Genomic DNA, 57,671 nt, shown 5'->3' with positions numbered 1-57,671 from the left:
CTGGTAAGGTAAAATTTACGCTTAAACCCACCCATCAATTTAGGCATCAGCCAAACGCATTGTTTAAATAAAAAATATAGACCACAAAAAGGCGAGTATTCAATGACTCGCCTAATTTATTTGCAAATTTTTGGTGACGATAAAGCTGTGTTAAGAAACTTGTACAGGAATCACGTTGGCAGTGTCTTTAACAATATTACCTTCGTCAAGGTAAACCAAGCGTGGATGATGGTTGTCGGCTTCTTTCTCATCCACTTGCGCATAAGCAGCGATAATCACTACATCGCCTAAATCTGCCATGTGAGCGGCTGCCCCGTTGAGCGAAATCATTTTTGAGCCTGCTTCTGCACGAATCGCATAGGTGCGGAAACGTTTACCGTTGTTGACATTGTAAATGTCGATTGATTCATTCTCACGGATGCCCGCCAAGTCGAGTAACTCGCTATCAATGCCACATGAACCTTCGTAGTGAAGCTCACAATGGGTCACACGTGCGCGGTGAAGTTTGGCTTTTAATAGGGTTAATAACATGATCGTTCCTTACCTTGTCAGGTTAACGCGATAGGCGTCATTGTGGTAAAAGTGAGCAGGCTAGTCATGAGAGGCTATTAACCAACTCGATAAAAGTTAAACATGATTGAAATATCAGGTGAGAAATTCATCCATCTTGCAATCAATATATGGAAGGAAAATAAAAGTTCAAGGATAGACCCTAAGATTTATCAATCTTGTCCTTTGGTTAACGTTAGGCATTAGGTAGTTTAAAACTATTGATGGCTTGCTGGGCTTTGGCTAAGTCACCTGTCACCAAATCGGGCAGGGTACGCATGGCAGCATCTAGCATACTGTCAAATGCGATTTGCTCATCAGCGGTCGGTTTGCCAAGCACATAACCCGATACTTTGGACTTATGTCCTGGATGACCAATCCCCAAACGTAAACGGTGAAAATCCGCGCCGATATGCGGGACGATATCACGCAGTCCGTTATGACCGCCATGACCACCGCCTGTTTTTAAGCGCATACGACCCACATCAAGGTCAAGCTCATCATGAACAATCAGCAGTTCGTCATTGTGGATGCCATAGAAATTCACCATCGGCACCACCGCTTCCCCTGATTTATTCATAAAAGTATGCGGTAACAATAAGCGTATATCCATGCCATACACTACGCCACGTCCAACCAAACCATGAAATTTTTTATCCAACGTCATGGTGATGTTAAACGTCTCGCTTATACGCTCCACAAACCAAAAGCCAGCATTATGCCGTGTTTGGGCATACTGCTGACCTGGGTTGCCAAGTCCGACAATCAGTTTCAGTTTTGACACGCTGATTATTCCAACTTAAGCGGCAAATGATAAATGATTATTCATCATCAGATTTTGGAGCATCATGGGTATCATCTTGTGCTTGAAGCTTACGTGCTTCTTCGTCACCTTCAGGATCACGAGTACCGGCAGCTTCTTCATTTGCTTCTGGCTCGATTGGCTCTTCAACTTCCACCGTTGGCGCTTGCATAGTAGCTACGGTACGGTTAAACGGTTCAGTCACTTCAAGCTCACGAATGGCAACGCCTTCAGGTAACTGGATATCTAACAAGTGAATCGAATCACCGACGTTCATGCCAGATACATCGACTGTCAAGTATTCTGGGATTTTTGAAGGAATGGCAGTGATTTCAAGTTCAGTGGCATTCGATACAAAGATACCGCCTGCTTTATGACCTGGTGCATCTTCAGCGCCTACATAGTGTACAGGAACAGTGATGTGCATCGCTTGACCACGGACGATACGCTGGAAGTCAGCGTGCAGTGGGGTGTTTTTGGCTGGATGACGTTGTAATGCTTTAATCACCACTTCTTCCGTACCTTGACCTTCTACGTTGATGGTCAAAATGTGAGAGAAGAAACTTTCTGTTTCAAGTGATTTAATCAATTCATTGTAACGGATAGCAATAGAGGCTGGCTCTTTGTCTGCACCGTATACGATTGCTGGTACTAGGTTTTGTTTACGAAGGCGGCGGCTCGCACCTTTACCTTGTAACTCATCGCCACGTACGACAGCGTTTAATTCAAAAGTTTGGTTACTCATGGGAGTTTCCTTGGGTTAGGCTAGTTAAGGATACCTTGTCAGTATGACTTGGCTTTTTGCCTTTACTTACAAAGCTTTAGTTAAAAAGATTGGCAAGTGACTAGCGAGTGAAAAAAAGCATAAATTTGCGACCAATTTATGCGTTATATGCCATTTTTCAAAAAAATGGCAAAACTTTAACAATTATTTTGCAAACAGCAAGTTAACAATAGCAACATGGACGGAATCAATAAGCCCGCATCTTACATGATAGCTAACATTGCCTAAAATCACCTACATAATGTCAAACATCGCACTCAATGATTCTTCATTGTTGATACGACGTAGCGCTTCAGCCAGCATAGGGGCAATAGTCACTTGGCGAATTTTGCCCGTGTTTTTTGCCGCATCTGACAGTGGAATAGTATCGGTTACGACAAGTTCATCAAGTACTGACGCTGCAATTGTTTGGATTGCTTTACCTGACAATACTGGGTGAGTGATGTAACCCACCACACGGCGCGCGCCACGTTCTTTTAATGCGGCAGCGGCTTTACACAGGGTACCTGCGGTATCCACCATATCATCAATAATCACGCAATCGCGGTCTTTAACATCACCGATGATATGCATCACTTCTGATTCGTTGGCTTTGGCGCGGCGTTTATCAATAATGGCCATATCGGCATCGCCTAACTGTTTTGCCATCGCCCGGGCACGCACCACACCGCCCACGTCAGGGGATACCACCATCAAGTTATCGTATTTTTGCTCACGTAAATCTTTAAATAAAACCGGCGTACCGTAAATATTGTCTACCGGGATATCAAAAAAACCTTGAATCTGGTCTGAGTGCAAATCCACCGTAACGACACGGTCAATGCTCACGATATTGAGCATATCAGCGACCACTTTTGCTGAGATAGGGACACGCGCTGAGCGAGGACGACGGTCTTGACGCGCATAACCAAAATAGGGCATCACTGCCGTAATACGACCTGCACTGGCACGGCGCAAGGCATCGGCCATTACCATGATTTCCATCAAATTGTCATTGGTCGGTGAGCAAGTTGATTGTAGGATAAAGACGTCTTTACCACGTACATTTTCTTGGATTTCAACCGCGACTTCACCATCCGAAAAACGCGTCACATCGGCACGTCCTAGCGGAATATGTAAGTGATTGGTGACATTTTTTGCCAATTCTGGATGGGCATTTCCGGTAAAAATTGCCAAATAAGGCATATGCGAGTCCTATTTTTCTAGACAAACGACGGTTTCATCAAACAAAAAAAACTCATCAACTAACTTTTACAATTAGGATGAGAAAAACGTCATTACGTCAACTACTAAAAATGGGTTAGTAAAGAAAATGGCAGGGGTAGCTGGACTCGAACCAACGAATGCCAGGATCAAAACCTGGTGCCTTACCAACTTGGCGATACCCCTGTGACGGTGCGAACTATACCGATTTTAGGCGATTTTGTCAATGTAAAATGTCTTGAACAGCGCAGATTTTATGACAAAATTTTTACTACGTGATGCACAAGAAAATCTGTACATCTTTGAATATGGCAGGGGTAGCTGGACTCGAACCAACGGATGCCAGGATCAAAACCTGGTGCCTTACCAACTTGGCGATACCCCTATATTGGAAGCGATATTTTAACCAAAAAACATAAAATTGCAAGCTTTTTTTGGGCATAAACATCAAAATTTTTGCAATTGTTGATTTCTCAAAATTTTGTTACAGCGTATGCACCCAATACGCCTGAAAAGGTGAGGACTGTAGCCAGTGTTTGATGGTGTTGTTATCAGCATCGCTAGGTACTGGCAAAAACACACAACTCCCTGAGCCCGTCATGCGTGGTGTGGTGTGGGCGGTGGCGGCAAGCGTCTTTAAAACATTCATCGCGGCTTTGACATCTGCAGATAAGGCACATACCACAGGTTCAAAAACATTGGTAAAGCCATCGGTTAACTCATTGGTAAAGGCATGACAATGGCTTTGCAAATAGTCATGAGAAAGGCTTGCACAGTCCCGTTTTAGCAGTGGATGGGCGAACAGTTCAGCCGTGCTGATATGGGCATCAGGTTTTAACAATAAAAATTGCTGCGCAGGCAAATCAATCGGCGTTAAAATCTCACCAATGCCTTCAGCAATGGCATCTTTGCCAAAAATAAATATCGGTACATCCGCGCCCAGTTTTGCGCCGATGAGGCGTAGCTGCTCATTGCTCAATCCTAGTTGCCATAAGGTATTGAGCGTCATCAGGGCTGTCGCACAATTAGACGAACCCCCGCCCAAACCTGCCCCCATCGGAATGTTTTTATCGAGGTGAATATCAACAATCGGTAATTGGGCGATTTGCGAGTCACTCAAGATTTGATGATTTTTGGCAAAGGCTAATAAGGCAATGGCAGCTTTAACAATCAGATTGTCGGCAGGGTTGTCGGTGACGTGCTCGGCATTGGACAGGGTGACGGGCAAGTTGTCGCCAATGGTTTTATCCGTATGACTAAAAGTGAGCGTATCGTACAAATCTATCAGCCGAAATACGGTTTGTAGATTGTGATAGCCGTCGGGGCGTTTACCGGTAATATGTAAAAATAGATTGATTTTGGCAGGGGATTGTTGGGTAAGGGTCGGCATAAATTTTAGTCAAAATAGTAATGAACATTAGGCAGATGGCTTTGAATAACATTTAGAATATTGTTTTGGATAAACGCTTCATCCATGCCATTATGAAAAATCTCAACATAGTCACTATGGTCTATTCTATCAAATTGCAACAAATAAGAAATTTCTACGTTGCTTTTTTCGTTCGCTTTCTTCATTCGGGCGCTGTATAAACTGCCATTGTTGTTGGTCAAAGTCGATATAACTGGCATAAAAGTTTTCAAATTCACATTGGGCAATCTTTTTAAAATCAGTTATCTGGATAAATAGTGTCATTGCTGTTTCTCAAATTTTAAGATGGTATTTTGCGATAGTTGCCGTTACCCAGAAATTCAATGAGATGTTTGTCTCTTAAAATTTGTAATTGTTGGCGAATTTTAGCATGAATATGTTGATTGCTTGGAAATTGTTTGGCAAGTATTGGCGCGTAGGCATAAATATCTTTGAGGGTAAAATTGGGATTAGGCAGCTTTTCAACACATTGCATAATTGCCAACAGCCAACCTTTTTGCTTGGCAGTGGTTTGACGTAAAAATAAATGTTGTTGCCATTGCTCAATGACTGTGTCTTTGGCAACGATATTGCCATTGGTCACTAAAGAAATCTTACCACTTGTAGGCAGTTGGCTGATATCCATTGAGCACATGATGTAGTTGGGTCGAGTCGGCAAGCCTTTGGCACGTGGCATAATCATATTTGGTGTAAAAAAATGCTTAGGGATAACTATGAGATGCTGTACCGCCAAATCCGTTTTACGATAGCACAAAAAGAAAAAACTGGGATTGTTCTGGGCAGCAATTCGCTCAAACATCGTATGATACGCACCATCAGCCACTTTATTGCCTATACTTGTGCCTTGTTTGCTTTTTAATTCGTATTCTTCATGGCATTGTGAGCAGAAGAAATCGGCAACAGGTTGATTATTTTGAAATGATTCAATAGCTTCATTGCCGCAACTGGGGCAATAAATATTTTGTTGTAGCCAACTTTCGGTTAACACTCTGGCTACTTGTGACGGACTTTGATAATTTGCCGCAAGATTTTTATCCAAGAATAGGTGCATAATTTATTTAAAAATTTTTTAATTTAATTTTAGGAAGTGCTATGCAAACTTTTTATATTGAAGTCAAAGAAACGTTAAGTCAATTGGTAGAAGTGACCGCAAATAGCGAAGATGAGGCATTGTTGAGTGTCAAACAACGTTATCATGACGAAGAAATCGTCTTAGAGGCTGACAGCCATATCGCAACTGATTTTAGCGTATGGCATCACTCATAACATTAAGCATTGGCTTTCATCATTTTCGGCTCTTGAATCGGCAGATTGAGCACAGCAGCCAAGGCAGCCAGCGCCATATCGGCATACCACATATACTGATAATTACCAAATTTATCAACCACAATTCCCCCCAAGTAGGCGCCCAAAAACCCACCAACTTGGTGACTAAATAACACCAATCCAAACAAGGTCGCCAAATATTTAACCCCATATAGCTTGCCAACGGTTGCCGCAGTCGGGGGTACGGTGGCAAGCCAAGTTAGACCTAAGCTAACCGCAAATATAAAAAAAGTCGTTGCCGTCTTGGGTGCCATCAAGAAAATCGCAATCAAGATAGTACGGCTCAAATACATCCAAAACAAAATATATTTGCTGCGAAATTGCCCCACACACCAACCGACAAACAAACTGCCCACCACATTTGATAAGCCAATCAACGCGAGCGACCAAGAGGCAACATTGCTACCAAGACCCGCCAACGTCACTTCCATCGGCAAATGAGTGACCAAAAACGCAATATGAAAACCACAGGTAAAAAAACCGATATGCAGCAGCCAATAGTTACGATCGCTAAGCGCGCGTCGGATGGCTTGTGATAGCGTTTCATGGGCTTGGTTATTGGCAACTGTCGGCGAAGCGGCAGGCGTATGTTTACCACCCTTGTTACCCTGCGTGAGATAATAGGCCAACGGTAAACACAGCAAACTTGTCCCTGCCATAAAATACATTGCCCCTATCCAACCTACCAGTGGCAGGGCAATTAACCCTTGTAAAATCGGCGCAAATAAAAATTGTCCAAACGAGCTGCCTGCATTGATAATACCCGACGCAGTGCCGCGCATATGGGGTGGGGTCTGATTTGCCACTTGTCCCATCAGCACTGAAAAACTACCCGCCCCTGTCCCAAATGCGACCAAAATCCCAAGCGTGACCACCAAACCACCGGCGCTGACAAAATAGGGCACACTAAAACAGCCAATTGCCAGTAGCAAGGTACCGAACAATAGTACCCGCCATGCGCCAAACTTATCCGCCAATGCCCCTGTCACAGGCTGTGACACGCCCCACATCAGCTGTGTCACCGCTAAGGCAAAACTGATTTGCACAATGCCGATATGCGCGCTGGCATCAATCGGTTTGATAAATAACCCAAGCGATAGTCGAATCCCAGACGTAATCAATAAAATAACCGCAGCGGCGGCAACTAATAGCCAAAGCTGATTTTTTGACGGTAGGGTAGAGCTTGGCATAGGGCATATCCAAAAAAAAGGTAGCAAAAACTGGGGTGGCAACTACTTGGCTAACGCGCTAGCATCTGACGCATAAAACTATACAAAAAAATCCATGAATGCGCGATTTCATACAATCAATGTACGCCGAGCAATCTTGATTAATTTAACCCATAACAACAAAAAACCCTAGTAAATACTAGGGTTTCATAGACTTTAATGGTTAGCTTAACACTTAACCCAAAATTCTTTGTATTAAACTTACTTGCTTTGGAACCAAGAATCCGCACGGCTACGCGCAGTGGCAATGTCTTGCGATGACAAGTTTAATGCCAATTGACCGATTTTGCTTTGCGCGCGGGTGCGTACTTGGTCTGATAGCATACCGTCACGAGCTGCTAGGTCATACCATTTGTAGGCATCGACCAATTTCTTTTCTTTTTCATCCAGCATGGCTAGGGTATAGCTGGCACGGTTATCACCAAGTTTTGCCGCTTTTTCTAACCAATAACGCGCTTGCCCAGCATTAGGCTGCACCCCTTCGCCACGAATATACATCATGGCAAGATTTAATTGTGCAGGTGCAATGTCTTGCTTGGCGGCGGTGGTGTACCACTGGATGGCTTGTTGGAAGTTTTGCTGAATGCCAAGACCTTTTTGGTAGCGCTTGGCTAGAAAGAATTGGGCTTGTTGGTTGCCAGTTTTAGCTTGGCTAAGTAATTCCATCGGTTCCATGCTGTCATAGCGTGAGCCATTGAGTGGAATATTGGCAACCAGTTCAGCGCTCGCAACGCCCGATAAGCTTAAAAACGCAGTTAATACGGTGACTTTTAATAATTTCATAACCAACTCCGAGTATCAAGCTACAGCCATCGCAAGCTTGCCTAGGTTTAGATAAAATAAACTTAATAAATAGGTAAACGAATTAACAGAAAATCTTAAATTTTACAATGATTTAGCTATTCGTTATGTTTTAATAGGATAACGCAATCTTTTGATTGTTTTAGGTTAACACTGTTTGCTTTGCGTTTCAAATATTTAAGTGAAAATGTAAACAGTTGTTACAATATTTCACAAGGGAAACAAAGCCTTGCGACACTTGGTGTCGTGTAGGGCTTTACTTTTGTGGCATATTATTAGACTAGACGGTAATTTATCCGCTTACCAAATATTCATAGGCATAGAATCAGCGATAAAAAAACTTAGTTTTTGGTAATACGATGATTAGTTTTTGGTAACCCGATAGATTGCCACATCGGCAAGTAAGTTGGGGTTTTTGCGGATGATTTGCGCAAGTAGCGCAGGGTAGGGCTTTTCACTTTCTTGTACCGCAAAACGATTGATGATGCGGATGTCATTGTCATCACACAGTTTTTCAAAGTCTTTAAAAGTACACAAGTGAATATTGGGCGTGTTGTACCAAGCAAACGGCAGGGCTTCAGACATTGGCATCATGCCTTTGATACCCAAGTGAATACGGTTTTGCCAATGGGCAAAATTAGGGAAAGTGACAATCACTTCTTTGCCAACACGTACCATATCAAGGAGTAGTTGGTCGGGCTCTTTGACCGCTTGTAGGGCGCGCGCCATCACCACCGTGTCAAAGCTTGCGTCGGCAAACCGCGCCAACCCATCATTTAAGTCTTGCTCAATGACGTTGACGCCTTTGGTAACACAGTCATTGATTTTAGTTTGGTCGATTTCGATACCATAGCCAAACACGCCCAATTTGTTTTGCAAATGCGCGAGTAAATCACCGTTACCACAGCCTAAATCCAAGACTTTGGCATTGGGTTTAATCCAGCGTTCGGCAAGTTGATGGTCGATTTTCATTCAATTCTCGTTAAATCTAAAGTTAAATCCAAAATTAAATCTAAGTTAAGCCGTTAAAAAATTAAATACCGATTGACGATAGGTTGGAATATCAAACAAAAACGAATCATGCCCATAGGCGGCATCGATATTGATATAGCTTACGGGTTTACCATTGGCAATTAGCGCATCGACAATTTCTTGCGAACGCTCTGGGCTAAACCGCCAATCGGTGGTAAAGGATATAATTAAAAACTTACATTGGGTATTTGCCAATGCCAACCGTAGCGCATCGGTATCACTCAAACTATCATTGATACTGTCATCCCCAATCGCGCCGCGCGCTGGGTCAAAATAATCTAAGGCTTTGGTCATCAGCAAATAGGTATTGGCATCAAAACGTTCACTAAACTGCTCACCTTGGTAGCGTAAATAACTTTCCACTTGAAATTCTACATCGTAGTTGAACATCAGCTTGCCGGCTTTCAAATCGCGTCCAAATTTTACCCGCATCGCTTCATCGGTGAGATAAGTGATATGACCGACCATACGCGCCAAAATCAAGCCGCGTTTGGGGATTTTGCCTTGCTCGATGTAACGCCCTTCACAAAAATCAGGATCGGATAAAATCGATTGGCGTGCCACCTCGTTAAAGGCGATATTTTGCGCAGATAGCTTCGGCGTGCTGGCAATGACCACACATTTTTTTAGCCGGCTCGGATAGTCAATTGACCACTGCATGGCTTGCATGCCACCCATTGAGCCACCAACAATGGCATGCCAAATATCAATGCCGAGATAGTCAGAGAGCATGGCTTGGGTTTTTACCCAGTCTTTGATAGTGACTAAGGGAAAATCAGGACCATAGGGCTTGCCGGTTTCGGGGTTGGTACTGGTTGGACCCGTCGAGCCGTAGCAGCTGCCAATGTTGTTAAGACATACCACAAAAAAACGCGTGGTATCAATCGCTTTGCCAGGACCGATAAAAGTATCCCACCAGCCTGCTTTTTTATCATCGCTACTATGATAGCCAGCCGCATGATGACTGCCCGATAGCGCATGACAAATCAATATCGCATTGGATTTATCGGCGTTGAGCTCGCCATAAGTTTCCACCATTAAATCAAAAAACGGCAGCGTGCGATTGCATTCTAGTGTCAGTGGGGTATCAAAATGAATTTTTTGCGGTGTGACGATACCCACAGATTTGCCACCAGATTTGGCAAAACTAATCGGATGATCGTCGTCAAAATTTTTGGGGACAGTTAATTCAGCTTCAGGTAAAATCTTGGCATGTGGTTTGTGTTGCTGTGTGCTCACCCGCTTTCTCACTAATTTTTGATTGATAACGCATTAAAAGTATAGCTATTGTAAGGGTTTATATGGGTTATCACAACTTGGAATTCAAATGCCAAATTTAGCATCATCACCCCACCATACACTCCTATTGCTCACAGGATTGGCGCTCACGGGATTTTTGGCATTGACGTATTTAGCATTTCATCAGCCGATGTTTTATCAGGCAACAGCGGTTTTGGCTGCCAATGCTATTACAGTTACAAGCGACACGATGGTGAGCCATCATCAAAGCCATCATCCCCTCAGTCATCCAAATAGCTACCAAAACCAACAGCTCAAACAGCATAACCACCAAGCAGACGGTGAATCGGCTAACAGCCCCTCACAAAACGCAATCTTTGAAAGTAAAAGTCCTGCTAAAAGCCCGGTATCATCTGAACAAAATTCTCGCCTAGTGGATGCGCTATTGGTTATGGGTGGGATAGGTTGTCATTGATTCAAATATAGCTTAAAAAAAGCAATAATTGCGCAATTTCAGGTGATTATCTAGTACGCGCGCCCTAGTAAATATGCTAATCTTAACCCCACTTTTTTTATGATTTTTTTGGATTAAAGACAAATTATGAAGCCAAGCAATCCACCTGAAATTGCCGTTGTCCTTGTGAATTTGGGAACACCCGATGCACCAACTGAAGCAGCGGTGCGTCGCTATCTCAAACAATTTTTGTCCGATCCGCGCGTGATTGAGATTCCGCAGTTTATCTGGCAAATCATCTTAAACTTGTTTGTGCTACGAAGTCGCCCCAAACGGGTTGCCCACGCCTATGCTAGCGTGTGGGATGGCGATTCCCCGCTGCGTAAAATCACGCTTGCCCAAGTGGACTTGTTGCAGCAGCGTTTTGACCAACATCAACTGCCTTGCAAAGTAAGCGTCCATGCTGCCATGACCTATGGCAAACCTGCGTTAACAGATGTGCTATCGGCGCTAACTGCCAGAAAAGTAGAACAAATGGTGATTTTGCCAGCTTATCCGCAGTTTTCAGGTTCAACCACTGGCGCGGTGTTTGATGTCGTCGCCAAATGGGGGCTTAAGCAGCGTAATTTACCCAGCATTAGCTTTGTCAAAGATTATTTTGCCCATCCGCAATACATCCAAGCCTTGGCTGAGAGCGTCAAACGCTTCCAAGCTGAACATGGCAAACCTGAAAAACTGCTATTGAGTTTTCACGGGATTCCCGAGCCGTATGAGCAAAAAGGCGATCCGTATGCCAGACGTTGTCGCTGTACGGCAGCGCATTTGGCGCAAGTGTTGGGGCTTGAGCGTCATGAGTGGGAATGTAGTTTTCAATCACGCTTTGGTAAGCAAGAATGGGTCAAACCCTATACGGATGTCACCCTAACCGAGTGGGGTAAGCAGGGCGTCAAGTCAGTGCAAGTGCTGAGCCCAGCATTTTCGGCAGATTGCCTAGAGACGCTAGAAGAGTTGGCAGTCGAAAATCGACAGACATTCCAGTCCAATGGCGGTGGGGACTATCATTATATCCCTGCACTTAATGTGGATGCTGCGCATATTGACTTGTTTGAATCACTGGCATTGCCACACGTACAAGCGTGGCAACAAAATCTGCAAGGATGGTATTAATACTTATTATTAAGACTTATTGTTAAAGCTTGGGCTTAAAGCGGATTATTAAGCGCATTCATTAATAGCAAGTCTTATTAACTGCAAGCCAATAAAAAAGGTTGGTAAGTTACCAACCTTTTTTAGGTTTATTTTTGACGTTTAAATACAAAAAATTTTAGTACAGAAAATCAGTTTTTATAACTTTCATCTGCGGCATCAGGGTCAGCGATATCACCAATGGTCGGATAATGCTCTTCGCTAAAGCTATCTTCAACCAGTAATTCATCAATGCGCTGCTCATCAATATTTTGGCGATGAATCGCGGTCAGACCACTTTCACCTGCTTCAATATGGCTTGATGACAAGGATTCATCATCCAATTGCACGGTAAAACTCTCTGGGTCAATATCGCTCAAATTGCTAGATGTTGGTTTGGCTTTCATTTTTGTTCCTTCATTTTGATTTATTGTTTATTATCAGTGTGATGTCGTTATCATAGCCAGTAATCAGCATGACATCTATGTTGCCAATGTGATATTTGTGTTATGTTATCGAAAACAGTTTTTCGCACAGAAAGCGTTTTTAACAATTTTTATGGATAAAACAGGAAGTGATTATGTTTAAAAATCTTGCCTCAGATGCATTGGGTTTAAGTGACATCGGTAAAATCATCCCACCGAGTCAGTTTAACCAAACCGATATTGATGACTATATTTTTCATGAAGATAACGAGCGCATTTATTTTGTGATTAAGTCAAAAATGGACGAATATTGCTTTACCAATGTCGCCTTTATTCACCTTGACGGTCAGTCGGCGACCAGTAAAAAACGCCTGCTAAAACGCTATCTATACCGCAATTTTCAGCCCGCCAATATCATGATTGAGACCGCAGGCACGATGGATATGGATGCTGAGCTAAAATTTAGCTTGGGCGGTATGGCATTTTCGATTGATATCGACAAAAATCAAATCGAGCAAATCCGCGACATCTATAAGGCGCTGACTGCGATTAGCGAGCAATGCAAACGCATTGCCCATGAAGAAACGGTGCTAGAAAAATCCTTTAATACCGTCACCAATATGTTTAGCTTACGCGAACTGTCAGAAAACGTGGTGCTTAACTTGCCGGATGTCATCAACCAAACTGTCGCACAAGTAGAAAATGCCTATGGCGAGCGTTTAAAGAGCATTCGTAATTATGACTTTGGGACGATTTTTGAGCATTACTTGCGTCAATAATTGCTAAAATTTATGCAAACTGTACTCACCGCCTACGCTGAGCAAGGTATCAAGCTTGCGATTGAAAGCAAACGGGTCAAACATATCAACTTTCGTATCAAATCGATTGATGAAGCACCGTTTACCAGCTTGCTCAGCGTGTCTTATCCCATGCGTATGCCACAACACCTGCTGATGCAATCGCTTGAACATCGCCTTGCATGGGCAATCGACTGTCAGCAAAAACAACGAAAACTCAAACAACTTAAACCCAAAAAACCTGCTTATATCAATGATGTCAAAGATTTGGCAAATTTGACCCTTAAAAGCAACATTTATTTTGAAGGGCAACAGGTTGTAGTCAGAGAGTTATTGTTAAAACACCACATAAAACCAAGCGAGCTGGCGCGATTGGATGTTGGCAAAACCTTACGCCATATTTATAAATTTTGGCTCACTCAATTTATCCAAAACCGCCAAGCCTTTTGGCAAGAAAAAGTCGGTAAATCAGCAGTAAGTATTACGCCCTACACCATGAAGACCCGATGGGGCAGTTGTAGCACCCAAGCCAAAACCATTCGCTTGTCCGTTTGGCTGGCGCAATTCCCGCCAGACTGCGCGGATTATGTGTTGGTGCATGAGCTTTGTCATCTGATTGAGCCCAATCATTCGGCACGATTTTGGGCGCAGGTAGCACGAGTCATGCCAGATTATAAAACTTGGCATCAGCAATTAAAATTTGGCGAGCTGTAATTATTCAAGCTGTAACTATTTGAACCGTAACGATTCTAGCTTTAATTATTAAAGCCACAAAAAATGCCATCTTGCTATGAGATAGCTTTTAGGTAGCCGTAAAAGTTGCAAATTCCTAAAATCAATCTGCTAAAATGTAACCCTATTTCAATATTTAAATATAATCACTAAAAAGCAGCTAAAAAATGTCCCAAATTCATTACCAATTCGATTTTAAAAAATTCCGTGAACACCTTGTCGATGTCACGCTTACGTTTACTGCGGACAATGACAACCCAATCGTTTGGCTACCTGCTTGGATTGCGGGTAGTTACATGATTCGAGAATTTAGCAAACACATTACGGCAGTCACCGCCACCATCTATTACCCCAACGCCAACGACAATCAACGGCTTAAAAAACTCGATAAAAACCACTGGCAAATCCACGCCAAGCAAGGCGACCGCATTAGCGTCACTTATGAAGTCTATGCTTATGACTTATCCGTGCGTGGGGCATATGTCGATGAAACTCGCCTGTACGGCAACTTCACCTCCCTAGCATTAGCGGTACAAGGGCAAGAAAACCAAGCGATTAAAGCCGAACTCATTTGCCCGCAAGACTTTTATGAGGTAAACGGTGTGGAAGTCAGTCTAGCCACTGCCTTACCCGAAAAAATGCACCAACAAGCCAAACAGACCATCTATCAACTAACTGCCGACAACTACGAGCAACTCACCGACAGCCCGTTTGAAATTGCTGAGCAAGATGAATTTTGGTTCGATGTAGAAAGTGGCGAAAACACCATTGCACACCGATTTGTGATTTCTGGCGTACACCACAGCGACCTTGAACGCCTAGAAACTGACCTTAGCAAAATTTGTCAAAGCTATGTTGATTGGCTGGGTGATACGCCGTTTGATGATTATCTGTTTATGACTATGGCAACTTCAAGCGACTATGGCGGACTTGAGCATCTTGCCAGTACCAGTTTGATTACCCCACGAGATGACCTACCCACATTTTTTGAACAAGCTGAGCCAAGCGAGAGTTATCAACGCTTTTTGGGCTTGTGTAGCCATGAATATTTTCATGCGTGGTGGGTTAAAACCGTGCGTCCCGAAGTTTTTTTAACCGCCAATTTTAACCAAGAGACTTACACCACCTTGCTATGGGTGTTTGAAGGCTTTACCAGTTATGTGGATGATTTCATGCTACAAAAAAGCGGGGTTATTTCGCAAGATAGCTATCTAAAGCTACTTGCCGAACAAATCAATCGCTACTATCAAACCCACGGACGCGCCTTGCAAAGCGTGGCAGAGTCAAGCTTTGATGCGTGGATAAAGCTATATCGTAGCGATGAGAACACCGCCAACGCAGGGATTAGCTACTACAACAAAGGCGCGCTGGTGGCGCTATGTTTAGACTTGACTTTGATAAACCATGGCAAGCGTATTTTTGATGTGATCAAAGTTTTTTATGACAAAGCCAAAGCCCAAGATAATTGCCGTTTTGGTATGACGGACGCCAATCTAGATGACGTCATGAATGAATGCTTACCCAAAGAGGTTTGGCAAGATTTTAGAGTCAATTATATCGACGGCACGACAGAACTACCGCTATTTGAACTGTTGTCAGAACAGGGTGTGAGTATTGAACAAAAAGACGATGATATTACTTGGGGCATGAAATATATGAGCGAGCCTACTGGGTTAAAAGTGCAACGTGTTGTGCGAAATAGCCAAGCCGCCGCTGCAGGGATTTCTGCTAATGACGTCATCGTGGCAATTGATGGGTTAAAGGCAAGCGAAAAATGGCTAAAATCTACGGCTAAAATCCAAACAATCAGTGAAGACCCTGCCGTGTGTCATGTATTTCGCCGCGATGAGCTGCTCGTGCTTGAAGTGCCAACCGTGAGCGACACGCATGTTAAACAACCGCAAAAATGGACGTTAGCCAGTGATGCTAACGACAAACTAGCTAATTGGTTAAATTTTTAAACCCTTAATTTATTTAGAATTTAATGGATATGAATAAAGAATTCTGTTTGAGTGATTATGATTTAGGTTGGTTTTGCTATGATAACAATGGGAAAGTTGCGGTTTTATTTAGTAATGGGACAACCGCAGTTTTACCACAAGCCTTAATGCATTATGACTATCTGTATAATTATTTTTATACCAAATTTAACTGTGATGAAAAGGCTAATTGGGAAAATGGCGAGTTAAAGTCTTTCACTGATGCAGGACTACTCGTATATGATACTGATTTAAATAGCATAGGTACATACAGCGTTTGCAACAACCCATTAAAAAGTTGTCATATCTCAACGTTACCAAAATCTATCGCTGATAGATTACCAAAGTTTGAAGGTGTTTTTTCAACAACTATTACAATACCTATTCAACCCGATGTAATTAATCTTGCAAAAATAAAGCAAATCTAGTAAAATTCGGCTTCCAATTTTATCAATCCATCCTGTGTTGGCTTTAATCGGTTGGGTGTTTGGGTGAATTTTTAGCAAAATAAACATTCACGCCACGCATACTAACTGCAGACCAAAGGGCAGGATAATGACTAGAGACCTAACCATGCGCGCAGATATTCATCCAGCTTATCAAGAAGTTTTATTCCACGACACCAACGCTGACGTTTACTTTTTAACTCGCTCTACTATCAAATCAAAAGTAACTCGCGAATACGAAGGTAAAGAATACCCATACGTCGCACTCGATATTTCAAGTGCCTCACACCCATTCTATACCGGCGAACAACGTAAAACCCAAAACGAAGGTCGTGTGGCAAGCTTCAACAAACGTTTCGGCGCATTTGCAGGTCGTAACAAAAAATAAGTTTAATCGCTTATTGTCAAAAACCCTTTGCGATTGCGAAGGGTTTTTTATTGGCTGGAATGTGACATACTAGACAGCTACCAACAATACGCCAAAAAAAGCCCACCGAAGTGAGCTTTTTTTGGATTTATTTGTTTAGGTTTAATAGGAATGAATTTTTACGTTTTTAGGTAGTAACAATTCTTTTTTGAGTGGCAACTGCGGTGATAACTCAAACAAGGCGCGGCGATATACATTACGTTTAAATGCCACCACTTGGTTAAGCGGATACCAATAACTGACCCATTCCCAGCGGTCAAATTCAGGTTTTGCCGTATCAAAACGGATATGTTTTACATTGTTCTCATCTAGCTGGAGCAAAAACCATTTTTGTTTTTGTCCAATACACAAAGGATATTGTCCTTGTCGTACAAAACGTTTTGGCAATCGATAACGCAGCCAATTTTGGGTTTGTGACAACACTTTGACATGCTGAGGATACAGTCCGACTTCTTCCCACAATTCTCGATACATTGCATCAAGCGGCGTTTCACCAAAATCAATGCCACCTTGTGGAAACTGCCAAGCATCGTGACCCACGCGTTTTGCCCACAGTACTTGTCCGTGTGTATTTGCCAAGATGATACCTACGTTGGCTCGAAAGCCGTCTGCATCAATCATGACGATTACCTTCAATTTAATGGTTAAAATCGGCAGGCAATCACATTATCAAGTTTTTTGGGTCGCAAGGTTTACACACATCCTTGCAGACCATTATTAAAGTTTTGGTCAATCAAATCATCGGGAATAAACCCATCTCTACCAACAGACGCTTATTTTATTATTATTGCTAAAAAACATGGACAATGTAATCACTGCCTTTATTACCCACTATTAAACCAGTTTTTATGTCAAAAGTGTAATGTTTATTTGCTATAAATTGTTTCACGGACATAAAAAGCGCATAATATCGCTTGATTTTATACAGAATATTTTTTTAAAAAATTAAAACATCTGGGGATAGTATGAAAGCAACGGTAAATTGGTTAAAAAACGAAGACATTAATTTTGAAGCCGTGACTGAAAATGGCAATAAAATTATCATGGATTCAACCGAAAAATTGGGTGCAAAACCCATGGAAATGGTTTTGATGGGGCTTGGTGGCTGTGCCAGTTATGATGTGGTCAGTATCCTGCAAAAAGCCCGTCAGGCGGTGAGCGATGTTGAGTGTCAGCTATCGGCTAAGCGTGCCGACGCGATTCCTGCGGTATTTACCGATATTCATCTGCATTTTGTGGTCAAAGGCAGCGCCATCAAAGAAGCGCAGGTTAAAAAAGCCATCGAATTATCGGCAGAAAAATACTGCTCAGCCAGTCGTATGCTAGAAAATGGCGGTGTCAAAATCACCCATGACTATGAAATCATTGATGAAACCTCTGATGAAACGGTTAAAGGGTAGGGAATAACGGCATGTTTCCCTATCTAAGTGCTGTCCCTGCCACCAATAGCAGCGTGGTGCTGGCAATGATGGTTGCCAGTTTATTGCCCTTGGTGTTTGCGATGTTGGCAAAGGTCTTTGGCGGATTTAAAAGGAAAGACAATGCCAATCCGCGCGAGTTTTTGGGCAAACAAACGGGCGCGGCAGCGCGTGCCAATGCCGCGCAGCAAAATAGCTATGAAACCTTGCCGGTATTCTTGGCAGCGGTGATTGTGGCGTTGCTATTTTTTGTACCGCTGTCAGTGGTGACCCAGTTGGCGTGGTTGTATGTGATATTGCGGATTATTTATGGGTTGGCATATATTGCCAATTGGGCAACCTTTCGCTCAATTATTTGGTCGCTTAGTCTCGCCTGTCCGCTGATGTTGTTTTATTTGGCGATACGATTGAGTTAACTTGCTATGAGCAATCGCCAGCTTGGGATTGTGCTTGCAACATCGCAACAATGGTCTCAAGCTGTTTTTGTTTTTTGACCGTTTGCCAAAGCTCGCTGGCTTCTTCGTAGCCTTGGGTCAACATGCCAAGCCACTGTTTGTAACGCCCCACCAGCATATTGTCGCTACGGGCATGTCCCTGCAAAAACGCAATTTGTAGCTTGAGTAGCGCTTGCCAAGCCATATTTTCTGCCCTGTCACCTTTATCCATCGCTTTGATTTGATTGACTAAGTCAGGTCGAGTGACCGCACCACGTCCGAGCATGATATGTGGGGTGTTGGCTTGATTACGGCAACGCATGGCTTGTTCAGTGTGCCAAATTTCGCCATTGGCAATAATCGGTAAGCTTAACCGCTGCTTCAGCGGCGCGATTAACTCCCAATAAGCTGGGGGTTTATAGCCTTGGGTTTTGGTACGGGCATGGATGGTCAGCCAACTGGCATTGGCTGATTGCACCGCATCACCGATTTCTTGGGTGAGTGAAGTATCTTCATAGCCGAGTCGGATTTTTGCTGATACAGGCGTATCCGATGGCACGGCTTGGCGTACTGCCTGGATGATTTGATACAAGGTTTCAGGTTCGGTGAGCAACACCGAGCCACCGCGGTGACTATTGACAGTTTTAGCAGGGCAACCAAAGTTAATATCAATGGCTAACGCACCAAGCTCGACCGCTTTGACGGCATTACCTGCCATCAAGTCGGGCTCACTGCCCAGTAACTGCACATGTACTGGCGTGCCGTGAATGGTTTTGCCCTTTAAACCATTCTCATGCAAAAGTTCGGGTACAAATTTATAAAACACATGCGCGGGCAGGACGTGCTGGGTGACGCGAATAAACTCACTCACCGTCCAGTCGTAATGCCCGATACTGGTTAAAATATCCCGCATCAATGGGTCGGTCAGTCCTTCCATCGGCGCAAGGATAATTTGCGGCTGGGTAAAATCGGGGCTAAACTGCGATAAGTGACTAGCCATAAATTACCTTTTTATCTTTGAGTCCGTGAATCAAATCTTGAATATTAAAAATATCCAAATTTACCTTGGCGCGCGTACAGGCGACATACAGCAGCCGCAATTCTTCGGGGGAGATTTTTACCGCCTGAGAAGTCACATTATAATAAAAATCATTGTCAATTTGCACCCGTGACCATTCCAACCCTTTGGCTTTATGCGCGGTAGAGATGATATAGTCGGCTTTATCCAGTGTCGTCAAGCTGTTGATCGCTTGGTTGAGCGTTTCGGTGCCATGTTCATCCACCAATTTGACAAGGGTTTTTAAATCGCTGCCTTCGCTCGTCTCGCTATAATCCTGCACGTCGCGCCAATTATTAAAGTAGGCAAGCTCAGGCACACCATACGCTGCTTGTCCTTTTTTTAGCCGTTCGGCAGATTGGCTAAATTTGAGCAAACGCTCTGTATCAGCTTGTAGCGCAACTTTATGTCCCATTTTAAGCCCAGATAACAGATTGACCATCGCACTGGCATTGGTACGGCAAAGAATGGCATCTTTTTGACCATGCACCATACTTTTGCCTAAGGTAGACGCCATCGCAGGATTACCGCGCAGTGGTACCTCTTCTTGTAGCGCTTTTAAGAACCCATTCGCCACATCGGCAATTCGGTCGCCAAATCGAAAAGATTGGGTAAGCAAAGTTTGTGGTAGCGGCAGGCGTTTCATGGCATTGACAGCGCCGCGCCATTCATAAATTTGCTGATGCGCGTCACCCACATAGATGACTTGGTTGGGCTGATTGGACAAAATCCCCATCATCAAGGGGTCAGCATCTTGCGCTTCATCAAATAAGATAAAATCCGCAGGAATCACCGGTTTGGATAGCGCCCAGAGTTTAAGGTAAATATCATGCCCAATCCCCGCAGGGTGGCGCGGATCAATCGACTGCTGCCAGCGCCGCTCTACATACGGGTATAAGGTATCGCGCAGCTGCTCAGCTTCACTGGCAACCAACCACTCAGGAAACTGCAAATGGCGCGGCGCAGGGTAACTGGCATGGGTGCTACAAAACGTGCTCACCGCATCGGAGACAAATCGCGCTTGTCGCTCTGGCGTTAAGGTCACAAACTGGCTTTTGCCTTCAATCTGGCGTTTGACTTGCACAGGGGTCAACCCCAAATCTGAAGCAAGGCGACTGGGAGAAAAACGCGGTAGTTGCAGTTTTGCGGTGATATCGCGAGCGGTATGACGAAATGCCAATGAGTGAAAAGTGCGACAGTCGACATGGTGGGGGAATTTGCGCTGCGCTTCTGAAGCAATCGCTTTGTTAAATGCCAAATAAATTCCGCGACCACGCAGCTGATTGCCAATCAGATTAAGCGTGGTAGTCTTACCTGCGCCGGCATACGCTACCACCTTAAACGACTGGCGTGTGAGTGCCATATCGACAGCCTGCTGCTGCTCACCCGTTGGGCGTTGGGTCGGGCTGTGGACAGGGGCTGGGTTAGGGATAACGCTGGGGTTTGACATAAGGCCATTGCTAACAGAAAAGTGAGCTATTTTAGCAAAATTTGGCAAGTTCTGCTCAGTTTCCTTTATTTACTAAACCTTTATTTACTAGCCTTTATTTACTAAGTGGGGATGAATGAGAGGTTGATTCGATTTTAGCTTTATCCAGCCAGATTAGTGGTCTTTCTGTAATAACGCTTTTTCTTTAACCAGTACCCGTGCCATGACCAGACCGAGTTCAAACAATAACCACATCGGGATAGCCAGCATAATCATCGATAGCCCATCAGGCGGTGTCACCAATGCCGCAATAGCAAAACAACCCACGATGATATAACGGCGTTTTTGCGCCAAGCTATCCACCGTCACTACCCCAGCCAACACCAGTAGCAGTGTCAACACAGGAATCTCAAAGGTTGCCCCAAACACCAAAAACAGCTTGAGCACAAAATTTAGATAGCTTTCGATATCGGTCATCGGTAGCACATTGTCGGGGGAGAATTTGATAAAAAAAGCCAGCACGCTTTTGAGCACGACATAATAGGCAAACGCAATCCCCAGATAAAACAAAATCACCGATGACAATAGCACGGGTAGGGCGATACGTTTTTCATGCTTATACAGCCCTGGTGCGATAAACGACCAAATCTGGTACAAAATATACGGCATTGCCAAGATAACAGCTAGATACAGCGTCAATTTAATCGGTGCCAAAAATGACGAGGTGATATCGGTTGCAATCATAGAAGAATTGACTGGCAACAACGCCGTTAACGGGGCGGAAAAAATATCGTAGATTTCCCGCGAAAAGCCCGCCAATGCCAAAAAAATCACCAATACCGCGGCAAAACCGTGAATCAAATGACGGCGCAGTTCAATCAAATGCTCAGTAATGGGCATATCTACCAGAGTGTTGTCTTGCGATGGTCTATCATCTTTAGCTTGTTCAATGGCTAATTGTTCAGGCGTTTTTTTGGTTTTGATAAGCTTAATCACTGGGCAACTCCACCCAAACTTGGCAACTTGTGCAGTAGCGGATCGGCTTGATAATTGGGTAAAAACGGTGGATTGGGAAGACGTCTGACACGGTCATAATCACTGAGCAAAAACCAACGATAATACATTGGCTCAGTGGCAGCAAATAGGGCTTCATGTAAGTCTTTAGCCACTGCATCGGCTTCGACATCAGCTTCTAGACTCAGCAAATAATCATCTGCTTTAGTTTCTGTCAGATAAGATTCGTCAGATGGCTTGTCTAGTGAATTATCTAGTGGCTTGTCTGGTAAAAGCGCGGTGATATCCGTTGTTGGCTTAGCTAAATGACTAGGTGGCTTATGATTGGAAGGTTCATGACTGGGTGATTCATGGCTGAGTGGTTCAGGGGGTAGTCTAACTGCGTTAGTATCATGAACAAGACTAGGGGTTGTATCAGCCGATTGATTGTGAGCTTGCATCGAAGGCACTTTGCCATGTTGCTGTAGTTCGCTCACACTGCTGCGCAGCGCTTCCATCTCGCGCTTCATATCAACTTCAGCTTGGCGGATTTTTTCCAGCTCAAGCTGCATTTGCTTGCGCGTTTCGGCAAGATCAAGCTCAGCTTCAATTTCTGATTGCAGTGTTGCAACCGTACGGCGGAATTTGGCATACCACTGACCTGCAGTACGCGCCGCTTGGGGGAGTTTTTCAGGGCCCAGCACAATCAGTGCAATCGCCCCAAATAACAGTATTTCGGAGAAACCTATATCAAACATAACAACCGTGGTAGTTAGGGATTAAAAAACCAAAGAAAAAGTAACGACTAGGGTTTAAACGTTATGTTTATCTTGTTGGGTCTGCGTGGTATTGAGCTCAGCTTTTTCGTGTTCAAGGACACGGTTTTTGTTCAGATGCTGTTCGTTTTCATCTTTGACCGCATCTTTAAAGCCTTTAACGGCACCACCCAAATCTTTACCGGCATTTTTCAGTTTTGAAGTGCCAAAAATGACCACAACAACAACCAGTAAAATTAACCAATGTGTGATTGAGAAACTACCCATGAGAATATCCTTTGATTAACCTTGATAATAGGGGTGAGGACAATATGAATTTGCAGTGTAACACATAACCATTGTGTTGGCATAACTGTGCAAAAAACGGTGTAAAACACGGCGAATTTTTTGCACTGTTAGCCAGCAATACTCAGAAATTATCGACTGTTTAGTGGCGTTTACTTAAGGGCGCTCACTTAAGGGCTATTACTTAAGAGATTTGACGTGCGGCTTTTTCATCGATACCCGATAAGCCAAAACGTCTTGCCAATTCATTGGTGACAGCCCAAGACGGTATATTAAACCATGCCAATGTGACCATTGTGTGAAACCAAACATCAGCAATTTCATATACCAAATCTTTCACTGCGGTATCATCCGCGACGGCTTCATAGGGGGTATCGTTGGCAATGCTGATATCTTTGGCAGCGATAATAGCTTCAGTGGCTTCTTCACCGACTTTTTCTAAGATTTTGTTGATACCTTTATGGTATAAGCTTGCCACGTATGAGCTATCAGGATTGGCATCTTTACGCCCAATCAATACTTCATCTAACGCGGTTAAAATATCGGCTGACGTCATAGGCGTTTGTGGCGAATTGCTTGTTTGTGTTGGCTTACTTGTTTGTGTCGAATTGCTGGAAAGCGGCGAGTGTTCATGAGTCGGTTTGGCGTTGTCACCATAAATCGCATCAGGGTCTTTGATGACCGCATCAGTGATTTGCCATTGTAGCTGTCCATGGTCATCGGCAAGCAGACGATAAAAACAAGACTGCCGACCCGTGTGGCAAGCAATCCCACCCACTTGGGTGACTGACAATACAATCACATCAGCATCGCAGTCTAAGCGGATTTCATGGACTTGCTGAAAATGCCCAGAGCTTTCGCCTTTGTGCCATAATTTACCGCGAGAGCGTGACCAATACACCGCTTGCATTTTTTCGGCAGTCAGGCGTAATGACTCGCGATTCATCCATGCCATCATCAAAATGCGCCCTGTATGAAAATCTTGAGCGACTGCAGGAATGAGCCCATTGTCATCAAATTTTAGTGTATCTAGCCAATCCATATTTACGCCCTGTATCATACTATGCAAGCCCTAACCAAAAAAAGCACCCATCAAGCGATGCGGGGATTTATCATAATTCATCAAGCCCTAAATCTCAAAGGGTTTCACATCTAAGGCTTCTTTGATAGTAGCTGATAACGGGATTTCTTGGCTTTGACGATAGTCATACGCCACAAAGCCCATTTTGGCATACGCCACCAATGACCCATCAAACATCCGCGAGACTTTGAACACAAAATCACCACCCAAATCGGTTAAATGCTGCACGCCGACTTCAAATAACAGTTCTTCACGCGCCCGTACCCGATCAAGGATTTGGGTCTCGATATGATTAATGACCAAGCCTTGGTACTCAGCATTAACTTCCTTAATACTTTTTGAATATAAAAAACGAAAACGGGCTTCGGTAAGCAATGCCACCAAATTTTCAACCGTTAAATGTTGTGCTAATCCAATTTCGGTATTGCGCACGCGCATGACGGTCTCAAACACGAAATGGGCAACTTCAATATTTGTGCTTAAAGTTGACAAGAATTCTAACCTCATGATGTTGATGAAGATGAAATAGCATTACACGTTAAACTTTACAAAAGCCTGCGAACGATAAATACCTCAAGGTTAAACAAACTAACGCAAACTGTATCCAAAATAAGGTGTATCTATCACTTTTAGCCAATTTATCCACAGTTTTTGTAAACTAAGTTGTTAACTTAATTAAGGTAATCTCGTGATAGATTTGCCAAGTTATTTATGTTAAATGATTGATATCATAGGTTTTTTAAAAATCCTATAAAAATTGACTGGATAAAAACCTATTACGGTAAAAAAATGTTAAGGTAGCATAAATAAAATGGATGTCAAAGAAAAAATTAGTTTTAACAATAGCGTGCATTCACGAATGATTTTTGATAAAATGTCGCCTCCCACCTCAAGGCAAAAAATCCAGTGTGATGAGGATTTTTTGACAAACAGGTTAACTTCACTTGATAAAGATTTTTAATCTGTGTCAAAAACGAACAAGAGGCTATCATGAAATTAAAAACTCGCCGTGGTGCTGCCAAGCGTTTCAAAAAAACTGGTAACGGTATCAAACGCAAGCAAGCATTCAAACGCCACATTTTGACCAAAAAATCTCCTAAGCGTATCCGTCAATTACGTGGATGCAAATTGGTACACGTGTCTGATGAAAAACGTGTTTACCGTATGTGTCCTTACCTATAATTTATAGGTACTCAATCAACTGATATTACAAAACTTTAGGAGTAAATTATGGCTCGTGTAAAACGTGGTGTACAGGCAAATCGCCGTCATAAAAAAGTATTGGCTCGTGCAAAAGGTTATTACGGTGCGCGTTCTCGTGTTTTCCGTGTTGCTGTACAAGCAGTTACCAAAGCTGGTCAATATGCGTATCGTGACCGTCGTAATAAAAAACGTTCATTCCGTCGTTTATGGATTGCACGTATCAACGCGGGTGCGCGCTTAAATGGCTTAAGCTACAGCCGTATGATTAACGGTCTAAAAAAAGCCAGCATCGAAATCGACCGCCGTGTATTAGCAGACATCGCTATGCATGATGCGCAAGGTTTTACGGCATTGGCAGAAAAAGCAAAACAAGCACTGGCTGCTTAATTTGTTTTAAAGCGATTTTTCAAAAAGCCATTAAGTGCAAGCTTAATGGCTTTTTTTATCGCCATATTTTAGTTAAAATGCCTATCACTATTGATAACCAAGATTGCAACGCTCATGACAGAAATAACGACTGACAAACTTATCCAATATTCTGAAAATTTAACCGATATCACCCAAGACCAATTCACCCAATTTGTTCAAGATGCCAAAGCCTTAATCAGCACCGCACAAAACCCCCAAGACCTACAAAACATCCGCGTGACTTTAACCGGCAAAAAAAGCCATTTGACCACTTGGTCAAAACAGCTGGGCGGACTCGATGCCGACGGCAAAAAGACCATCGGTGGCATGCTGCATCAAGTACGTACCCAAATCAATGACAGCCTACAACAAGCGCAAAGCGATTTAGAAGCCAAAGCCTTGGCTGCCAAACTTGCCAGCGAATCCATTGACATCACCCTGCCAGCACGTGGACAACAAGCGGGTAATTTGCACCCTGTCACCATGACCGCTGAGCGTATGCAAGGGTTTTTCCGTCAAGCAGGCTTTGAAGTCGCAACAGGTCCTGAAGTTGAGAGCGACTACTACAACTTCGAGGCGCTAAATATTCCAAGCCATCACCCAGCGCGCGCCATGCACGATACCTTTTATTTTAATGCCAATTATGTGCTACGTACCCATACCAGTTCGGTGCAAATTCGCACAATGGAAAAAGGCAACCTGCCGATTCGTATCATCTGTCCAGGACGCGTGTATCGCAACGACAGCGACCAAACGCACTCGCCGATGTTTCATCAGCTTGAAGGTTTGTATGTCAGCGAATCGACCAATTTTGCTGAATTGAAAGGCTTGATTCATGAGTTTTTGCAGGCGTTTTTTGGTCGCAAACTTACGGTGCGTTTTCGCCCGTCGTATTTTCCATTTACTGAGCCGTCTGCAGAAGTGGATATCCTTGCCGAAAATGGCAAGTGGCTAGAAGTGATGGGCTGCGGTATGGTGCATCCAAAGGTATTGTCCGATAGCGGTATTGACCCGACCAAATACCAAGGTTTTGCATTTGGCATGGGCATTGAGCGCTTTGCCATGCTGTATTATGGGGTGAATGATTTACGCTTGTTCTATCAAAATGATGTCAGATTTTTAAAGCAGTTTGCTTAGGGGAAAACAATGAAAATTAGCGAAAACTGGTTACGCCAATGGGCAAACCCAAACTTAAGCGCTGAGCAAATTGGCGAACAACTGACGATGGCAGGCTTAGAGCTTGATAGCTTGGATAAAGTCGCCAAAGACTTTAGCGGTGTGGTTGTCGGTGAAGTGATTGACGTCACCCAACATCCCGATGCTGATAAACTGCGCGTTGCCAAAGTGAATGTCGGTGAGCATAGCGAATCACCCTTACAAATCGTTTGCGGTGCGCCCAATGTGGCCGCTGGCGTGCGTGTACCTGTGGCACTGGTGGGCGCCAAACTGCCACATGCACAAGGGGATGAACCCTTTAAAATTAAAAAAGGCAAACTGCGCGGCGTAGAATCGCACGGTATGCTGTGCGGTGGTAGTGAGATTGACTGTGATGATGGTGTTGATGGCTTGTTAATTTTGCCACAAGACGCCCCGATTGGCATGGATATCCGAGCGTATCTTGGCTTAGACAATCATGTGCTAGATATTTCAATTACCCCAAACCGGGGTGATTGTTTTAGTGTGCGCGGTATCGCGCGTGAGCTTGCCGTGCTCAATGATTTAACATTTCAACTACCCTTTGACCACATCACCGCAGCTGTGACCGACAACGACAGCCAAGCGGTTAGCGTAGAGACCACCGACTGCCCGCGTTATTACGCGCAATTGGTCAGTGGGCTGACAGGCACCACGCCATCACCTGATTGGATGAAACAAGCCTTGAATGCCTCAGGCGTCAAACCACGTAATCTACTGGTGGATGTCACCAATTATGTACTACTCGAGCTCGGTCAGCCGCTGCATGCGTTTGATGCCGACAAGTTGGTGGGCGCAATTACCGTGCGTCATGCCCAACAAGGCGAAACCCTTGAGCTCTTAAATGAGCAAACCATCACCTTACAAGGTGATGAGCTGGTGATTGCCGATGAACAAGGGGTCATTGCGTTAGCGGGAATCATGGGTGGACTTCGCACCGCAGTGACCGATAGCACGACCCGAGTGGTAATCGAGAGCGCATTTTTCAAACAGTTGGCGATTGCAGGTAAAGCGCGCCGTTTTGGCTTGCATACCGATGCGTCACAGCGTTTTGAGCGAGGTGTTGATTTTGAATTGCCAAAATTGGCACTCGACCGCGCGGTCAATTTATTGGCAACATTTGGCAATGGCTCAAGTGAGGTTAGGGTCGGTCAAATCACGCTAGTTGAAAATACCGCTGAACTGCCAAAACGTACCCCGGTGACGCTACCGATTGTCAGTATCAATAAATTGTTAGGCGCGGATATCGCCACCGACAAAGCCATTGAGATTTTAGAGAGTCTACAAATCAGCACCGAGTTACAAGGCGAAAATCTGGTTGCCACACCGCCAAGCCATCGTTTTGATATCAGCTTACCCGAAGATTTGATTGAAGAAATCGCCCGCATTTATGGCTATAACAATATTGCCAACAAACTGCCGGCGTTTACCAGTAACTTGTTTGACAATAAACGCCAAAATGATTTGCATAACTTAAAAATGAGCTTGGTCAATCAAGGTTATTTTGAAGCGGTGAGTTTTAGTTTTAGTGATGCCAAAGTCGAAGCTTTATTTGATGGGGCGCATTTTGCTGCACCACTCGCACTTGCCAATCCAATCTCAAGTGACTTGGCGGTCATGCGTCGTACCCTGCTATCTAGTTTGTTGCCTTGTGTGCAATATAACTTAAACCGTCAACAAAACCGCGTGCGTCTGTTTGAGACGGGTCTGCGTTTTGATGGCAGTGATATCGCAAGCTTAAACCAAGTGGACACTTTAGCGATAGTGGCAGTCGGCAGTACCCATCCAGAGCAGCACCATGACAGCCGTGTGATGGATTTTTATGACCTAAAAAATGACGTCGAATCGGTTTTTCCACGGTTTGCCCAGTCTGCTATCAGTTATCAACGTAGTGAGCAGCCGTTTTTACACCCCGGTCAGAGTGCTGATGTACACTATCAAGGCAAGGTGATTGGCTGGTTGGGTCAGTTGCACCCACAGATTGCCAAAGCCTTGGATTTGCCGACCACTTGGGTGGCGCAGCTGAATTTACAGGCGGTCATTGACATGCACCAACAGGCATTGACCATCATGACCCCAAGTAAATTCCCACAAGTACGCCGTGATATTGCTGTGGTGGTAGACAAGTCGATTGCTATGCAATCAATGAAGGATACTATCAAACAAGTCGGGGGCGAGCTATTAAGAGATGTGTGGTTATTTGATGTCTATGCTGGCAGTAACTTGCCTGAAAATCAACAATCGCTTGCTTTTGCACTGGTGTGGCAAGACCTCGATGCCACGCTTTCTGACGAGCGTATCAATGCACGAATGGAAGCTGTCATCGCTGCGCTACATGAGCAGTATCACGCAACGCTACGTATGTAATCTTGGACTAGCAAATTATGCCAGTCGATACAATGTTTTTCTTTGATTTTAAAGTAAAAATAACTATCGACTGTATTTGCTAGAATCGCTAGAATAGGAACATTTAGTAGGGTGGGTATGATAATGAATATGCAAGTTGAAGGAAAAACCTTAACCAAATTAGAAATGATCAATCATTTGATGGAAAATTTGGGCATGACGCGCCAAGACAGCCGCGCATTTGTGGAGAATTTTTTTTCAGAGTTGTCGGAGACGTTGACCAAAGGTCACCAAGTCAAGCTATCGGGGTTTGGGAACTTTGAGATTAAGGATAAAAGCCAACGCCCAGGTCGCAACCCAAAGACTGGCGAGATGGTTCATGTCACAGCGCGCCGCGTTGTTACCTTTAAAGCGGGGCAAAAAATGCGTCGCAGCATTGAAGATAAACTGTTCACAGAATAAGCGCTTTATTATTTTTAGATTATTTTCAGTTAATTTAGGTGTTTTAAAATCAGTTACCGCATTTTGACCATAAAACATTCTGTCCATAAAATTTGACCATAAAAAAAGAAGCTTAATGCTTCTTTTTTTATGCTAGTAATTACCCATTATTTGGTAGCAGAGGCGGTTGCACTGGCAGCTGCTGGTGTCGCAGGGTTTTCGCCCCAGATAGCTGGGTATTTGTAACCTGGGAAAGTTTTGTGGGCGTATTGTTTAAATTCTTCTGAATTATACGCATTGGTCACGTCTTTTACCCATTGTGTGTCTTTGTCTTTGGTGCGAATCGCTGACCAGTTGACATACGCATAGCTTGGCTCTTGGAACAGCGCTTCAGTCAACTTGATACCTGAGCTGGTTGCATAGTTACCATTGATGACTGCAAAGTCAACGTCAGAACGTGCACGTGGTAATTGTGCGGCTTCTAGCTCTACCAATTTGATATTTTTTAGGTTTTCTGCGATATCATTTTTTGATGCGGTCAGTGGGTCGATATTGGCTTTAAGTTTTACCCAGCCCAGTTCGTTGAGCATTACCAGCGCGCGTGCAAAGTTGCTTGGATCGTTCGGTACAGCCACGGTGGTACCGTCTTTGACTTGTTTTAGGTCATTTAATTTACCTGGATAGATGCCAAGCGGTGCAGTAGGCACTTGGAAGACTTCAACGATATCTAGGTTGTTGTCTTTTTTGAAGGTATCGAGATAAGGTTTGTGTTGGAACACGTTGATATCAATATCGCCATCGGCTAAGGCTTTATTTGGGCGCACATAGTCAGAGAATTCAACCAATCTGACTTTATAGCCTTGTTTTTCTAACTGCGGTTTGACAGAGTTTTTGACCATGTCACCAAAGTCGCCCACAGTAGTACCAATCACAATTTCAGATTTGTTCGGGTCGATACCGGTGCTTGCCGCTGCCGTGGTAGTCGTTGAGCTTGCGGTGGTCGTGGTTGTAGTTGTGGTGGTGCTGGCTTGTGCTGTGGTTTCGGTTTTGCTTTCAGGTTTGCTACAACCGACTAGGGCAATCCCTGCCACCCCTACAGTTGCTAATAGCTGCGCGATGTGGCTTGATAAATGCGTTAATTTCATACCTTCCTCCAAAAATGAAAAAATAAACGGACAAAACAATCAGCTTACCTTAACATACTCATAAAAAAAATGTTATTGAGAGTTAACCTATGGATATGAAATTTTTTCATAATTCCTAGAAAAACCATCAATAACAATTTTTTAAACAGCCATCAGCTAAAATTAACGTTTATCCAGACGGTGCGCCAAAATATTACCGACTGATTGGATGATAATCACCATCACCACCAATAAAATCACCATAAAAATCATCACGTCATTTTGATAGCGGTTATAACCATAGCGAATCGCCAAATCACCAAGACCGCCACCGCCAATCATACCCGCTGCCGCACTGTAAGAGAGTAAACTAATCATCAAGGTAGTAATACTTAAAATCAAACTTGAGCGTGACTCGACCAATAACACGTTACGAATAATTGTCCCTGTACTTGCACCCATCGATAACGCCGCTTCGATGATACCTTTTGGCACATCACGCAGATTTTGCTCAACGAGCCTAGCAAAGTAGAAGATACCGGCGACACTCAAAGCAAGCGATGCCGCGATTGGACCAATGGTGGTACCGACAATGAGGCGAGTGACAGGAATAATCACAATCATCAAAATCACAAACGGAAAAGCACGCATGATATTGGTAAAGTTGCCAAGTCCTGCATACAGCGATTTGTTGTCGGCGAGCTGATTTTTACTGGTCAAAAATAGCGCGACGCCGAGCAATGTACCAAAGATGACTGACGCAACCGTTGAGATACCCACCATAATCAGCGTTTCCCAAAACGCTTGCCAAATTTCTGCCTTCATCCCCAAAAGATTATCAACCGCGCTTTGCCAAGTTAATGTATTTGCCATGAAATTACCCAACGATTCAATTTAAAACTTAAAAGATTATCCAGTCATCAACGATGTTTTTGCGCCGTTAATCATCACTAATCAGCAGTTGCCCAATCGGTGTGGTGGCATGAATTTGCCCCGAATGTACGTCAGCAACTTCCAACAATTTGCCTTTATCAAGCAGGGCAACGCGGTTACACAGCTTGCGAATCACGGACATTTCATGGGTCACAATCACGATAGTGACGTTAAACTTGTCATTAATATCCTTGAGACAGGCTAACACCGATTTGGTGGTCGCAGGGTCGAGCGCAGAGGTAGGCTCATCGGCGAGCATTACATGAGGCTTGGGTGCTAACGCGCGTGCGATACCTGCCCGCTGTTTTTGACCACCAGAGAGCTGGGCAGGATAGTGGTTGGCGCGATTGACCAAATCGACAATTTCAAGGCATTCCATCACCCGCGGCATGATGGCTGCTTTTTCCCACCCTGCAATCTCTAGGGCAAAGGCAATGTTTTGTGCCACCGTGCGATTTGCCATCAGATTAAACTGCTGAAAAATCATCCCGATATTTTGACGGGCATGGCGCAAATCGTGGGTGGATAGCGAGGTCAGCTCCTTGCCATCAATGGTGACCGTGCCGCTATCTGGGCGTTCAAGTAAATTAATCAAGCGTAGCAAGGTGGATTTGCCCGCGCCAGAATAACCCATCAAGCCAAAAATCTCGCCTTGTTGGATTGTGAGCGATGTCGGTTCTACCGCAGTAAACCAGTTGCCATCTTGGGTTTGGAAGCGTTTGGTAACGTTATCAATGGTAATCATGATAATAAAAAATTTTGCAGTGGCTAAAAGAAGGTAATTTTAGCACAGCTCGTCGTCAGCGTTTAGTCGCTTTAATGAATAAATAAATGCCGAATGGTATGTTTAATTAAATAATAGAGGAGAAAACCGAAAAAAATTGTGACAAAACTATAGGCAGAGATAAAAGCGATTACGATTGGGTGATAGGTAATGTGACCAAAAAGCGGGTATGACCATGCACTGTGTCGGTGATAATACGACCGCTATGGGCTTTGACAATCTGCGCGACTAAAGATAGCCCGAGCCCTGAGCCTTTTTTCTCTTGTTGTAGCCGTACAAATGGACTGAAAATATCGGTGCGTTTGTCCTCAGGAATGCCTGTACCTTGGTCGATAACCGCAATACACACCTGATGAAATTCTGGCAGGTGTACAACGTCAGATTTTTTACGGGAAAAAATAGACGATTTATTTTTTGGTTTGTTAGCCAGTTTGCTCGAAGTTGCTTCGCTATCTACTGTGACCGTTGTTGTGTTTGTTGCTGGGGGTATAGTGGTCGCTGACATCGTAGTATCAAAGGTGATGTCAGTGCCGTTTGTGGGGTCACTGGTGGTATTTTTTATAGGGGCGGGCAAAGCCACTTTATCTTTTTGAGCATCGGTATTTTTTTGAGTATCGGTATCTTTTATACTCTCTTGAATGGTAGGTGGGGCATCAATTGCCAGTTGATTACCCGCATCATCAATGGCATACAGCTGTACGCTCACAGGTGGGACGCCATGAAGATGGGCATTGTCGAGCAAATTACGCACGAGGTGGGTGAGAAGTTTGGCTTGCCCTTGGATGATAATATGACCACCCGTAAAGCTAGCTTGTGGGTAGTGCTGAATCTCGTTTTTAATTAACTCATATAAATCGACGTCTTCTACTTTTTCTATCGCATGACCGGCATCCATACGACTGACCAGCAAAATACTTTCCACCAAATCATTAAGACCTGTTAAATCACGGTTGATGGCATCGGCACGTTTTTGTACTTTATCTTGTATCGTTTTGTCAAACTGACTCGCCAGCATGGTCATCATTTCAACTTGTAGACGAATACGGGTAATCGGTGTACGAATCTCATGTGAGGCATGAGCTAACAGCAGTTTATTGGCATTCATCAAGGTTTCGATACGCTCCGCGGTTTGGTTAAAACCGCGTGCCAAAATGGTAATTTCATCGTTGCCCACGGGCGTGACACGGGCAGAGAAATCGCCATCACCCAGTTGGGTGATTTGCCGACTTAGCTGATTGATACGCCATGTCATGGTGCGCGCAATCATCCATAACATGCCCGACATGATGAGCAGCAGTAGCAAGGTACCTGTCAATAAATTAATCGCGGGCGAAATCGCACGGCGGTTACTAAGTTTTGATTGGTATAACAGCACATAACCCGATTGACTATTGACTTGAATTTCGGTCGGGTGTTTTGGATCATCTCTAGGAAACAAGGATAAAAAAAATGGCGGGTTTGGCGGTAAGGTGGCAGGCAACCCACGCATAATCATAATTGCTTCGCCACTTTTGCCATCGTATAGACCAAATTTGGCGTTGAGTGAATCGCTATAGATATTAAAACTACGGCGTACGAGGGCAAGTAGATAACGGGTTTCGAGATTTTTTTGTTGGTTCTGTGCCGTGCGCAGCTCAACTAGTAGCGGGTCTAGCTGTTGGGTGACTTGGCTGGCAATGACTTGGTGGCGGGTATTGGCAGAAGTATCGTGTACTAGGTGGCTTAAAACTACCATTGCCCCAGCAAAAATGACCAATGCCAGCATAACGCTGGCAAATAACTTGCTAAATACACTGTTAAATTTTATGCCGCTCAATCGCACACAGAATCCAAAAATCGTGGGTCATCACAGGCTATTATAATAGCTTTGCTAGCATAAATAACCAAGGATAATGACCTTTTGCGTGTTAAATTTGTCAAGCAATCTTACACTCTTACACTTGGTCAGTGGCAAACTGATAGCCGACACCGCGCACCGTGATAATGCGTTTTGGCTGACGAGGATTATCTTCAATCAGCGCGCGCAGACGTGAAATATGCACATCAATGGCACGGTCAATGTTATCACTGCTGTCATCGTTGGGCATTGCATGCCACAGCTGTTCACGGCTCAGTACTTTACCAGAGTGGGTAGCAAAGTAATGTAATAATTGAAACTGGTGGGTGGTCAAACGCACCGGCTCATCATCAATCGTTACTTCATGGCTGTCTGGATAAACCTTTAAGCGACCAAATACTAAGTTATCTTCCTTTTGCTGGTGAAGCGGCAGGTCATGCCGGCGCATGACCGCACGGATACGCGCCAATAGTTCACGTGGCTCAAATGGTTTTGAGACATAATCATCCGCGCCCATCTCAAGACCCAGTACACGATCAGTAGTGTCACCTTTGGCAGTGAGCATGATAATCGCCGTTTGCGCCAGACGGCTATCTTTGTGCTGACGAATACGTTGACACACTTGCATACCATCCATATCCGGCAACATCAAATCTAAAATCACCAAATCAATGGATTTTGCAGGATTAAATAGTGTCTCTAGCCCTGCTGTTGCGGTTGGCGCATGCTGAACCTCATAATAGTTCATGCCTAAATATTCGCTAATCAACTCGGCTAAATCTGGATCATCCTCAATCAATAGTACGGTTTTAGTACCACTATTATTATCTTCCATTACCAACTCCAAAAATTCTCTAAAAATAAATCAGTTGTTATTATTGCTTTTGCTCATCAAAGCCAGATTTCTATCATCAATCAAGAGCCTATTATCATAAAGCAAGATACTATTATCATAAAGCAATAGACTGCCAATATGATAGTGTCTTACACAGATTTATAAAACTTCTTAGCTGCCAATCATACAGCTATCAATCACACAGCCCAATTAATCCAATTAATGCATAGCCCAATTTAAAATTGTACTGAGCTACTCATTCTTAAGTTTCTTTACACTGTATAAAATTGTAATGAATTATTGCTTAAAGTGAGTCGTGGCGCTCTATCCCAAGGGTCTTTGCTTTCTTTTTAGCAAATAATCGAAAAAACCGCTGTTTGCCGTCATCTAAATAGGTATAAATCACCGGCACCACAATCAAGGTCAATAAGGTTGAAGTAATCACCCCGCCAATAATGGCGTGTGCCATCGGTGCTTGTTGCTCTGACCCTTCACCAATGCCAAGTGCCAGCGGTATCATCCCCATCACCATGGCAGCGGTAGTCATCAAAATGGGGCGCAGGCGCGTTTGCCCTGCCAGCATAATAGCTTCAGTACGGCTCAAACCGTTTGATAAAGACTCTTTAATAAAATCAATGAGCAAAATCGCATTTTTACATACCAATCCCATTAGCATGATAATGCCGATGATAGAAAATATATTAAGACTAGAGCCGAATAAAAATAACGCAAAGAACACCCCAATCAGTGATAATGGCAGCGATGCCATAATCGCCACAGGGTATAAAAAGCTATTAAACTGTGACCCTAATAACATATAGATAAACACAATTGCCAGTCCAAGTGCGGTTGTGGCGTAGCCAATGGATTCGGCCATGTCCTTGTTAGAGCCTTGTACCGCAAAGCTGTAACCGGGTGGCAGTTTCATTTCGTTTTGGATTTTGGTGATATCCGCGCCGATATCACCTGCCGGTCTGCCATCCGTGTTGGCTTGGACTACTACCTCACGAAACAGCGAACGGCGGTTGATTTGTGGGGCACCCAAGGTTTCACTAAAATTCGCCACTTGCGATAGCGGCACTAGCACTGGCTGACCATTTTGATCCACACGGCTTGATGACAAGTACATGGATTGTAGTTGCGAGATAGTCTGGCGGTTGTCGTCATTTAAGCGCACGTTGACATCGATATTGTTGCCGTTGTCATCTTTAAAAGTGCTCACATTGTCACCGGCTAGCAGCGGTCGTAATGCTTGTCCGATTTGCCCAATCGAGAGACCGGCATCATTTGCTGCTTCTCGGTTGATGGTGACATTGACCATTGATTTGGGCTGTTTAAGGGTGCTTTCCAAATCTACCAAGCCATTGACGTTTGAGAGTTTTTGCATAAATTCATTGGATAAACGTTGCAGCTCATTTAAATCATTGCCTTTGATGGATATCATAATCGGCTTAAGACCACCACTGACTGCCATGGCAGCGGCTGCCACTGAGGTGACTTTAATACCGCCTACCTGCTGCAATTGCTCACGCATGGCACGGTTTAAGGCATCTATTCCGCGCGTGCGCTCATCTTTAGGTACTAACGATACATTCACTTGTACCCGATTGTTACCGCTATAGGACATCGCATTAACCGTGGCATAAGTATTGGTAACCTCAGGAAAACTTTGTAATACCGCGTTGACTTGTGCTGCTTTTTGCTGGGTGTAGTCAATATTGGCATTGACGGGGGTTTCAAATTTGACTTTGATTTCATTCATATCCGCTTGCGGGACAAACTCTTTGCCCACCAACCCCACGGCAAAAAACGCGGCAACCAGCGAAGCAATTGCAATCAGCACAGTCATCAAACGATGGCGTAAACTCCATGCAAGAATATGGCTGTATAGATTGGTCAATCGATCCAACAGGCGCTGAAACCCCGCTAATAGCCACGCAATCGGTCGTTTGCGAAACGATACCCGCGCATTGAGTCGGTCATGTTGGTGCGCGGCATCTGGGTCTGGCCAAATCGAAGACAACATCGGGTCAAGTGTGAAGCTAACAAATAACGACAGCAACACAGCGGTGGAAACGGTCACACCAAACTGATAAAAAAAGCGTCCGATAATCCCGCCCATAAAAGCCACGGGTAAAAATACCGCCACAATCACCAGCGTCGTCGCTAGCACGGCAAGCCCGATTTCTTGGGTGCCATCAAGCGCCGCTTGGCGGTGATGTTTGCCCATACCCACATGGCGCACGATATTTTCCCGCACCACAATCGCATCATCAATCAGCAGTCCGATACATAATGCCAGCGCCAGCAGGGTCATCATGTTGATGGAAAAACCGAACGTCCAAATCGCCGCTAAAGTACCGAGCAGCGAAATGGGCAGCGTCAATCCTGTGATGATGGTCGAACGCCACGACCCTAAGAACAACCAAACAATAAACACCGCCAATATCGCCCCTTCAATCAAGGTGCGTACCACATTATTTAACGAGCCGCGAATACTTTTGGAGCTATCAGCGACCACCGTCATGGTGACACCTGGGGGTAGGGTGGCTTGGATTTCTGCCAGACGCTGTTGGGTTTTATCAACCACATCAATCACATTGGCATCCGACATTTTGATAATATCCATTGCCACCGCAGGTTGACCATTTTGTAGCGACGCTGACTCAGCCTCGGCTTGCCCATCAACGACTTGGGCAACTTGCGATAAGTACACAGGCACGATAGCACCCGTGCTTGAACGATTTTGGGCGACAATGATTTGGTTAAACTCATTGGGTGTTTTGACCAACCCGTTGACTTGAATCACCATTTCTTGGTTTTGATTATTGATAGTACCGACAGGTAATTCGACGTTTTCTGAGCGTAGTGCATTGCTAATTTGATTGACTGAGACTTTATAGGCATTCATTTGGGTGGGATTGAGTAGCACACGGATTTGACGCTGACGACCCCCCAAGATATCGACACGACCCACCCCTGTGACGATTTGTAGCTGTTTTTTGACCGTGTTGTCTAAATAAGTGGATAATTCCCGAAGCGACATGTTGTCAGAGCGAAACGTGACAGACACCACAGGTGCGTCGGCAGGATTGTACTGCGCAACGATAGGCGTGGTGACTTCATCTCGAAAGGTGGGGGTCACCAGTGCCAATTTATCACGCACATTTTGCGCGGCAACATCGGACGGGATATTTAAATCAAACTGCACGATGACTTGTGAGAGGCCTTGTTGGGTGATGGAGGTCACTTCTTTGACACCGGCGATGGTATTGACTTGGTCTTCAATTTTTTTGGTAATGTCGGTTTCGATGACTTCAGGCGAAGCGCCACTATAAACGGTATTGACCACCACAAAAGGAAATTCAATATTAGGAAATTCCTCAACTTTCATGCGAAAAGTTGCTAGTAGTCCAATGACCATCAGCGCGAGCATGACCATGGCGGCAAACACAGGATTGTTGATACTGACGCGGGTAAGCCACATAGCAAATTCCTAATACCAAAATTTTTAACAATATAAAATGATTGAATGAAACACTATCAGTAAGCTATTTGAGCACGACTTTTTTACCCACATCATTGGCATTGAGATTTGCTACAATCACCGTGGTGTTAGGCTCGATGCCAGTAATTAAATACTGACTGGTATCGTCAAGGTGTTTGAGTACCTTAATAGGCTGTTTGGTAATCACATTGTCTTTACTGACCACCAAAATCGTGCCTGTTTCTAAGGTTGGACTTGTGGCGGATTGGTCGGTGGGTTGATTGGCTGCGCCTTTAGCCGTATCTTTGGCGTTAGAATCCAAGGCTTTTGACTCAAGCATTACCGCTGACATCGGCACCAATACCCCAACTTGTGCAACCCCATAATTAAGCTTGCCTGTGGCATACATGCCCGGGCGAAGTCCACGATTACGCTGAGAAGGCTTAACCGCGATATAAATCGTCAGCTGGCGAGTGGCGGCATCGACTTGGGGTGAAATGCGGCTAATTTGTCCAATGTACTGATTGGTTTGATTACTAATAGTAAAAGGCACTTGTTGACCCAGTTGTAGCTGTGTTTGTGCTTCGCTAGGAACATTGGCGGCAAACTCAAGTTTATTGGGGTCAATGATTTCCATCAAGGCTTGGTTTTGCGTGACTACCTGTCCAACATTGACGCTGCGACTGCTGACAATGCCCGTGGTAGGCGCATAAATCGTGGTATCGCCAAACATTTTTTGTGAGCTACTTAATTGGGCTTGTTTGGCTTTGATGGATTCACGCTGGGCAATGCTGTCTGCCACACTGCGCTCATACTCTATTTGTGAGACAAAGCCTTGCTCGAGCAAAATTTTGTTGCGCTCAGCAAGTTTATTGGCGACGATGGCTTGTGCTTGGGCGGCGGCAACATCGGCTTGCGCTTGAGCGAGTTGGTTTTTACTATCACTGATATCAAGTCGTACCAGTGGCTCACCTTTTGCCACCGTTTTACCCACATCAGCAAGCACTTGCTGCACTTGCGCATTCACGGTTGATTGCACCACTGTGTGGTCCGAAGGCTGCAGCGTTCCTGTCACGGTGACACTCGGTTCAAAACGGTCTGCTTTGGCGGTGATGACATCAGCGGCTAATAGCTGAATCTCGTTATTGGCGATTTGCGTGGTGGCTGACGCGGTGGTGACTTGAGTGTTTTGGGTTGACAACGGGCTTTTGCTATCGTTTTGCTGTTTTTGGCAGCCACTCAAACTCATAACAGTGCTAGCCACAGCTAGGCTTAATGGTAGAACTTTGGTCATAAACTTTGGTGTTATCATGAACGAGACGTCCTCAGCGCAAACAATCAACTTAAAAAAATATAAAATGATGTAGAAATAATCAGTACAATGCGTTTTTCTAAGCTTATTTCAACATGTTTCTATCATCAGGTAATACCTGTATATTACCATGGCTCTATGGGCAATCTACCAAAGCAGTCACCAGATCAAACTCGAATGGTCATCAGGATGTTAAAAATGAACGGTAAGTGCATCGATTTAAGCATACTTTGTAGCAAAAAAGTATGGTAGTATTTTAACAATAATTACCATACAGTTGGTTTTTAACTATCCATCTGAAATATTTGTTATATCTTATAAAAATTATTTACAATAGCTTCGTTTGATTGTCAAAAATTGTACCAGTGACTTTTGAGCGTTGATGGCACCATTTGATACCTGCCCCAACGCCTATAACTTAAAGTTTTGAGCAATCGCTATAGGACAGGACAGTGGGTAGCAAAATCATAGCGAAACAACGATTAGGAAAATATTATGGATGCAAATTTTGAAGGCTTAAAAGTCATGATTATTGACGATTCAAAAACCATTCGTCGTACTGCAGAGACTTTACTTGCCAAAGCAGGCTGTGAAGTGATTACTGCGGTTGATGGCTTTGATGCGTTGGCAAAAATTGCGGATACTAACCCAGATTTGATTTTTGTCGATATCATGATGCCACGCCTCGACGGTTATCAGACTTGTTCACTGATCAAAAACAACGCAGATTTTGCTGCCAAGCCGGTGATTATGCTGTCATCAAAAGATGGCTTGTTTGATAAAGCGCGCGGTCGTATTGTCGGCTCAGATGAGTACTTGACCAAACCATTTAGTAAAGAAGAGCTATTTGACGCCATTGAACGTCATCGTCCTGCATCTTAATACGCTGTGTTGAAGATTAACAACATGCCAGTACCACTGTTGTTAATACTTAAAGTTTACAATCACTAGCTACGACCAAACTAGAGATGACTAACATAAAAGCGCAGATTGCAACCTAGACGGGCATAGATTTGGGATACGTGTTTAAAGTTGTGCTGTCATGAGTACAGACACACAAAACAGCAAAATATAAAGCGATTAATATAATCAATCAGCAGGTAAAAGGGTAAGTCTATGGCCAAAATCTTAGTAGTTGATGATTCACCATCAGAAATGGCAAAATTTCGGGATATTTTGACCCGTCATCAGTACGAAGTCATTGAAGCGCATACAGGCGATGATGGGATTCAAAAAGCCAATGAGTTTTTCCCAGACGTGATTTTGATGGATGTGGTCATGCCAGAGATGAACGGCTTTCAAGCAACCCGCAAACTTACCCGTGACCCAAAAACCAGTCATATCCCTGTTGTCATCATCAGTACTAAAAATCAAGAAACTGACCGGGTATGGGGCAAGCGCCAAGGCGCACGAGATTATCTAAGTAAGCCGATTACAGAAGAAGCATTAATCACTGTAATCCGTTCCGTGATGGAGTAGGTTTCGTGTCCTCAAATGGCTTTATTGAGCTTTTACGACTCGCTGACCGCGGTATCAAACGACAAAAAGGTGCTCACTTTGACCAAAAAACCCAGTGGTTAGGGGTTGCGTTTTCGCTCGGTGGTTACCACTTGGTAGCCCCACTCGGCGATGTGGCTGAGGTGCTATCTTTGCCTGCTTATACCTCAGTGCCTTTATCAAAACCTTGGCTATTAGGGATTGCCAATGTTCGGGGACGGTTATTACCGATTACCAATTTGTCGAACTTTTTAGGTTTACCTCCACCAAGCTCAAACTACCAATCCGCCAATCAAAAGATTTTGGTGATTGATCAACCCAAGCTCTTTAGTGGCTTACAAGTCGATGAGATATTGGGTATCCAAACCTTTAGTCAAGGGCAATATCAGCCTATCGAAATGCCGAATGATTCACCGCTCGCTCAGTATACGCATGGTCAGTTTAAACAAAACGAGCAGATTTGGTATGTGTTTATGCCAAGCTTATTGGCGCAAGACACGCGTTATTTAGAAGCAGCGTTATAACCTAATTTTCTAACTCATTAAAATAATTGAGGGATTACCGTATCATGGATACTAAAACTTCGACCCTAAGTACCAATACCAATTCCCCTGTCGCGGTTGGGCCTGTCAACAGTAATTATCGTATGGATAGGGGGCGCTCAACCAACTGGATTTTTTGGGCAAGTATCTGTGGTGGCGGGGCTGCGTTGGCGTTTATTTATCAACTTTACCAATTGCTGATTTTGGTACGTCAAGATAATAGTGTTGCCAATAGTTTTTTGACGATTTGGTTGCCCTCTATTTTGATTGTAATAGGCGTCATTGGAGCGATTTACTTTTTGACCCGCCAGCTTAATGCTAAAACCTATCGAGAGAAGGCAGAAGGTGAGCGTGAAACGCTGCGTCAACGTCATGAGATGGAGGTTGAATCTGAGCGTGCCCGCAAAATCCAAGAAGAAAACGAACGCAACCAAATGGCGATTTTGCGTTTGCTTGATGAGTTAGGCGACTTAGCGGAAGGTGACTTGACCGTGAACGCGACAGTCTCAGAAGACTTTACAGGGGCAATTGCAGACTCGGTTAACTTTGCGATTGACCAATTGCGTCAACTGGTTTCTGCGATTAACGTCACCGCAGAGCGGGTCGCACGCGCATCTGACCAAACACAGGCAACGGCAGTTGAACTTGCTGAAGCCTCTGAAAGCCAAGCGCAAGAGATTGCAGGAGCCTCTGCAGCGATTAATGAGATGGCGGTGTCGATTGACCAAGTATCGTCAAATGCCGCCGAATCTGCTGCGGTTGCGGACCGTTCGGTTGCGATTGCCTATAACGGGGCAGAAGTGGTGCAACGTACTATTGATGGTATGAATACTATTCGTGACCAGATTCAAGAAACTTCAAAACGTATTAAGCGCCTCGGTGAATCATCGCAAGAGATTGGCGATATCGTTGGACTGATTAATGACATTGCTGACCAAACCAACATCCTTGCTTTGAATGCGGCGATTCAGGCATCGATGGCAGGTGAAGCAGGGCGTGGTTTTGCGGTTGTTGCTGACGAGGTTCAGCGCCTAGCAGAGCGTTCAGCCACAGCGACCAAACAGATTGAAACACTGGTTAAAACCATTCAGGCAGATACGAACGAAGCCGTGATGTCGATGGAATCAACCACGGCAGAAGTTGTACGCGGTGCAAAACTTGCAAAAGATGCGGGTGAGGCGCTTGAAGAAGTACAAACTGTATCTAACAATTTGGCATCATTGATTCAAAGTATCTCGAATGCGGCGCGTCAGCAGGCAGCCTCAGCGGGTCATATTTCAAATACCATGAACGTCATTCAAGATATTACCTCGCAAACCACCTCAGGTACCATGGCGGCCGCTCGTTCAATCGGTCAGCTTAATGAAATGGCGGCGGCGCTTCAAGAATCAGTATCGGGCTTTAAATTGCCAGATGATGCTTTAGCAAGCGCTTAATGGCTAATGCTTAATTAGGCTTAGTAATCAACAGTTAGCTAAAAATAAAGGGTGGTTTTTACCACCTTTCTTTTTATGACTGTTAGATAGAATTATAAAACAAGGGTATGAGTGTTAGATGAGGAGTTGGACGCGGTTGTTTTAATCATTGATTGAGATTTTTTAATGCCAAGTCACGTACCGATAATAAGTTATTCACCGATAACAACTAGGGTAGAGGTAAGACTAAATAACGTTTATGCAACAATACTATCTATCTGAGCAAGCATTGTCACTGTGGCTCAACTATGTTGAACACCAAGTGGGTTTTATCCTACCTAAGTCTCAGAACAACTGGGTAAAAGGTATCATTGAGCGGCATATGCGGCGCAATGCGCTTGACAGTACGGCGTTATTACAGACAATTGTGCAGGATGCTACTATCTATCATCAGCTAATCGATGATATATTGATTCCTAGAACCCAGTTTTTTCGGCATTTACCCACTTTTGCGTTTGCTGAAGCAGTTGCCAACGCATGGCATGTGCAGCCTCAAAACCAAGAACGTAGTTTCACAGCGTGGAGTGTGGGGTGTTCGACAGGGCAGGAAGCAGTCACGATTGCGTTATGTCTAGAAAATGCCTTGGATGGGATGCAAGTTTATCAGGTGTTTGGTTCAGATTTTCACCAGCAATCATTGATTGATGCGACCCTTGGCGAGTATGACAATGCGCAAAAACCGTTTATTCCTGCTGTGTATCATCACTACCTTAAAGACGTTGGCAGGGATAAATTTGCGCTAATCCCTAAAATAAAATCGCAATTGCAGTTTTTTAGCAAAAATTTGGTAGATGCTCAGCAATCGATTCCTTTAGAGGCAGGTCAATGCCAACTGATTGTCTGCAACAATGTGTTAATTTATTTTCGGCAATTTGAGCAGCGTGACATCGTGCGTTATTTAGCCCGTTATTTGGCGGATGATGGTGTTTTGTTATTAGGCTCAGGTGAAAGTCTGGTGTTTAGTGATCCAGATTTACAGCAAATTGCCGTACCGACAATCAATGGCTATTGCAAAACGGTTGCTCCGGATTGGCTCAAAGCAGTGGCAAATATTGAGCGCTAATGAGTGAAGTCAATATTGAAGTTTATAAAAGCTATCAACCTGAGTTGACGCCAGACAGTTGGTAAGTTATTTTAAGTGATATAAGAAATTAATAAACGACTGCGTTACAGCTAACTTAAAATCGAGAAAAATCGTCATCGTTTTTGACAGTCGTTGTCCTAGGAATATGGTATGAGTAAACAACGTGATTTGATCGCCTTAGACTGGTTGATGCCGGTTTTAAAAGACGTATTTGGTGAACTTAACCAGTTGCTACAACGACATGACGCGCAGCCAGCGTGGCAGTTAATCGGTCAACATTTGCACCAAATCACCGGTGCACTCGCGCTTGCCAATCAGCCAGCCTTATCAAAACTGGCAAAAACGCTTGATAAAACCACTATCGCCATTCAGCAAGAGACTTTATCCCCGCAGTATTTTAGTCAAATCAGCCATGCGGTGAGATTGCTGCAATTTGATATTGAACAAGTACAAGCTAAACAGCAGATTCATACTGACTGGGTTAATGACCGAATCGCTTATTTTGAGCAATTGCTTGGCATAGCGTCATCTTATGAGCCCATCCAACCTGCTGCAGACAATACTTTATTATTTTTAAGCCAATTACCCACGCCAGACATCAAACACCCATGGGACAGTGCCCAAGCCGCTGAGTTACTCAAAGTCTGGCGTTATACCAGTTTGCAACTACTACAAAACGCGACCAACGACAGTAAACATTTAGATGGGCTGACCAAGGTTGCTGGCTATTTATCCCAGGCTGCCATCAATCCTGCTTGGCGTCAATTTTGGCAGTTGGTCGCAGTGTGGTGCAATAATTTAACCCTCAATGAGCAGCCTGCGCCAACCGCTTATGCTTCGCTATTAAACAGTCTGTCATTGGTGCTGACGCATGATTTGACTCTCACCCCTGATATTACGGCATCTCGTTTAGCAGTTGATGTGTTATTGGCGCTCAATGCGTTAACCTACAAATCGCATGACGCTAAAGCCCTACTATCAAGCTTGGATATCAATAGTAGTGATACGCTTGATAATCTATTTAGTCAAGTATTAGAAAAACTTGAAAAAATTATTTATCAAGTGCATGAGCCGCTCACCATTTTGCCGATGCTTGAATCGGTCAAAAATAGTTTGGCAAATCGCGGTTGGGTATTTTATGAAAACCAAATGGCGCAAATTATCGATGACGTGCGCTTGATGACGCAAGATACCTTTATGGCGTCATCACTCAGCTGGCAGGTAGAACGCCAGCTGCAAGATTTTTATAGCCAGTTGCTGTCAACGGTTGAAACCCTTGATAGCCAAATTGGCTTACAGCATTTTGCCTATGCCAGCAATCCGCAAAATGAAGCGGTGCGGCAAACGCGCGTGCATGTTGAAAATATCAAGCGGTCGTTTAATCAATATATCCAAACCCGTGATTTAAATAAGTTAACAGTCAATGAAGAATTGATTGCCACCATTCAAGTTTTTGGGGCATTAGGCTTAACACGTCCCAAAGAATTGGTCGAACAAATTCGCTTATTATTTAGCCGTATCCATAAAAATTCGGTACACGTCTTAAGCTGGGAAGCCAGTGATGCCATCGCCGACATGATTGCCCGCTTTGAGCTATTTTTGGATTATTTATCCAATCAGTCTGTCAATGAAGAATTTTTGGATGAAACCCAAACTCAGCTTAACCGCGCCAACTTATTGCTTAATCGTTTAATCGAAACGCCATTAACCGCCGCTGAAGTGATAGCACCCACCAAGCACTTTAGCAGAGATACGGTGATTTACGATGATGAAGGCGAACGTATTGCTAGTGATATTGAATTACCAGCACAAGTGCTAGCTACTGCTGCAGAAGCGACTATCACGCTAATACCTGCCGCGCAAACGCCTATGATGCAAACGACTGGCGTGCAAGAATCGCAAGCGCTGGCGGCGGCGAGGCAAGCCCTCAAAGATGATGACTATAGTATGGATGAAGATATCCGAGATATTTTCATTGAAGAAGCGCAAGAAGTCCTCGCTGAGTTGGGTGAGCAAATTCCTGTATGGGAAGTGGATACCCATGAATTAGTGGCGCTCAAAGATATCCGCCGAGGTTTTCATACTTTAAAAGGCTCAGGTCGTATGGTCGGCGCTCATCAAATTGGTGAGATGTGTTGGGCAGTAGAAAACATGCTCAACCGTGTGCTAGATGGCACTTTAGCGGTTAGTGATGCGTTAGTTGGCTTTATCAAAGATACTCATCGTAAACTGCCGACACTGGTTGAAGATTTTCAGCAGCAGCGGGCGCCAAGTATTGACCCTGCGGTTACCGTATTGCAAGCGACTAATCTATTACAGCAGCAGCCGATTAATACAGGTCTGCCAGAAACCAATGGCTTAGATAGCCTTGTACCAGTCAGTACTAATCTAGCTGAAGACAGTAATAATATTAATATGGCTCAAGGCAATGAAGTTGCCAGCGACACTGCGCCATCAACCACAGGGGATATTCATGCCTTACCTGAGGTGGTGGCTCGCGAATATGAGCAGCTAACGACGGTCACAGATGCGGTCAGCGATCCCGATATTCAAGAAATTTATATCGAAGAAGCCAATGAAGTGATTGAGACAATTGCACCGCTTAACCAAGCTTGGCAAGCTAAGCCCAATGATTTTGATACCTTAAAAGAAATTCGCCGAGGTTTTCATACTTTAAAAGGCTCAGGTCGCATGGTTGGCGCCAATCAGCTAGGGGAGCTTGCTTGGTCGATTGAAAACATGCTCAATCGCGTGCTTGATCATACCATAGCGGTTGATGAGGGGGTTTTACGTCTAGTTAGTGATGTCATTGACGCATTTGCTGGGCTCATCACGATTTTTGCCCAAAATCGTACAGACTATCCCGCCGTGATTCAATTATGGCAAGCCGTTGCTAATAGCTATGCCAAAAAACATGGCGACAGCTTTAGCTACCATCAAGCCTTATCCGTCTTTGGGGGACAAGTAGCAGCTTCGCCAAGTGCGCCACACACAGATGCGGCGCTTTCGTCTGGTCACGCTAACGCCCAAACTCAAGCGCCACAGAATGTTAGTGACATCAGTAGTGAAATGGATGTCGCTGATGACGTATTTATTGAAGAAGCAGACGAGTTATTGGTCGATATTGATAACTTTATCACCCACCATTTGGGTGAACCTGCAACGCATGTGCCTGATGCCATATTACGTGCATTCCATACCTTGCGTGGTGGCGCTGCGCTGATTGAACTCAACAATGTTTATCGCTTAAGCGCGGCGGTAGAAGAAGCACTGGGCGACTTATTACATAATGAAATGCCGCTTACTGCTAGCCAGTTATTGACCTTGCAAGAGGCCAAAGATCTACTGCAAACCTACATTGATGAGCATAAAATCCATCATGATGTGACGGTGGTGGAAGATAACACTGACATTGTTGCCGACTTGATTGAACGGCTAACAGATGCCAATGCCGAATCTTATGAAAGCACAAAACTGACGGTCAAAGACTTGATAGCGCTTGGGATTGATGACTTACTCGATGCCGATCAGCAAGCACAGGCTAAGTTTGCTGGTGAGAGTGAACAAGTTATTGCCTATGCCCAGCAGCTTGAACAGCAAGCGTCAAGGCTTGCACAAGCGACTGACGGTTTAAGCTATTTTATCATTCCAAGTACCTTACAGTTTGCCTATAAAAAACTCGCTGATTATCCGCAATTTGCACAAAACGAAGACATTTATGATGGCTTAATGAGCTTACACAATCAGCTCATCAATATGTTTGACGCCATTGCAGCAGGACTGCGCGTCAATATCAATGAAGAGGCGATTGAAAGCTTAAGAAAATTATTGGCAAAAAGTCAGTACCAAGCTGAAATGGATGCTATCGAGTACCAACCAGTTGCTACCGACGATGAACTATTGCAGATTTTCTTGGATGAAGTGCAAACCATTCAGCCCGATGTGCAAAATTACTACAACCAATGGCTCAATAACCTTAGCAATTTAGCGGTTGTCAAAGAACTCGCTAATTATATGCACATCTTAAAAGGGGGTGCAGAGCTAATCGGGGTATCGAGTATCGTCGAGATGGCGCTACGTGGTGAGCAAGTGTATGACGCCATTGACAAAGGTATTTTACCTAGTGATACCGATACTGCTTCATTGCTGCAAAAGCTGCATGAAACCATTGCCTCACAGCTCAAGCAAGTTCGACAATTTAGTCGCTCTTTTGAAGCCACAGATTTTGCCCAGCAAATCGATGAGGTCATCGCCGGCACAGTACAAAGTCGAGACTTGGTATTTGCGGTGCCACTGATTGTTGAAGCCAATCCTGAAGAGTCGATAGAGCAAAAACAACTTGCCAAAGAGGGTGATAGCGCGCTTGCGAAAAATGATCCACTCTACATCGAAGAAATTATTAATAACTTTGAACAGCGTCGTTTAGAGACTTGGAAAGGTCAAGAGCCTGACGAAGATATCTTAAAAGTGTATCTTGAAGAAGCCAAAGAGCTGATTGATAGCAGCAGCCAGCATTTACAAGAGTTCCGTAGTAATAACAGTGATCTTGCAGCATTACAAGCCTTGCAACGTGAATTGCACACCATAAAAGGTGGCGCAAGAATGGTCGGTGCAGAAGGGATTGCTACATTAGCGCACGAAATGGAAACCATCTACGAAGAGCTAGGCAGCCGCCGCAAACCTGCGACTCGGATGATTGGTAACCTATTGGCGGTGTGTCATGACTGGTTAGCAAGTGCGATTTATGTATTAGAAAATAAATTTAACCCACAAACGCCGGTGGCGTTGGTTGCAGCGCTGCAACAATTCTCGCGAAAACCTGATAACTTAAAAGAAATCCCCAATGTTAACTTAGCCAGCCAAATTGAGCAAATTGATATCTATCGCAGTAGTCTGGGACAAGACACGTTAGAAGTCAAACAGCGCGACCTAAGCGTCATGCCGCTGATGACGGGTAACTTTGAATCTGAGCAAGATCAATCGAGCCTTAATGCTGAGACGCTTAGGATTGCTGCAAGTACCATGGAGCGCATGATTAACCTATCAGGTGAGTCCGCGATTAACCGCTCACGAATCGAGATGGGTATATCGAGTCTATCGAACAATATCGAAGAGATGGGCGCAACCGTACAGCGTCTGGCAGATCAGCTACGCCGTATGGAAACTGAGCTTGAGATTCAAATTTTGTCACAAATTGGTGATGAGCATGCGTTAGAAAATGACTTTGACCCGTTAGAGATGGACCAATATTCAGCGCTCAGCCAACTGTCAAAATCGCTCTCGGAATCGGCATCGGACTTGTTAGACATCAAAACCACCATGCTGGATAAAACCCGTGAAACCGAAAACTTGCTACTGCAATTATCACGCACCCAGTCCGATTTGCAAGAAGGGTTGATGGACTCACGTACTGTGCCATTCTCGCGTATCACGCCACGTCTGCAACGGGTCGTCCGTCAAACAGCCACCGAGCTTGGCAAGTCTGTTGAACTGCGAATCCTAAACGATGAAGGTGAAATTGACCGTAATATCCTTGAGCGTATTACCTCACCGCTTGAGCATATGCTACGTAACGCCGTTGACCATGGTATCGAAAAATCGCAAGAACGTATTGAAAGTGGTAAATCAAGAACAGGCTTAATCACGCTTGAAGTGCTGCGTGAAGGTGGTGAAATCGTTATCAGCTTAATCGATGATGGGCGCGGTATTAATGTGAATGCGGTACGCCAAAAAGCGATTGAGCAAGGCTTGATTTCTGCCAAAGATAGCAGTCTAAAAACACTTGATATCATGCAATATATCTTTAACGCGGGTCTGTCCACCGCCAAATCTGTATCACAAATCTCAGGCCGTGGTGTCGGTATGGATGTGGTACAAAGTGAGGTCAAACAGCTAGGTGGTGTAGTCACTGTCGATTCTGAAAGTGGCAGAGGCTCACGCTTTACTATGCGTTTACCATTGACAGTTGCGGTGTCTGATGCCTTGATGGTTAGGGCAGGGGATAAATACTTTGCTGTACCATTGGTGCAAATTGAACGTGTGATGCGGGTCAATATCGATGCGATTGCTAATTTTTATACCACGAATGCCGATAGCATCAATATCGATGGACAAGCCTATCGTCTGCGCTATCTCAATCAGATTTTGTACGGTAGCGACCCGGTGGATGCACTAGCGCACCAGTCAAGCAGTGTACCAGTGATTATTATTCGTACTGACTTAGGTCAGCGCATGGCGCTGCAAGTGGATATGATTGCAGGCTCTCGTATTGAAGTGGTCGTCAAACCGCTTGGTCGTCAGCTCTCACATATCGACGGAATTTCAGCTGCTACCATCATGGGTGATGGTTCGGTCATGCTCATTCTTGACTTGGTGGCATTGATGCGTAATGTCAGCAATATCGCCAAAGTCGAGCAGCAAAAAGCCAATAAGTCGGTCAAACAAGCGCACAAACCCGTGGTACTGATTGTAGATGACTCAGTAACCGTGCGTAAAGTCACCTCGCGCCTACTGGAACGTAACGGCTATGAGGCGCAAGTGGCAACGGATGGTATTGATGCGCTAGAAAAACTGCAAGAAATGCTACCGGAAGTCATTGTATTGGATATTGAGATGCCACGTATGGACGGCTTTGAAGTCGCCAACCATATTCGCCATAACCCACGACTCCAGCATATCCCTATTGTTATGATTACATCGCGTACCGGTGAAAAACACCGTGAACGCGCATTTGGTATCGGGGTAAATGAATACATGGGTAAACCATTCCAAGAACAAATGCTGTTAGATACGTTAGCGCGCTTTACCCAACAAGCAAAAACTGACTAAGCTGACCATGTAAAGGATACAATCATTCATGCTGTCAAAGCACTCACCGCCGCTGCGATTTTTTATCGTTGCTGAGGAAAATCAGCAACGGCTCGCCTTTAGTGATACCATTCGTTCATGGGGATTTGAAATTGTGGAATGCTTGGCAGCGTCACAGCTGACCGAAAAACATTTTCAGCAAAAAGTGGATGTGTGGCTAGTCGATACCCAAGATGATTACGCCGTTATTCAAAATGTTGAAAAACAACTGAATGTCAATTTGACTAAGATTGTATTACTGGGCTTTGTCACGGCGCCTTATATCAATGAAAGTCTGTCATATGCCAAATGGCAACGCCAACTGAAGCGAAAAATCGCCATAATGCTAGAACGTAGCGATTTGCTAGCGCACTATGAGGCTGCCAAGGGTGAAATCAAACTGTGGAAATATGTGGTATTGCTCGCGGCATCGATGGGCGGACCGCTCGCCATTAAGGAATTTTTAGATAATTTACCCGAAGATTTGCCAGTATCACTGTTACTAGCGCAGCACTTCAACCAAAATATGCTAAACACCTTGCCAAGAATTTTAAATCGTCACAACGAGTGGCGCTGTGACATAGTGACCAATACCCAAAAATTATTGTCAGGGCGTTGTTTGATTTTACCGATTGACCACAGCGTGGTGTGTGATTCCAATGGACGGGTAATTTTGCAGCGCAAACCTTGGCAAGGCAGTTACAAACCCCCAATCAGTGAGGTCATGCGTAATTGCAGCGAAGCGTTTGGCAACAACTTAATCACTATCGTGTTCTCGGGTATGGGCGATGATGGTAGTGATGCGGCAGCGACGGTCAAAAAAAATGGCAGTATTATTTGGGCACAAACCCCTGACAGCAGCACCTGCGCCAGCCAGCCACAAAGCATGATTGAAAGCAATCAAGTTACTTTTGTTGGTACCCCTAAGCAGTTAGCTGAGCAGCTAATTGCCTTGTGTGGCTAAGACGGTAGGCTAGCAGCGACCCCTAAATTTCTTATTAATCACTAAAATGAGCAAGCCATGGCAAACGAGTTAAACCGTTACTTTAAGCAAGATGAAGATGTAGGCGTCCTAAGTATCACCACAGGTCAATTAACCATTGCTCGAATTCCTTCTAGCAGTTCGCCTGACTGGATTGTGCCGCAAGCCTTAATTTTGAGTATTGATAACTATGATGAGCGCATTTGGAATTATCTTTGGCGCGGTCAAGAAGTTTCAGTGTATCACTTGTTGCCAAAAGATGAGCAGCCCACCCACTTAGTGGTGTTAGAAAGCGTCACTGATATCCATCGTATTGCCTTGCAAATTCACGGGGAAGTGACTTTTCATTCTGTGCGTATTGCTGATCTCAAAGATGCTGATGACGCCACTTACCAAGCTGAATTAGCGACTAACTACCCTGACTTATTAACCGCCTTAAACGCGCCAAATGATGAGCTCGTCGAGAGCTCACGCGCACCGAATTTGGCAGATTACAGCCTACAGCACGCCTATATTTTTCAGCCAGTCATGTTGGCAGGTGAATTGTGTGTGGTGCCAGATTTGGACAAGCTCTCGCATTTCTTGGTAGATTTAGATAGTTAGACGCAGTCCGCTTTTGTGCTATTTTGCCAACAGTCTGTTACTTTTATTTTGCCCAAACATTGCTAGAATAACCCAAAACAAATCATGATAAGGTAAAATCCATTATGGCATTATTTCCTGCAAATGAAGCGCCGCAACCGATTGCCCCACACGGTATCAACAAATGGTCGCTGTCGTCACGTATTTTCCATTGGATTAGCGTGGTATTGTTGATTGCGACTTGGGCAATGATTGAGCTGAATGAAGATGCGACTGACTTTACCTATTTTGATTTGCATAAAGCGTTTGGACTCAGTGTGTTATTTTGGACAGTAGGTCGTATTATCAACCGTTTTGTCACCAAAGCCCCCGCCGATGTGCCGATGCCAAAATGGCAAAATAAACTATCGCATTTAACCCATTTAGTACTGTACTTGATTTTACTTGCCATGCCTTTGGCGGGCTGGTTTTCTGTCATGTTTGATGGGGAAGGGGTGAGTATGTTTGGGCTATTTGATATCCCAGCCTTTGTCAGTGAAAACAGTAATTTGTCAGGCACGTTAGAAAAAATTCATAAAAATCTGTTGTGGACATTGCTGCTGGTGTTTACGGCCTTGCATATCATTGGCGCGCTGTATCACCAATTTATCCAAAAAGACCATTTAATTCGCCGTATGCGCTAAGTTAGCCGATAGTATAAAAAAGCCCATGTCATCATGGGCTTTTTAGTCACAATTTTTTAAATACAACCTAGATCAAAAACAATCTAGATTAAGCGCAATATGAATTATTAGCGTGTACTATCAGGCAAGCTGATATTCATCTCCAACACTTCCATGTTCGCTTCATTGTGATGTTGAATATTGACGTCATCAATGTTGACACCTGACACGTAGGTATTGACCACTGCCAAAATCTCACGTTTCATTTTTTCGATACGCTCTGGGGTTAACCGATTGTGCAAGCGGTTTTCGCTGGCAACGATGACCTTTAGGCGCTCTGCGGCAGTATTGGCACTGTTTGACTTTTGCTCACCGCCAAATAAATTACTCCAAAATCCCATAGCCTAACCTCCAAACCAGCGTTGTAGGAAGCTTTTCTTCTTCACCTCAATATGGCGATAGGGACGTTCTTCCCCCAAGAAACGAGCGACCATGTCATCATAAGTTTGACCGGCTTTTGAATTTTGATCCAGCACCACAGGTACACCTTGGTTTGATGCCTCAAGTACGCTATTGCTTTCAGGAATCACGCCAAGTAGCGGCACTTTTAGGATGTCATTAGAGATGCTGTTGATGTCCATCATTTCACCGCGCTCAGCACGCTCAGCGTTATAGCGGTTGATGACCAAGTGCTCACGTACCACGCCTGTACCTTCTTCAACTTTTTTGGTACGGCTTTGCAAAATACCAATGATACGGTCTGAGTCACGCACCGATGAGATTTCTGGGTTGGTCACGATGATGGCTTCATCGGCATGGTACATAGCAAGCTGGGCACCGCGCTCGATACCGGCGGGCGAGTCACACACGATGTAGTCAAATTGTTTGGCTAACTCATTAATGACTTCGGCGACTCCTTCATCTGTCAAGGCGTCTTTGTCGCGCGTTTGGCTGGCAGGTAAGATAAACAAGTTATTGAGTTGTTTGTCTTTTACCAACGCTTGTGACAGGCGCGCGTTCCCTGAGATAACATCAACAAAGTCATACACGATGCGGTTTTCACAGCCCATAATGAGGTCAAGGTTTCTAAGACCCACGTCAAAGTCAATCACCACAGTTTTAAAGCCGCGAACGGCGAGACCCGTAGCGAAAGAGGCACTGGTGGTGGTTTTACCTACCCCGCCTTTTCCTGAAGTTACAACAACGATTTTTGCCACTTTGGCATACTCCTATTCATAGCACGGTGTCAGTGAGGCAGTATTGAATCATTCAAGCCATACACACATTCACGCTAAACTGGTTTGAAAAATACGGATATAAATTAACGTAAATCGTTAAAAATTAAGACTTAAATTTTAGTTAGCCTAAATTTGGTTAATTGGACTAGTTTAGCATAAAAAACTTTTCGAAGTTAATCGACAGATTGACGATTTTTGCATAGATTATGGTATAAGTGGTTGTTTAGGTGATTGTTATTCCATCAACTCAAACACCAAGCCTTGTCCATCCAAGTAGCTGACTTGTACCGCTTTATCCAAATACTCAGTAGGAATATTTTCTTTTAGGCAATAAGTCCCCGCAACTGACACCAGTGAGGGGTTAAAACGCAAACAGAATATTTTGGCATTGGTATCGCCCGTCGCCCCTGCCACCAATCGCCCTTCGGCTTTGCCATACACGTGTAGGCTATAATCGGTAATCGCTTCCGCGCCGGCATTAATGCCTTTGGTCAAAATCACGTCGCCACCAACGTGGTTGATACTTTGACCTGAGCGCAACATTTGATTATGCACCAAATCGCCTTCAAGCTGCGATTGGTGATGCGGTGAGGCGACAAATTTTTCAGGTGCAGCTCCAGTATCATTACTTGTGGTCTCATTGCTTGCGGTTTTATTGGTTACGATATCACTGGCGGTTTGGCTTTGTCGCTGAGTCGCTTGACTGTCGGATGCGGGTGATTGGGTAGGGGATTGCGCAATGTTTTGAGAGGATGGGGTAGTTGCTGTGCTATCTGGCTTGCGCTCACTGCCCGTCGCCACATTTTTTGGTGCTTTGCCGTCAATGCGCTGCCCATCCGCTGGAAAAATGGCAATGCGAAGCTCATTGGCTTGGGTGTCATTGGCGCCTGTGACTAACCCAATCGGCTGTAACCCTAGCACCCATAAACCGCCCCAAAGCTGGGCTAAATTTAATGGCTGTTGACAACTGACAATCACCGGTAAGTTGGACTGGCGTTGACAGCCTAGCTTTTGTGCAATCTTTGTCAAAATTACTTTGATATCATTGCCTTCAATATTTAGGCGGGTAAAGTTCAGTAGTCTGCCCGTAATTTTCACGCTAGTGGCTACAGAGTCGGTGGGTAATGGGTTGGCTGGCTGCTGACTTTGCGGTGAATCCTGCTCGGATACGTTAAGGCTTTGTAAGTTTTGTGATGAACTATCTTGGGTCAAGTCAAGGGCAGCGGGCTGTGTCATGAAAAACCTTTTATAATAACTTTTTATACATCAAAATCGATTCATACCGCATATTAACAAGTATTATTTAAAACAACAACCATTCACCGCGCTATTTATTGTTTGGCAACCAAAGCCGTAATAGGGCGATAAAAAAAGCGTTGAATAGCGGCTATCGGTCAGCCAAATTGGTGGATGCAATCAGCGTATTTGGTGCTTCCATTGTTGAATGCGAACTTGGTTGGCAAGTGACGTCAAACTATCATCAATAATATCGCTAATTAATTTTTCTAGCGCAGGGCTAGTGACATCAATTTGTACCAAGCTTTTGGCGATTTCTTCATACATCAGCGTGAGCGTTTGCGGTTTGGTAAGGTTGGTGGTCAAGCTTAAGGTTAGATTCTCCCCAATGTGTTGCCCGATGCTGTGCATTTGGTTTTCTATCAGACTACCTGCAATCGGTATCAATCGTAATATGCGGTGCAGCTCGGGCGTATCGGTTAGCGCTTGCTGAATGGCGATGCCCACTTGTTCTGCCAATGGTTTGGCAAAGATGGCAGGGTGGGCGGGCGTGGATTGTAATAACGGTGTGGCCTCTTGCTGCAGCACTTCGACAATGACTTTTTGTATGTCATCCCGATGCTTGTCGATGATGTTTTTGACCAAATGCCCATCGGTGTTGCTTATTTCGGTGCGGATATTGTCAATCGCGGTTAAAATCACCCGATCAGAAATCTCTTCCATAATCATTTGATAATAAAATTTGATCGTGGCAAGCCAACTGGCGGGCAAAACTTTGTAGTCCAGTTCATGCAGACGATAACCAATCACGCCAACGCGCAGCAGTCGTAATGCGCGCAGCTGCGGTGCACAGCCCAACACTTCATACCAATGCACGAATGGAAAGAAAAACCAGCGGTAATAGCGTTTTTGGGCGATGGCAATCAACCAGCGAACCAAAAGCTCGGCTATCAAAAAGATAGTAAATAGACCCCCTGCGATTTTGAGCGGCTCGTGCCATCCTTGCTGATAACTGACGATGCTGTCAAAAAACCCCAGCCAATTTGCTATTTTTGCCATAAAGCTACTTAGCATCAAAGCGTCAAACCCCATGAGCAGCAAGTCCAACACAATGGCAATCATCATGATGGTATCGTAGGCTAACTGCCAACGACTGGGTTTGGCAGGGTGAGCAGCGAGCGGTTGGCTAATATTCGAGCTTGGCGTTGGGCTGGATTTTGGGTCTAAATTAGCAGTTGGCATAAAAAAGTGCTCAAAATGGGGTCAATACCGCAAAAAATGTGAGTGAGGACAAGGCAGGTAAGTCATACC

General features: G+C 44.3%; 54 protein-coding genes, 2 tRNA genes and 1 pseudogene. 24 read left to right on the top strand and 33 right to left on the bottom strand.

Annotated elements, in window-relative coordinates:
* Nucleotides 1-150: 150 nt before the first annotated feature.
* The 9 genes from panD to RT064_RS02615 all read right to left on the bottom strand — a co-directional run bounded on the left by panD (nucleotide 151) and on the right by RT064_RS02615 (nucleotide 5,806).
* Nucleotides 151-531 carry an aspartate 1-decarboxylase gene (panD, locus tag RT064_RS02655; protein WP_313061116.1) on the bottom strand — a complete coding sequence of 127 codons (381 nt, stop codon included), beginning with the start codon at nucleotides 529-531 and terminating at the stop codon, nucleotides 151-153.
* Nucleotides 532-745: 214 nt separating this feature from the next.
* Nucleotides 746-1,333: an aminoacyl-tRNA hydrolase gene (pth, locus tag RT064_RS02650; protein ID WP_159675796.1), complete on the bottom strand. Its 588-nt coding sequence runs from the start codon at nucleotides 1,331-1,333 to the stop codon at nucleotides 746-748.
* A 37-nt stretch (nucleotides 1,334-1,370) separates the two neighbouring features.
* Nucleotides 1,371-2,096: a 50S ribosomal protein L25/general stress protein Ctc gene (locus tag RT064_RS02645; RefSeq protein WP_309575487.1), complete on the bottom strand. Its 726-nt coding sequence runs from the start codon at nucleotides 2,094-2,096 to the stop codon at nucleotides 1,371-1,373.
* A 273-nt stretch (nucleotides 2,097-2,369) separates the two neighbouring features.
* A complete protein-coding gene (locus tag RT064_RS02640; protein ID WP_007117244.1) occupies nucleotides 2,370-3,320 on the bottom strand; it encodes a ribose-phosphate pyrophosphokinase in 951 nt (316 codons plus the stop codon).
* Nucleotides 3,321-3,448: 128 nt separating this feature from the next.
* Nucleotides 3,449-3,524 (bottom strand) — tRNA-Gln (locus RT064_RS02635).
* A 123-nt stretch (nucleotides 3,525-3,647) separates the two neighbouring features.
* A tRNA-Gln gene (locus tag RT064_RS02630) sits at nucleotides 3,648-3,723 on the bottom strand.
* Nucleotides 3,724-3,822: 99 nt separating this feature from the next.
* Nucleotides 3,823-4,728: a 4-(cytidine 5'-diphospho)-2-C-methyl-D-erythritol kinase gene (ispE, locus tag RT064_RS02625; RefSeq protein ID WP_313061107.1), complete on the bottom strand. Its 906-nt coding sequence runs from the start codon at nucleotides 4,726-4,728 to the stop codon at nucleotides 3,823-3,825.
* A gap of 129 nt (nucleotides 4,729-4,857) precedes the next feature.
* On the bottom strand, nucleotides 4,858-5,031 hold the full coding sequence (locus RT064_RS02620) for a hypothetical protein (protein WP_313061104.1): 174 nt from the start codon (nucleotides 5,029-5,031) through the stop codon (nucleotides 4,858-4,860).
* A gap of 16 nt (nucleotides 5,032-5,047) precedes the next feature.
* Complete coding sequence (locus tag RT064_RS02615; RefSeq protein ID WP_313061103.1) at nucleotides 5,048-5,806, bottom strand: DpnI domain-containing protein; 759 nt, start codon at nucleotides 5,804-5,806, stop codon at nucleotides 5,048-5,050.
* Between the two features lie 53 nt (nucleotides 5,807-5,859).
* Between RT064_RS02615 and RT064_RS02610 the strand changes: the two genes are divergently transcribed.
* Nucleotides 5,860-6,033 (top strand): DpnD/PcfM family protein, encoded by a 174-nt coding sequence (locus RT064_RS02610; RefSeq protein WP_313061101.1) that lies wholly within the window; start codon nucleotides 5,860-5,862, stop codon nucleotides 6,031-6,033.
* 2 nt (nucleotides 6,034-6,035) lie between these two features.
* On the opposite strand, the gene RT064_RS02605 is transcribed toward RT064_RS02610, so the two are convergent.
* The 4 genes from RT064_RS02605 to metX form a co-directional block, all read right to left on the bottom strand.
* Nucleotides 6,036-7,283, bottom strand: a complete 1,248-nt coding sequence (locus RT064_RS02605) for an MFS transporter (RefSeq protein WP_313061098.1) — start codon at nucleotides 7,281-7,283, stop codon at nucleotides 6,036-6,038.
* 240 nt (nucleotides 7,284-7,523) lie between these two features.
* Nucleotides 7,524-8,105: a tetratricopeptide repeat protein gene (locus tag RT064_RS02600; RefSeq protein WP_159374058.1), complete on the bottom strand. Its 582-nt coding sequence runs from the start codon at nucleotides 8,103-8,105 to the stop codon at nucleotides 7,524-7,526.
* A 381-nt stretch (nucleotides 8,106-8,486) separates the two neighbouring features.
* Entirely contained in the window at nucleotides 8,487-9,095 is a 609-nt protein-coding gene (gene metW, locus RT064_RS02595) for a methionine biosynthesis protein MetW (RefSeq protein ID WP_313061095.1), read from the bottom strand.
* Nucleotides 9,096-9,140: 45 nt separating this feature from the next.
* A complete protein-coding gene (metX, locus tag RT064_RS02590; protein ID WP_313061184.1) occupies nucleotides 9,141-10,307 on the bottom strand; it encodes a homoserine O-succinyltransferase MetX in 1,167 nt (388 codons plus the stop codon).
* 175 nt (nucleotides 10,308-10,482) lie between these two features.
* Here metX and RT064_RS02585 point away from each other — a divergent pair, with 175 nt between their 5' ends.
* Nucleotides 10,483-10,869: a hypothetical protein gene (locus RT064_RS02585; protein ID WP_313061093.1), complete on the top strand. Its 387-nt coding sequence runs from the start codon at nucleotides 10,483-10,485 to the stop codon at nucleotides 10,867-10,869.
* 126 nt (nucleotides 10,870-10,995) lie between these two features.
* Nucleotides 10,996-12,015 (top strand): ferrochelatase, encoded by a 1,020-nt coding sequence (gene hemH / locus RT064_RS02580; RefSeq protein ID WP_313061089.1) that lies wholly within the window; start codon nucleotides 10,996-10,998, stop codon nucleotides 12,013-12,015.
* Nucleotides 12,016-12,185: 170 nt separating this feature from the next.
* Here hemH and RT064_RS02575 read toward each other — a convergent pair whose 3' ends face one another.
* Nucleotides 12,186-12,440: a hypothetical protein gene (locus RT064_RS02575; protein WP_313061086.1), complete on the bottom strand. Its 255-nt coding sequence runs from the start codon at nucleotides 12,438-12,440 to the stop codon at nucleotides 12,186-12,188.
* Between the two features lie 173 nt (nucleotides 12,441-12,613).
* Between RT064_RS02575 and RT064_RS02570 the strand changes: the two genes are divergently transcribed.
* The 5 genes from RT064_RS02570 (at nucleotide 12,614) to RT064_RS02550 (ending at nucleotide 16,800) form a co-directional block, all read left to right on the top strand.
* Nucleotides 12,614-13,237, top strand: coding sequence for a PH domain-containing protein (locus tag RT064_RS02570; protein WP_313061082.1), 624 nt, complete (start codon nucleotides 12,614-12,616; stop codon nucleotides 13,235-13,237).
* A 12-nt stretch (nucleotides 13,238-13,249) separates the two neighbouring features.
* Nucleotides 13,250-13,969 (top strand): M48 family metallopeptidase, encoded by a 720-nt coding sequence (locus RT064_RS02565; RefSeq protein WP_313061080.1) that lies wholly within the window; start codon nucleotides 13,250-13,252, stop codon nucleotides 13,967-13,969.
* Nucleotides 13,970-14,154: 185 nt separating this feature from the next.
* Nucleotides 14,155-15,948, top strand: a complete 1,794-nt coding sequence (locus RT064_RS02560) for a M61 family metallopeptidase (protein ID WP_313061078.1) — start codon at nucleotides 14,155-14,157, stop codon at nucleotides 15,946-15,948.
* Between the two features lie 29 nt (nucleotides 15,949-15,977).
* Nucleotides 15,978-16,394, top strand: a complete 417-nt coding sequence (locus RT064_RS02555) for a hypothetical protein (RefSeq protein WP_313061076.1) — start codon at nucleotides 15,978-15,980, stop codon at nucleotides 16,392-16,394.
* 145 nt (nucleotides 16,395-16,539) lie between these two features.
* Nucleotides 16,540-16,800 carry a type B 50S ribosomal protein L31 gene (locus RT064_RS02550; RefSeq protein ID WP_007117222.1) on the top strand — a complete coding sequence of 87 codons (261 nt, stop codon included), beginning with the start codon at nucleotides 16,540-16,542 and terminating at the stop codon, nucleotides 16,798-16,800.
* 141 nt (nucleotides 16,801-16,941) lie between these two features.
* Here the strand turns inward: RT064_RS02550 and RT064_RS02545 are convergent, their stop codons facing one another.
* Nucleotides 16,942-17,460, bottom strand: coding sequence for an RNA pyrophosphohydrolase (locus RT064_RS02545; protein ID WP_313061073.1), 519 nt, complete (start codon nucleotides 17,458-17,460; stop codon nucleotides 16,942-16,944).
* A gap of 344 nt (nucleotides 17,461-17,804) precedes the next feature.
* Between RT064_RS02545 and RT064_RS02540 the strand changes: the two genes are divergently transcribed.
* The gene (locus RT064_RS02540; protein WP_313061071.1) at nucleotides 17,805-18,239 is read left to right on the top strand and encodes an OsmC family protein; all 435 of its coding nucleotides are present in this window, start codon (nucleotides 17,805-17,807) and stop codon (nucleotides 18,237-18,239) included.
* 11 nt (nucleotides 18,240-18,250) lie between these two features.
* Entirely contained in the window at nucleotides 18,251-18,673 is a 423-nt protein-coding gene (locus RT064_RS02535) for an MAPEG family protein (protein WP_313061069.1), read from the top strand.
* Nucleotides 18,674-18,677: 4 nt separating this feature from the next.
* On the opposite strand, the gene RT064_RS02530 is transcribed toward RT064_RS02535, so the two are convergent.
* The 7 genes from RT064_RS02530 to RT064_RS02500 all read right to left on the bottom strand — a co-directional run bounded on the left by RT064_RS02530 (nucleotide 18,678) and on the right by RT064_RS02500 (nucleotide 24,804).
* Nucleotides 18,678-19,691, bottom strand: a complete 1,014-nt coding sequence (locus RT064_RS02530) for a tRNA dihydrouridine synthase (protein WP_313061067.1) — start codon at nucleotides 19,689-19,691, stop codon at nucleotides 18,678-18,680.
* Nucleotides 19,684-21,198: a UvrD-helicase domain-containing protein gene (locus tag RT064_RS02525; protein ID WP_313061064.1), complete on the bottom strand. Its 1,515-nt coding sequence runs from the start codon at nucleotides 21,196-21,198 to the stop codon at nucleotides 19,684-19,686. The genes RT064_RS02530 and RT064_RS02525 overlap by 8 nt, the downstream gene beginning before the upstream one ends.
* A 153-nt stretch (nucleotides 21,199-21,351) precedes the next feature.
* Nucleotides 21,352-22,077: a twin-arginine translocase subunit TatC gene (gene tatC / locus RT064_RS02520; RefSeq protein ID WP_313061182.1), complete on the bottom strand. Its 726-nt coding sequence runs from the start codon at nucleotides 22,075-22,077 to the stop codon at nucleotides 21,352-21,354.
* A 92-nt stretch (nucleotides 22,078-22,169) separates the two neighbouring features.
* The gene (gene tatB / locus RT064_RS02515) at nucleotides 22,170-22,928 is read right to left on the bottom strand and encodes a Sec-independent protein translocase protein TatB (protein WP_313061061.1); all 759 of its coding nucleotides are present in this window, start codon (nucleotides 22,926-22,928) and stop codon (nucleotides 22,170-22,172) included.
* Nucleotides 22,929-22,982: 54 nt separating this feature from the next.
* Entirely contained in the window at nucleotides 22,983-23,213 is a 231-nt protein-coding gene (gene tatA / locus RT064_RS02510) for a Sec-independent protein translocase subunit TatA (protein ID WP_007117213.1), read from the bottom strand.
* A gap of 202 nt (nucleotides 23,214-23,415) precedes the next feature.
* A complete protein-coding gene (gene hisI, locus RT064_RS02505; protein ID WP_313061059.1) occupies nucleotides 23,416-24,273 on the bottom strand; it encodes a phosphoribosyl-AMP cyclohydrolase in 858 nt (285 codons plus the stop codon).
* Between the two features lie 87 nt (nucleotides 24,274-24,360).
* Entirely contained in the window at nucleotides 24,361-24,804 is a 444-nt protein-coding gene (locus RT064_RS02500) for an acyl-CoA thioesterase (RefSeq protein WP_313061056.1), read from the bottom strand.
* A 495-nt stretch (nucleotides 24,805-25,299) separates the two neighbouring features.
* Between RT064_RS02500 and rpmI the strand changes: the two genes are divergently transcribed.
* The 5 genes from rpmI (at nucleotide 25,300) to RT064_RS02475 (ending at nucleotide 29,925) form a co-directional block, all read left to right on the top strand.
* Nucleotides 25,300-25,494 carry a 50S ribosomal protein L35 gene (rpmI, locus tag RT064_RS02495; protein WP_036604595.1) on the top strand — a complete coding sequence of 65 codons (195 nt, stop codon included), beginning with the start codon at nucleotides 25,300-25,302 and terminating at the stop codon, nucleotides 25,492-25,494.
* Nucleotides 25,495-25,542: 48 nt separating this feature from the next.
* Nucleotides 25,543-25,902: a 50S ribosomal protein L20 gene (rplT, locus tag RT064_RS02490; RefSeq protein WP_007117209.1), complete on the top strand. Its 360-nt coding sequence runs from the start codon at nucleotides 25,543-25,545 to the stop codon at nucleotides 25,900-25,902.
* A gap of 114 nt (nucleotides 25,903-26,016) precedes the next feature.
* Entirely contained in the window at nucleotides 26,017-27,060 is a 1,044-nt protein-coding gene (gene pheS, locus RT064_RS02485) for a phenylalanine--tRNA ligase subunit alpha (protein WP_313061054.1), read from the top strand.
* Between the two features lie 9 nt (nucleotides 27,061-27,069).
* A complete protein-coding gene (gene pheT, locus RT064_RS02480; protein WP_313061053.1) occupies nucleotides 27,070-29,484 on the top strand; it encodes a phenylalanine--tRNA ligase subunit beta in 2,415 nt (804 codons plus the stop codon).
* Nucleotides 29,485-29,607: 123 nt separating this feature from the next.
* Nucleotides 29,608-29,925 carry an integration host factor subunit alpha gene (locus tag RT064_RS02475; protein ID WP_007117206.1) on the top strand — a complete coding sequence of 106 codons (318 nt, stop codon included), beginning with the start codon at nucleotides 29,608-29,610 and terminating at the stop codon, nucleotides 29,923-29,925.
* Nucleotides 29,926-30,071: 146 nt separating this feature from the next.
* On the opposite strand, the gene RT064_RS02470 is transcribed toward RT064_RS02475, so the two are convergent.
* The 7 genes from RT064_RS02470 to RT064_RS02440 all read right to left on the bottom strand — a co-directional run bounded on the left by RT064_RS02470 (nucleotide 30,072) and on the right by RT064_RS02440 (nucleotide 40,216).
* A complete protein-coding gene (locus RT064_RS02470; protein ID WP_313061047.1) occupies nucleotides 30,072-31,049 on the bottom strand; it encodes a MetQ/NlpA family ABC transporter substrate-binding protein in 978 nt (325 codons plus the stop codon).
* Between the two features lie 162 nt (nucleotides 31,050-31,211).
* Complete coding sequence (locus RT064_RS02465) at nucleotides 31,212-31,901, bottom strand: methionine ABC transporter permease (protein WP_007115396.1); 690 nt, start codon at nucleotides 31,899-31,901, stop codon at nucleotides 31,212-31,214.
* Nucleotides 31,902-31,968: 67 nt separating this feature from the next.
* The gene (locus RT064_RS02460; protein WP_050324973.1) at nucleotides 31,969-32,706 is read right to left on the bottom strand and encodes a methionine ABC transporter ATP-binding protein; all 738 of its coding nucleotides are present in this window, start codon (nucleotides 32,704-32,706) and stop codon (nucleotides 31,969-31,971) included.
* Between the two features lie 169 nt (nucleotides 32,707-32,875).
* Nucleotides 32,876-34,510 carry a sensor histidine kinase gene (locus tag RT064_RS02455; RefSeq protein WP_313061041.1) on the bottom strand — a complete coding sequence of 545 codons (1,635 nt, stop codon included), beginning with the start codon at nucleotides 34,508-34,510 and terminating at the stop codon, nucleotides 32,876-32,878.
* A 169-nt stretch (nucleotides 34,511-34,679) separates the two neighbouring features.
* Nucleotides 34,680-35,417 carry a response regulator transcription factor gene (locus RT064_RS02450; RefSeq protein ID WP_313061038.1) on the bottom strand — a complete coding sequence of 246 codons (738 nt, stop codon included), beginning with the start codon at nucleotides 35,415-35,417 and terminating at the stop codon, nucleotides 34,680-34,682.
* A 304-nt stretch (nucleotides 35,418-35,721) separates the two neighbouring features.
* Nucleotides 35,722-38,904 (bottom strand): efflux RND transporter permease subunit, encoded by a 3,183-nt coding sequence (locus tag RT064_RS02445; RefSeq protein WP_313061036.1) that lies wholly within the window; start codon nucleotides 38,902-38,904, stop codon nucleotides 35,722-35,724.
* Nucleotides 38,905-38,968: 64 nt separating this feature from the next.
* The gene (locus tag RT064_RS02440) at nucleotides 38,969-40,216 is read right to left on the bottom strand and encodes an efflux RND transporter periplasmic adaptor subunit (protein WP_313061033.1); all 1,248 of its coding nucleotides are present in this window, start codon (nucleotides 40,214-40,216) and stop codon (nucleotides 38,969-38,971) included.
* Between the two features lie 495 nt (nucleotides 40,217-40,711).
* On the opposite strand from RT064_RS02440, the gene pilG reads away from it, so the two are divergent.
* The 9 genes and pseudogenes from pilG to RT064_RS02395 all read left to right on the top strand — a co-directional run bounded on the left by pilG (nucleotide 40,712) and on the right by RT064_RS02395 (nucleotide 53,907).
* Complete coding sequence (pilG, locus tag RT064_RS02435; protein ID WP_312276670.1) at nucleotides 40,712-41,098, top strand: twitching motility response regulator PilG; 387 nt, start codon at nucleotides 40,712-40,714, stop codon at nucleotides 41,096-41,098.
* Nucleotides 41,099-41,332: 234 nt separating this feature from the next.
* Nucleotides 41,333-41,695: a response regulator gene (locus tag RT064_RS02430; RefSeq protein WP_036592735.1), complete on the top strand. Its 363-nt coding sequence runs from the start codon at nucleotides 41,333-41,335 to the stop codon at nucleotides 41,693-41,695.
* Between the two features lie 5 nt (nucleotides 41,696-41,700).
* Complete coding sequence (locus RT064_RS02425; RefSeq protein ID WP_313061031.1) at nucleotides 41,701-42,237, top strand: chemotaxis protein CheW; 537 nt, start codon at nucleotides 41,701-41,703, stop codon at nucleotides 42,235-42,237.
* A gap of 422 nt (nucleotides 42,238-42,659) precedes the next feature.
* Nucleotides 42,660-43,691 (top strand): annotated as a pseudogene (locus RT064_RS02420) (methyl-accepting chemotaxis protein); the annotation flags it as partial.
* 238 nt (nucleotides 43,692-43,929) lie between these two features.
* Nucleotides 43,930-44,793 carry a CheR family methyltransferase gene (locus RT064_RS02415; RefSeq protein WP_313061028.1) on the top strand — a complete coding sequence of 288 codons (864 nt, stop codon included), beginning with the start codon at nucleotides 43,930-43,932 and terminating at the stop codon, nucleotides 44,791-44,793.
* Between the two features lie 171 nt (nucleotides 44,794-44,964).
* A complete protein-coding gene (locus RT064_RS02410) occupies nucleotides 44,965-51,642 on the top strand; it encodes an Hpt domain-containing protein (RefSeq protein ID WP_313061027.1) in 6,678 nt (2,225 codons plus the stop codon).
* A gap of 28 nt (nucleotides 51,643-51,670) precedes the next feature.
* Nucleotides 51,671-52,624, top strand: coding sequence for a chemotaxis protein CheB (locus tag RT064_RS02405; RefSeq protein WP_313061024.1), 954 nt, complete (start codon nucleotides 51,671-51,673; stop codon nucleotides 52,622-52,624).
* 57 nt (nucleotides 52,625-52,681) lie between these two features.
* Nucleotides 52,682-53,245, top strand: coding sequence for a hypothetical protein (locus RT064_RS02400; RefSeq protein WP_313061023.1), 564 nt, complete (start codon nucleotides 52,682-52,684; stop codon nucleotides 53,243-53,245).
* Between the two features lie 104 nt (nucleotides 53,246-53,349).
* Complete coding sequence (locus tag RT064_RS02395; RefSeq protein WP_313061020.1) at nucleotides 53,350-53,907, top strand: cytochrome b; 558 nt, start codon at nucleotides 53,350-53,352, stop codon at nucleotides 53,905-53,907.
* Between the two features lie 107 nt (nucleotides 53,908-54,014).
* Here RT064_RS02395 and minE read toward each other — a convergent pair whose 3' ends face one another.
* From minE to RT064_RS02375, 4 genes are all read right to left on the bottom strand, one after another.
* Entirely contained in the window at nucleotides 54,015-54,287 is a 273-nt protein-coding gene (minE, locus tag RT064_RS02390) for a cell division topological specificity factor MinE (RefSeq protein WP_313061018.1), read from the bottom strand.
* A 3-nt stretch (nucleotides 54,288-54,290) separates the two neighbouring features.
* The gene (gene minD, locus RT064_RS02385; protein WP_062332529.1) at nucleotides 54,291-55,103 is read right to left on the bottom strand and encodes a septum site-determining protein MinD; all 813 of its coding nucleotides are present in this window, start codon (nucleotides 55,101-55,103) and stop codon (nucleotides 54,291-54,293) included.
* 255 nt (nucleotides 55,104-55,358) lie between these two features.
* Nucleotides 55,359-56,360, bottom strand: a complete 1,002-nt coding sequence (gene minC, locus RT064_RS02380; protein ID WP_313061016.1) for a septum site-determining protein MinC — start codon at nucleotides 56,358-56,360, stop codon at nucleotides 55,359-55,361.
* Nucleotides 56,361-56,540: 180 nt separating this feature from the next.
* On the bottom strand, nucleotides 56,541-57,602 hold the full coding sequence (locus tag RT064_RS02375; RefSeq protein ID WP_313061013.1) for a hypothetical protein: 1,062 nt from the start codon (nucleotides 57,600-57,602) through the stop codon (nucleotides 56,541-56,543).
* Nucleotides 57,603-57,671: the final 69 nt, after the last annotated feature.

The sequence above is a fragment of the Moraxella sp. CTOTU49097 genome, assembly GCF_032064105.1.
GTDB lineage: Bacteria > Pseudomonadota > Gammaproteobacteria > Pseudomonadales > Moraxellaceae > Faucicola > Faucicola osloensis_B.
This window is presented reverse-complemented; position numbering and strand designations above follow the sequence as displayed.

Bases quoted from the DNA above. Each gene is read 5' to 3' on its own strand.
- panD (WP_313061116.1), bottom strand. From the start codon at position 531: ATGTTATTAACCCTATTAAAAGCCAAACTTCACCGCGCACGTGTGACC.
- RT064_RS02645 (WP_309575487.1), bottom strand. From the start codon at position 2,096: ATGAGTAACCAAACTTTTGAATTAAACGCTGTCGTACGTGGCGATGAG.
- RT064_RS02640 (WP_007117244.1), bottom strand. From the start codon at position 3,320: ATGCCTTATTTGGCAATTTTTACCGGAAATGCCCATCCAGAATTGGCA.
- ispE (WP_313061107.1), bottom strand. From the start codon at position 4,728: ATGCCGACCCTTACCCAACAATCCCCTGCCAAAATCAATCTATTTTTA.
- RT064_RS02620 (WP_313061104.1), bottom strand. From the start codon at position 5,031: ATGACACTATTTATCCAGATAACTGATTTTAAAAAGATTGCCCAATGT.
- RT064_RS02610 (WP_313061101.1), top strand. From the start codon at position 5,860: ATGCAAACTTTTTATATTGAAGTCAAAGAAACGTTAAGTCAATTGGTA.
- RT064_RS02605 (WP_313061098.1), bottom strand. From the start codon at position 7,283: ATGCCAAGCTCTACCCTACCGTCAAAAAATCAGCTTTGGCTATTAGTT.
- RT064_RS02600 (WP_159374058.1), bottom strand. From the start codon at position 8,105: ATGAAATTATTAAAAGTCACCGTATTAACTGCGTTTTTAAGCTTATCG.
- metW (WP_313061095.1), bottom strand. From the start codon at position 9,095: ATGAAAATCGACCATCAACTTGCCGAACGCTGGATTAAACCCAATGCC.
- RT064_RS02585 (WP_313061093.1), top strand. From the start codon at position 10,483: ATGCCAAATTTAGCATCATCACCCCACCATACACTCCTATTGCTCACA.
- hemH (WP_313061089.1), top strand. From the start codon at position 10,996: ATGAAGCCAAGCAATCCACCTGAAATTGCCGTTGTCCTTGTGAATTTG.
- RT064_RS02575 (WP_313061086.1), bottom strand. From the start codon at position 12,440: ATGAAAGCCAAACCAACATCTAGCAATTTGAGCGATATTGACCCAGAG.
- RT064_RS02570 (WP_313061082.1), top strand. From the start codon at position 12,614: ATGTTTAAAAATCTTGCCTCAGATGCATTGGGTTTAAGTGACATCGGT.
- RT064_RS02565 (WP_313061080.1), top strand. From the start codon at position 13,250: ATGCAAACTGTACTCACCGCCTACGCTGAGCAAGGTATCAAGCTTGCG.
- RT064_RS02560 (WP_313061078.1), top strand. From the start codon at position 14,155: ATGTCCCAAATTCATTACCAATTCGATTTTAAAAAATTCCGTGAACAC.
- RT064_RS02555 (WP_313061076.1), top strand. From the start codon at position 15,978: ATGAATAAAGAATTCTGTTTGAGTGATTATGATTTAGGTTGGTTTTGC.
- RT064_RS02550 (WP_007117222.1), top strand. From the start codon at position 16,540: ATGCGCGCAGATATTCATCCAGCTTATCAAGAAGTTTTATTCCACGAC.
- RT064_RS02545 (WP_313061073.1), bottom strand. From the start codon at position 17,460: ATGATTGATGCAGACGGCTTTCGAGCCAACGTAGGTATCATCTTGGCA.
- RT064_RS02540 (WP_313061071.1), top strand. From the start codon at position 17,805: ATGAAAGCAACGGTAAATTGGTTAAAAAACGAAGACATTAATTTTGAA.
- RT064_RS02535 (WP_313061069.1), top strand. From the start codon at position 18,251: ATGTTTCCCTATCTAAGTGCTGTCCCTGCCACCAATAGCAGCGTGGTG.
- RT064_RS02530 (WP_313061067.1), bottom strand. From the start codon at position 19,691: ATGGCTAGTCACTTATCGCAGTTTAGCCCCGATTTTACCCAGCCGCAA.
- RT064_RS02525 (WP_313061064.1), bottom strand. From the start codon at position 21,198: ATGTCAAACCCCAGCGTTATCCCTAACCCAGCCCCTGTCCACAGCCCG.
- tatC (WP_313061182.1), bottom strand. From the start codon at position 22,077: ATGCCCATTACTGAGCATTTGATTGAACTGCGCCGTCATTTGATTCAC.
- tatB (WP_313061061.1), bottom strand. From the start codon at position 22,928: ATGTTTGATATAGGTTTCTCCGAAATACTGTTATTTGGGGCGATTGCA.
- tatA (WP_007117213.1), bottom strand. From the start codon at position 23,213: ATGGGTAGTTTCTCAATCACACATTGGTTAATTTTACTGGTTGTTGTT.
- hisI (WP_313061059.1), bottom strand. From the start codon at position 24,273: ATGGATTGGCTAGATACACTAAAATTTGATGACAATGGGCTCATTCCT.
- rplT (WP_007117209.1), top strand. From the start codon at position 25,543: ATGGCTCGTGTAAAACGTGGTGTACAGGCAAATCGCCGTCATAAAAAA.
- pheS (WP_313061054.1), top strand. From the start codon at position 26,017: ATGACAGAAATAACGACTGACAAACTTATCCAATATTCTGAAAATTTA.
- pheT (WP_313061053.1), top strand. From the start codon at position 27,070: ATGAAAATTAGCGAAAACTGGTTACGCCAATGGGCAAACCCAAACTTA.
- RT064_RS02475 (WP_007117206.1), top strand. From the start codon at position 29,608: ATGAATATGCAAGTTGAAGGAAAAACCTTAACCAAATTAGAAATGATC.
- RT064_RS02470 (WP_313061047.1), bottom strand. From the start codon at position 31,049: ATGAAATTAACGCATTTATCAAGCCACATCGCGCAGCTATTAGCAACT.
- RT064_RS02465 (WP_007115396.1), bottom strand. From the start codon at position 31,901: ATGGCAAATACATTAACTTGGCAAAGCGCGGTTGATAATCTTTTGGGG.
- RT064_RS02460 (WP_050324973.1), bottom strand. From the start codon at position 32,706: ATGATTACCATTGATAACGTTACCAAACGCTTCCAAACCCAAGATGGC.
- RT064_RS02455 (WP_313061041.1), bottom strand. From the start codon at position 34,510: ATGCTGGCATTGGTCATTTTTGCTGGGGCAATGGTAGTTTTAAGCCAC.
- RT064_RS02450 (WP_313061038.1), bottom strand. From the start codon at position 35,417: ATGGAAGATAATAATAGTGGTACTAAAACCGTACTATTGATTGAGGAT.
- RT064_RS02445 (WP_313061036.1), bottom strand. From the start codon at position 38,904: ATGTGGCTTACCCGCGTCAGTATCAACAATCCTGTGTTTGCCGCCATG.
- RT064_RS02440 (WP_313061033.1), bottom strand. From the start codon at position 40,216: ATGATAACACCAAAGTTTATGACCAAAGTTCTACCATTAAGCCTAGCT.
- pilG (WP_312276670.1), top strand. From the start codon at position 40,712: ATGGATGCAAATTTTGAAGGCTTAAAAGTCATGATTATTGACGATTCA.
- RT064_RS02430 (WP_036592735.1), top strand. From the start codon at position 41,333: ATGGCCAAAATCTTAGTAGTTGATGATTCACCATCAGAAATGGCAAAA.
- RT064_RS02415 (WP_313061028.1), top strand. From the start codon at position 43,930: ATGCAACAATACTATCTATCTGAGCAAGCATTGTCACTGTGGCTCAAC.
- RT064_RS02410 (WP_313061027.1), top strand. From the start codon at position 44,965: ATGAGTAAACAACGTGATTTGATCGCCTTAGACTGGTTGATGCCGGTT.
- RT064_RS02405 (WP_313061024.1), top strand. From the start codon at position 51,671: ATGCTGTCAAAGCACTCACCGCCGCTGCGATTTTTTATCGTTGCTGAG.
- RT064_RS02400 (WP_313061023.1), top strand. From the start codon at position 52,682: ATGGCAAACGAGTTAAACCGTTACTTTAAGCAAGATGAAGATGTAGGC.
- RT064_RS02395 (WP_313061020.1), top strand. From the start codon at position 53,350: ATGGCATTATTTCCTGCAAATGAAGCGCCGCAACCGATTGCCCCACAC.
- minE (WP_313061018.1), bottom strand. From the start codon at position 54,287: ATGGGATTTTGGAGTAATTTATTTGGCGGTGAGCAAAAGTCAAACAGT.
- minC (WP_313061016.1), bottom strand. From the start codon at position 56,360: ATGACACAGCCCGCTGCCCTTGACTTGACCCAAGATAGTTCATCACAA.
- RT064_RS02375 (WP_313061013.1), bottom strand. From the start codon at position 57,602: ATGCCAACTGCTAATTTAGACCCAAAATCCAGCCCAACGCCAAGCTCG.